Annotated in this window: 43 protein-coding genes, 5 tRNA genes and 1 pseudogene; 16 read left to right on the top strand and 33 right to left on the bottom strand. The window is 49.2% G+C overall.

What is annotated here, in order from left to right:
- Window positions 1-124: 124 nt before the first annotated feature.
- The 9 genes from HMPREF1250_RS08580 to HMPREF1250_RS08540 all read right to left on the bottom strand — a co-directional run bounded on the left by HMPREF1250_RS08580 (window position 125) and on the right by HMPREF1250_RS08540 (window position 3,988).
- A tRNA-Met gene (locus tag HMPREF1250_RS08580) sits at window positions 125-201 on the bottom strand.
- A 3-nt stretch (window positions 202-204) separates the two neighbouring features.
- Window positions 205-280, bottom strand: a tRNA-Thr gene (locus tag HMPREF1250_RS08575).
- A gap of 38 nt (window positions 281-318) precedes the next feature.
- Window positions 319-394 (bottom strand) — tRNA-Met (locus HMPREF1250_RS08570).
- 7 nt (window positions 395-401) lie between these two features.
- Window positions 402-487 (bottom strand) — tRNA-Tyr (locus HMPREF1250_RS08565).
- 4 nt (window positions 488-491) lie between these two features.
- Window positions 492-567 (bottom strand) — tRNA-Thr (locus tag HMPREF1250_RS08560).
- 386 nt (window positions 568-953) lie between these two features.
- Window positions 954-1,340: a dihydroxyacetone kinase phosphoryl donor subunit DhaM gene (dhaM, locus tag HMPREF1250_RS08555; RefSeq protein ID WP_023054262.1), complete on the bottom strand. Its 387-nt coding sequence runs from the start codon at window positions 1,338-1,340 to the stop codon at window positions 954-956.
- Window positions 1,341-1,352: 12 nt separating this feature from the next.
- On the bottom strand, window positions 1,353-1,976 hold the full coding sequence (gene dhaL / locus HMPREF1250_RS08550; protein ID WP_023054263.1) for a dihydroxyacetone kinase subunit DhaL: 624 nt from the start codon (window positions 1,974-1,976) through the stop codon (window positions 1,353-1,355).
- Window positions 1,977-1,998: 22 nt separating this feature from the next.
- On the bottom strand, window positions 1,999-2,988 hold the full coding sequence (gene dhaK / locus HMPREF1250_RS08545; RefSeq protein WP_023054247.1) for a dihydroxyacetone kinase subunit DhaK: 990 nt from the start codon (window positions 2,986-2,988) through the stop codon (window positions 1,999-2,001).
- A gap of 106 nt (window positions 2,989-3,094) precedes the next feature.
- Entirely contained in the window at window positions 3,095-3,988 is an 894-nt protein-coding gene (locus HMPREF1250_RS08540) for a LysR family transcriptional regulator (RefSeq protein WP_023054231.1), read from the bottom strand.
- A gap of 374 nt (window positions 3,989-4,362) precedes the next feature.
- On the opposite strand from HMPREF1250_RS08540, the gene HMPREF1250_RS08535 reads away from it, so the two are divergent.
- The 4 genes from HMPREF1250_RS08535 (at window position 4,363) to aroD (ending at window position 9,403) form a co-directional block, all read left to right on the top strand.
- Window positions 4,363-6,369: an FAD-dependent oxidoreductase gene (locus HMPREF1250_RS08535; protein ID WP_023054253.1), complete on the top strand. Its 2,007-nt coding sequence runs from the start codon at window positions 4,363-4,365 to the stop codon at window positions 6,367-6,369.
- A 147-nt stretch (window positions 6,370-6,516) separates the two neighbouring features.
- The gene (locus HMPREF1250_RS08530; RefSeq protein WP_023054242.1) at window positions 6,517-7,395 is read left to right on the top strand and encodes a shikimate dehydrogenase; all 879 of its coding nucleotides are present in this window, start codon (window positions 6,517-6,519) and stop codon (window positions 7,393-7,395) included.
- Window positions 7,396-7,423: 28 nt separating this feature from the next.
- On the top strand, window positions 7,424-8,632 hold the full coding sequence (locus HMPREF1250_RS08525) for an MFS transporter (RefSeq protein WP_023054259.1): 1,209 nt from the start codon (window positions 7,424-7,426) through the stop codon (window positions 8,630-8,632).
- 24 nt (window positions 8,633-8,656) lie between these two features.
- Window positions 8,657-9,403 carry a type I 3-dehydroquinate dehydratase gene (gene aroD / locus HMPREF1250_RS08520; protein WP_023054241.1) on the top strand — a complete coding sequence of 249 codons (747 nt, stop codon included), beginning with the start codon at window positions 8,657-8,659 and terminating at the stop codon, window positions 9,401-9,403.
- Between the two features lie 107 nt (window positions 9,404-9,510).
- Here the strand turns inward: aroD and speC are convergent, their stop codons facing one another.
- Window positions 9,511-11,667 carry an ornithine decarboxylase gene (speC, locus tag HMPREF1250_RS08515; protein ID WP_023054251.1) on the bottom strand — a complete coding sequence of 719 codons (2,157 nt, stop codon included), beginning with the start codon at window positions 11,665-11,667 and terminating at the stop codon, window positions 9,511-9,513.
- Between the two features lie 230 nt (window positions 11,668-11,897).
- Here speC and HMPREF1250_RS08510 point away from each other — a divergent pair, with 230 nt between their 5' ends.
- Window positions 11,898-12,665, top strand: a complete 768-nt coding sequence (locus HMPREF1250_RS08510) for an HpcH/HpaI aldolase family protein (RefSeq protein ID WP_023054229.1) — start codon at window positions 11,898-11,900, stop codon at window positions 12,663-12,665.
- A gap of 78 nt (window positions 12,666-12,743) precedes the next feature.
- Here the strand turns inward: HMPREF1250_RS08510 and HMPREF1250_RS08505 are convergent, their stop codons facing one another.
- From HMPREF1250_RS08505 to HMPREF1250_RS08450, 13 genes are all read right to left on the bottom strand, one after another.
- Window positions 12,744-14,054, bottom strand: a complete 1,311-nt coding sequence (locus tag HMPREF1250_RS08505) for an MFS transporter (protein WP_036243100.1) — start codon at window positions 14,052-14,054, stop codon at window positions 12,744-12,746.
- Window positions 14,055-14,235: 181 nt separating this feature from the next.
- Window positions 14,236-14,754, bottom strand: a complete 519-nt coding sequence (locus HMPREF1250_RS08500) for a shikimate kinase (RefSeq protein ID WP_023054244.1) — start codon at window positions 14,752-14,754, stop codon at window positions 14,236-14,238.
- Entirely contained in the window at window positions 14,745-15,569 is an 825-nt protein-coding gene (locus HMPREF1250_RS08495) for a shikimate dehydrogenase family protein (protein ID WP_023054246.1), read from the bottom strand. The genes HMPREF1250_RS08500 and HMPREF1250_RS08495 overlap by 10 nt, the downstream gene beginning before the upstream one ends.
- A 174-nt stretch (window positions 15,570-15,743) precedes the next feature.
- Window positions 15,744-16,853, bottom strand: coding sequence for a chorismate synthase (gene aroC / locus HMPREF1250_RS08490; RefSeq protein ID WP_023054260.1), 1,110 nt, complete (start codon window positions 16,851-16,853; stop codon window positions 15,744-15,746).
- The gene (locus HMPREF1250_RS08485; protein ID WP_269208559.1) at window positions 16,850-17,692 is read right to left on the bottom strand and encodes a 3-phosphoshikimate 1-carboxyvinyltransferase; all 843 of its coding nucleotides are present in this window, start codon (window positions 17,690-17,692) and stop codon (window positions 16,850-16,852) included. The genes aroC and HMPREF1250_RS08485 overlap by 4 nt, the downstream gene beginning before the upstream one ends.
- Complete coding sequence (locus HMPREF1250_RS12195; protein WP_023054255.1) at window positions 17,649-18,143, bottom strand: EPSP synthase (3-phosphoshikimate 1-carboxyvinyltransferase) domain protein; 495 nt, start codon at window positions 18,141-18,143, stop codon at window positions 17,649-17,651. The genes HMPREF1250_RS08485 and HMPREF1250_RS12195 overlap by 44 nt, the downstream gene beginning before the upstream one ends.
- Window positions 18,140-19,213 carry a 3-dehydroquinate synthase gene (aroB, locus tag HMPREF1250_RS08480; protein ID WP_023054252.1) on the bottom strand — a complete coding sequence of 358 codons (1,074 nt, stop codon included), beginning with the start codon at window positions 19,211-19,213 and terminating at the stop codon, window positions 18,140-18,142. Before aroB ends, HMPREF1250_RS12195 begins: the two co-directional genes overlap by 4 nt.
- Window positions 19,206-20,069 (bottom strand): prephenate dehydrogenase, encoded by an 864-nt coding sequence (locus HMPREF1250_RS08475; RefSeq protein WP_023054243.1) that lies wholly within the window; start codon window positions 20,067-20,069, stop codon window positions 19,206-19,208. Before HMPREF1250_RS08475 ends, aroB begins: the two co-directional genes overlap by 8 nt.
- Before the next feature lie 14 nt (window positions 20,070-20,083).
- Window positions 20,084-21,103: a 3-deoxy-7-phosphoheptulonate synthase gene (aroF, locus tag HMPREF1250_RS08470; RefSeq protein WP_023054232.1), complete on the bottom strand. Its 1,020-nt coding sequence runs from the start codon at window positions 21,101-21,103 to the stop codon at window positions 20,084-20,086.
- A 342-nt stretch (window positions 21,104-21,445) separates the two neighbouring features.
- The gene (locus tag HMPREF1250_RS08465; RefSeq protein WP_023054235.1) at window positions 21,446-22,387 is read right to left on the bottom strand and encodes a polysaccharide deacetylase family protein; all 942 of its coding nucleotides are present in this window, start codon (window positions 22,385-22,387) and stop codon (window positions 21,446-21,448) included.
- 14 nt (window positions 22,388-22,401) lie between these two features.
- Entirely contained in the window at window positions 22,402-23,190 is a 789-nt protein-coding gene (gene yqeC, locus HMPREF1250_RS08460) for a selenium cofactor biosynthesis protein YqeC (RefSeq protein ID WP_023054238.1), read from the bottom strand.
- Window positions 23,191-23,220: 30 nt separating this feature from the next.
- Window positions 23,221-24,033 (bottom strand): FAD binding domain-containing protein, encoded by an 813-nt coding sequence (locus HMPREF1250_RS08455; protein ID WP_023054265.1) that lies wholly within the window; start codon window positions 24,031-24,033, stop codon window positions 23,221-23,223.
- A gap of 12 nt (window positions 24,034-24,045) precedes the next feature.
- A complete protein-coding gene (locus HMPREF1250_RS08450) occupies window positions 24,046-24,774 on the bottom strand; it encodes a suppressor of fused domain protein (protein WP_023054225.1) in 729 nt (242 codons plus the stop codon).
- A gap of 139 nt (window positions 24,775-24,913) precedes the next feature.
- Between HMPREF1250_RS08450 and HMPREF1250_RS08445 the strand changes: the two genes are divergently transcribed.
- Window positions 24,914-25,843, top strand: coding sequence for a carbon-nitrogen hydrolase family protein (locus HMPREF1250_RS08445; RefSeq protein ID WP_023054230.1), 930 nt, complete (start codon window positions 24,914-24,916; stop codon window positions 25,841-25,843).
- Window positions 25,844-26,232: 389 nt separating this feature from the next.
- Here the strand turns inward: HMPREF1250_RS08445 and HMPREF1250_RS08440 are convergent, their stop codons facing one another.
- The 10 genes from HMPREF1250_RS08440 to HMPREF1250_RS08390 form a co-directional block, all read right to left on the bottom strand.
- A complete protein-coding gene (locus HMPREF1250_RS08440) occupies window positions 26,233-27,501 on the bottom strand; it encodes an SLC13 family permease (RefSeq protein ID WP_023054233.1) in 1,269 nt (422 codons plus the stop codon).
- 60 nt (window positions 27,502-27,561) lie between these two features.
- Entirely contained in the window at window positions 27,562-28,464 is a 903-nt protein-coding gene (locus HMPREF1250_RS08435; RefSeq protein WP_036243088.1) for a hydroxymethylglutaryl-CoA lyase, read from the bottom strand.
- Between the two features lie 32 nt (window positions 28,465-28,496).
- Window positions 28,497-29,696, bottom strand: coding sequence for a CaiB/BaiF CoA transferase family protein (locus HMPREF1250_RS08430; protein WP_023054226.1), 1,200 nt, complete (start codon window positions 29,694-29,696; stop codon window positions 28,497-28,499).
- Window positions 29,697-30,639: 943 nt separating this feature from the next.
- Window positions 30,640-32,544 (bottom strand): sigma-54-dependent Fis family transcriptional regulator, encoded by a 1,905-nt coding sequence (locus HMPREF1250_RS08420; RefSeq protein ID WP_023054257.1) that lies wholly within the window; start codon window positions 32,542-32,544, stop codon window positions 30,640-30,642.
- Window positions 32,545-32,714: 170 nt separating this feature from the next.
- On the bottom strand, window positions 32,715-33,470 hold the full coding sequence (locus HMPREF1250_RS08415; RefSeq protein WP_196806866.1) for an amino acid ABC transporter ATP-binding protein: 756 nt from the start codon (window positions 33,468-33,470) through the stop codon (window positions 32,715-32,717).
- Window positions 33,471-33,485: 15 nt separating this feature from the next.
- Entirely contained in the window at window positions 33,486-34,190 is a 705-nt protein-coding gene (locus HMPREF1250_RS08410; protein ID WP_023054234.1) for an amino acid ABC transporter permease, read from the bottom strand.
- Between the two features lie 11 nt (window positions 34,191-34,201).
- Window positions 34,202-34,984: an amino acid ABC transporter permease gene (locus tag HMPREF1250_RS08405; RefSeq protein ID WP_023054256.1), complete on the bottom strand. Its 783-nt coding sequence runs from the start codon at window positions 34,982-34,984 to the stop codon at window positions 34,202-34,204.
- Window positions 34,985-35,002: 18 nt separating this feature from the next.
- Window positions 35,003-35,866: a transporter substrate-binding domain-containing protein gene (locus tag HMPREF1250_RS08400; protein ID WP_023054239.1), complete on the bottom strand. Its 864-nt coding sequence runs from the start codon at window positions 35,864-35,866 to the stop codon at window positions 35,003-35,005.
- Between the two features lie 50 nt (window positions 35,867-35,916).
- Window positions 35,917-36,912, bottom strand: a complete 996-nt coding sequence (locus HMPREF1250_RS08395) for a uroporphyrinogen decarboxylase family protein (protein ID WP_023054237.1) — start codon at window positions 36,910-36,912, stop codon at window positions 35,917-35,919.
- 330 nt (window positions 36,913-37,242) lie between these two features.
- Window positions 37,243-38,013, bottom strand: coding sequence for an SDR family NAD(P)-dependent oxidoreductase (locus HMPREF1250_RS08390; RefSeq protein WP_023054267.1), 771 nt, complete (start codon window positions 38,011-38,013; stop codon window positions 37,243-37,245).
- A 93-nt stretch (window positions 38,014-38,106) separates the two neighbouring features.
- On the opposite strand from HMPREF1250_RS08390, the gene HMPREF1250_RS08385 reads away from it, so the two are divergent.
- The 10 genes and pseudogenes from HMPREF1250_RS08385 (at window position 38,107) to HMPREF1250_RS08345 (ending at window position 48,359) form a co-directional block, all read left to right on the top strand.
- Window positions 38,107-39,453, top strand: coding sequence for an MFS transporter (locus tag HMPREF1250_RS08385; protein ID WP_023054245.1), 1,347 nt, complete (start codon window positions 38,107-38,109; stop codon window positions 39,451-39,453).
- 81 nt (window positions 39,454-39,534) lie between these two features.
- Complete coding sequence (locus HMPREF1250_RS08380) at window positions 39,535-40,935, top strand: FAD-binding oxidoreductase (RefSeq protein ID WP_023054258.1); 1,401 nt, start codon at window positions 39,535-39,537, stop codon at window positions 40,933-40,935.
- Between the two features lie 346 nt (window positions 40,936-41,281).
- The gene (locus tag HMPREF1250_RS08375) at window positions 41,282-41,827 is read left to right on the top strand and encodes a LutC/YkgG family protein (RefSeq protein WP_023054250.1); all 546 of its coding nucleotides are present in this window, start codon (window positions 41,282-41,284) and stop codon (window positions 41,825-41,827) included.
- 15 nt (window positions 41,828-41,842) lie between these two features.
- Complete coding sequence (locus HMPREF1250_RS12085; protein WP_231391306.1) at window positions 41,843-42,004, top strand: hypothetical protein; 162 nt, start codon at window positions 41,843-41,845, stop codon at window positions 42,002-42,004.
- A pseudogene (ldhH, locus tag HMPREF1250_RS08370) lies at window positions 41,974-44,007 on the top strand (L-lactate dehydrogenase (quinone) large subunit LdhH); the annotation flags it as partial. The gene HMPREF1250_RS12085 and the pseudogene ldhH, both read left to right, overlap by 31 nt.
- 34 nt (window positions 44,008-44,041) lie before the next feature.
- On the top strand, window positions 44,042-45,067 hold the full coding sequence (locus HMPREF1250_RS08365) for a polyprenyl synthetase family protein (protein ID WP_023054228.1): 1,026 nt from the start codon (window positions 44,042-44,044) through the stop codon (window positions 45,065-45,067).
- Window positions 45,064-45,993: a prenyltransferase gene (locus HMPREF1250_RS08360; RefSeq protein ID WP_231391305.1), complete on the top strand. Its 930-nt coding sequence runs from the start codon at window positions 45,064-45,066 to the stop codon at window positions 45,991-45,993. Before HMPREF1250_RS08365 ends, HMPREF1250_RS08360 begins: the two co-directional genes overlap by 4 nt.
- 1 nt (window position 45,994) lies before the next feature.
- The gene (locus HMPREF1250_RS08355) at window positions 45,995-46,699 is read left to right on the top strand and encodes a ubiquinone/menaquinone biosynthesis methyltransferase (RefSeq protein ID WP_023054249.1); all 705 of its coding nucleotides are present in this window, start codon (window positions 45,995-45,997) and stop codon (window positions 46,697-46,699) included.
- 78 nt (window positions 46,700-46,777) lie between these two features.
- Window positions 46,778-48,073, top strand: coding sequence for an FAD-dependent oxidoreductase (locus tag HMPREF1250_RS08350; RefSeq protein ID WP_023054240.1), 1,296 nt, complete (start codon window positions 46,778-46,780; stop codon window positions 48,071-48,073).
- A 1-nt stretch (window position 48,074) separates the two neighbouring features.
- Window positions 48,075-48,359: a 4Fe-4S dicluster domain-containing protein gene (locus tag HMPREF1250_RS08345; RefSeq protein WP_023054254.1), complete on the top strand. Its 285-nt coding sequence runs from the start codon at window positions 48,075-48,077 to the stop codon at window positions 48,357-48,359.
- The last annotated feature ends 46 nt before the right edge of the window (window positions 48,360-48,405 follow it).

Below are 48,405 nucleotides of genomic sequence, written 5' to 3'. Positions count from 1 at the left end.
GCTGATTTCCTCCTTCAGGAAAAACAAACTCTTGCGACTATTCTGTAAAAGCTGCCGAAGCAGCATTAAGCAGACGAATAATTTCGGATATAGAAATAACCCCGCAAAACGAGGTTATTTAGTGTGGTGGCGGCTCGGAGATTCGAACTCTGGACACTGCGGGTATGAACCGCATGCTCTAGCCAACTGAGCTAAGCCGCCATGTGGAGCTATTGACCGGGATTGAACCGGTGACCTTATCCTTACCAAGGATACGCTCTACCGACTGAGCTACAACAGCTTAATACCGTTCAAAGCCATATGCTGTTTTAAAAAATTTGGTAGCGGGGGCAGGACTTGAACCTACGACCTTCGGGTTATGAGCCCGACGAGCTACCAACTGCTCCACCCCGCGACAATATTGGTGGTGGGAGAAGGATTCGAACCTTCGAAGGCGGACGCCGGCAGATTTACAGTCTGCTCCCTTTAGCCACTCGGGAATCCCACCATTTTGGAGCCGACAATAGGACTCGAACCTACGACCTACTGATTACAAGTCAGTTGCTCTACCAACTGAGCTACGTCGGCTTACCTAACAGAACGTAGTCAATTATACCTAATAAGAAACCGTCTGTCAATAGCATTGCATAACATTGCATAATAAACCTACAATTTTTTCAGAAGGTAGCGCTATATCATCTGCTACGTAGTAAAGTATACTATATGCACGTAAAAAAGGCAAGCAAAAGACGTTTCTCTCTCTGTTGATAACTAAGCCGGTGTTTCCCCGCCAGAGGACAGCCCCGCACGCGAGGAGGCGAATGAATAGCCAAGATACTGGCGGCTTCCCCTGAAAAAAGGCCGTCGTTTGCCTTCCCGACCGGAACACACGGCAAAACACCAGGAAGCCGCCTCTCCAAAGAAACGGCGCCCTTGACAAATCCTCGAGAATAACGCCCCTATTCATCATACAGTCAATCTGGCAGCTTTTTGGCCTCCCGCACTTCTGCAATCCTATCGGCAATCTCTTCCAGCGTGGCCCCGGCAGCCGCCTCAACGGCCGCAAAAACGGCGCCTTCAACGACGGGGCAGTCCAACAGAAGCAGCCGCCGGTCCGTCATGGTTTCCATAACCATTTCCGCTGTCATGACAGCGCTGCCCATATCCATAATCAAAACGACACCATCATCCGAGTACGCTTCCTCGACAGCCTGACTGATTCGCGCAAAGCTGGTGCCGATGCTGCCGTCTTCCAATCCGCCGGCAGCGACTATACGGACCGTGTCGGCCATGGCCGCAGCCAGTTCAACAACGCCTTCAGCCAGTTTTCGGCTATGTGAGATAACGACAATTCCTACCATGGTTTTCTCTCCTTAAGCAATATGTCCGGCAATGACTTGAAGCATGAAAAGAGAAGATGTCGCGCCCGGATCCTGGTGACCGATGCTCCGCTCACCAAGGTAGCTGGCTCGTCCTTTCGCCGCCGCAATCGTTTTCGTATAGGCAACGCCCGCCTCGGCCGCCGCGACCGCTTTTTTTACGGCCAGGGCAAGTTCTTCCCCGTCGGCAAGCGAAAGGGCCAGCGCTTCATACGCCGGACAAAGGGCATCCAACATCGTTTTATCCCCCTTTTCCGCTCTGCCGCGCATCTTTACACCTTCAATCGCAGCTGCAAAGGCTGTCTGAAAATCGATTGCCGTAAGTTCCATCTTATCTTTGCAGATCGCTCCGGCTTTCATGAAAGCCGTACCGTACAACGGCCCTGAAGCGCCCCCGACGGTAGAAACTAATTGCATGCCTACACCTTTAAGGATTGTCCCGATATCCTTATCTGCCAGCTCCGGCAGTTTTTCTTCCACAGCCTTAAAGCCCCGCGCCATATTGATGCCATGATCGCCATCGCCGATAGCGGTATCCAGATCTGTGAGATATTCTTTTTCCGCGCGGATCTTCTCCGCCATCGCTTTAATTACCGCCAATACTGCTTCCCGATCCATACCTGAGCATCTCCTTTCCGCCTTATTTTTTCAAAGCCGGCGTATCGGCTTTGGCGTCATACAGCCCTTTAAGTTCCTCGTCAAGACGCAACAGAGTCAGCGAGAAGCCCGCCATTTCAATTGACGTCATATAATTGCCTACAAGCGTATCATAGACGATGATCTGCCGCTCCTTCAGATAGTCTTGAACAAAATTATTGACGACGTACAGTTCCATCAGCGGCGTTCCGCCCATGCCATTGACGAGTACAACGACTTCGCGTCCGACATAATCAAGATCAGCGAGAATTTTATCCAGTAATATTTCGGCAATTTTGTCGGCAGACTGCAACGTTTCCCGATGCGTTCCCGGCTCACCGTGAATACCGATGCCGATTTCCATTTCATCTTCGGCCAATTCGAATCCCGGCTTTCCGTTGGCCGGAACAGTACAAGGATAAACAGCCATTCCCATCGACCGCACATTGGCAACGGTTTTTTCAGCAACCTCCTTAACCTCGGCCAGGCTGCCGCCGCTTTCCGCTTTAGCGCCGGCTATCTTATGCACAAATACCGTCCCGGCCACACCGCGACGCCCTGTCGTATAAAGGCTGTCCTTAACGGCTACATCATCGTTGACAACGACATAATCTGCGGTGATCCCATCCTCTTGCGCCAGATCAATAGCCATTTCAAAATTCATCATATCGCCTGTATAGTTTTTGACGATGCAAAGCACACCTTCTTCCGTGGCAACAGCCTTGATCCCTTCTAAAATCTGATCTGGCGTCGGCGAGGTAAAAACGGCGCCGGCCACGGCCGCATCCAGCATTCCTTCTCCCACATAGCCGCCGTGCGCCGGTTCATGACCGCTGCCGCCGCCGCTGACCAAAGCGACACGACCGGATTTTTTCACTTTCCGCACGATAATATTACGATCTTCCAACTGGGAAAGTTTTCTTGGAAACGCCTTGGCCAATCCTTGTATCATTTGCGCCTCTACCAACTCCGTATCATTTAGAATTTTTTTCATAATAAACGCCTCCTTTTATCATCAACTGAGCAAACGAAGCTCTCCGCACGGCAATGGACATATATATTTAGTATATCATTATTCTTTTTTGTATGCCAAATCGCAATTATATAAGTCCTCTTTTCCAGCGAGACAAAACAAAATTCCTGAATCGTTCTACAACAGGAAGCATATTGGCTTGTTTATAAACGGCTAAATATATATATCGTTTTTCCATCGGATCAGCAATCGGAATTCTGTCCAGGTCATAATACTGCAACGTATAAAAGTCGGGAATAACGGCCACCCCATAGCCGGCGGCGACAAAGCCGGCCATGGCATTGTCTTCTTCAATATGCGTCACGACTTCCGGATAGGTGCCGGCAGCGGTAAACAAGGCCTTGATCTGTGTATAGAGGCCGCTTTCCTTATTAAAAGATATAAACGGGTACTGCTCCAACTCTCGTATTGATACGGACCCTCTGTTACTGAGAGGATGCCCCTTAGGCGCAATGACGACCAACTTCTCTTCAGCAACAGGATAAAACGTCAGTTCAGATGCATCTTCGACGGAAGAGCAAAAAGCCAAATCAATCGTTTCTTCTTTCAATTCGGCAAGCAAATCACTCGTCGTTCCTTGACGGAAATCAAAACTGATCTGGCTGTTGCCCGGACTGTTCTTAAACTGCATAATCATTTCCGGCACAACCGTATATCCCATGGTATAAATAAAGCCTAAATTGATACGGCCTTTATCCGGACTGGTATACGCCCTCATCACATCAATGCCATGCTCCAGTTCAGACAGAGATTTGGTAACATAAGGCAGAAAAATGCGGCCGTATCTTGTCAAATAAATATTGCGGCCTCTTTTTTCAAAAAGATGCACGCCCAGTTCTTTTTCCAAGTCTCGTATCGATCGGTTCAAGCTGGGTTCCGTAATATACAATGACTCGGCAGCCTTCCGATAATGTTCCGTTTCGGATAATTTGATGAAATACTGCAACTGCTTTAAATTCATATATCGCACCCCTTACTTATCCTGATTTTTCACAAAGTCTTCTAATTTTATTGTTATTTTACCTATTAATATATAATGAATAAAGTATTAATTGTATCGTTGAGCACGTTTTTTAAGTATTCGCATATTTTCTAACATAATAACGCATCCAAGAAAAGTCAGCCAGATTTTTTCAGTATAACTATTCATATTTCTGATTTTTATTTATCTGTTCACTTTAATTATATTCTTTTTAATAGCTTTTGTGAATTATTTATTCATTAATTTAGAAATTGTCCTATTAAAATCATCTTCGTATAATAAGTTTGTAAAACGAACTTAGTTCTTTTTTTCACTAATTATTCGCATACCGAATTATGAGGAGGTTATCATTAATGAATACACCGTACGCCCATATTTTCCAGCCGTTGACGGTGAAACGCACTACGCTTCGCAATCGTATCATCATGCCGCCAATGGGTTCAAACTACGCCACTTTTACTGGCGAAGTATCGGAAGAAATGAAAGATTACTACGGACTTCGCGCAAAGGGCGGTACTGCATTGATTACCGTCGAAAATGCCTGCATTGACTATCCCTTGGCAACAAACGGAACAAAGCAGCTGCGCATTGATAAAAAACAATTTATCCCCGGTCTCTATGAATTAACGGAACGGATTCACCTGTACGGAGCGCTGGCGTCAATCCAATTAAACCATGCCGGCGCGTCTGCCTATCCGGAGCGATTGAACGGACTCCAAGCCGTTTCTTCTTCATCTGTCCCGTCAAAAGAAGGAAATCCGGCGCCGCGGCCCTTAACGAAACAGGAAATTCTGGCAATCGTCGATAAATATGCCAAAGCGGCTGAAAACGCCGTTGCCGCCGGCTTTGATATGGTAGAAATTCACGGCGGCCATTCGTACCTGCTCGACCAGTTCCTCTCGCCGCTATATAATAAGAGAACTGATGAATTCGGCGGTTGTTATGAAAATCGTGCCCGCTTTGCCCGACTCGTCGTCGAAGCTGTCCGTGCTGCTGTCGGCAAATGGATACCCATTTCTTTCCGCATCTCTGCTGATGAGTTTATAAAAGGCGGCAACACATTGGAAGATACCTTAATGCTGCTGGAATTTATCGAACCGGAAGTTGATATCATCAACGTTTCGGCAGCAGTAAATGATTCGCTCCAATACCAGATCGATAAATGCGACATGCCCGACGGCTGGCGCGCCTATTTATCAGAAGCTGTCCGAAAAAAATTCGGTAAGCCCGTCATTATTTCCGGCAACATCCGCGATCCGAAAATTGCAGATGACATCATCGCCCAGGGCAAAAGCGATCTTATCGCCATGGGTCGCGGTTTAATCGCCGATCCCGATTGGGTTCGCAAGGTGCAAAGCGGTCATGTAGACTGCCTGCGCAAGTGTATCAGCTGCAATATCGGCTGCGCCGATCACCGCATCGCGAAATCAAAGCCGATCCGTTGCACAATCAACCCTGCCGTAATTGAAGGCGAACAGTACCGTCAGAAGAAAGTAACGCGCCCGCTGCACGTTGTCGTCATCGGCGCCGGCACAGGCGGACTCGAAACAGCTTGCACCGCTGCTGAAGTGGGCTGCCGCGTAACGCTTATCGAACGGGACAAGGAAGTAGGCGGCATGGCCCGCAGAATTGCCCGCTTCCCTGAAAAGTCCCGTATCGAAGATTTCCCCGCTTACCTCGAAAAACGGGCTGCTGCACTGCCGAATCTGACACTCAAGCTGAATACGACAGCGACGAAAGAACTGTTGACAGAATTGCAGCCGGATATTCTCTACGCCGCTACCGGGTCCAAGCCGATGCTGCCGCCGATTGAAGGCTTACGTGAATTGACGGATGCTGAAGGATCCGCTATCCAGTCCATTGAAGGCTTTATGAAAAACATTCCTTATTTCGAAAAGAATGCTGCTGGGAAAAATGTGGTTATCATCGGTTGCGGTGCTGTCGGCCTCGACGTAATGGAATTCTTCGCACTCCGTAAAGCACGCGTCACGATGATTGAAATGATGCCGTCCTTCGGTAAAGACGCCGATGTCGTTTCCAAACAGACATTCAAAGAACTGTTAGCCACTCATCCTGTCGCCATGCACCTCGGCACATCCCTGCAAAAGGTGCTGCCCCATACCTTCATTGCTTCAAAGGACGGGCAAGAAGCGGCTTATCCGTTCGATTACGGATTCATCTGCATGGGACTCGTTCCTGATATCCCGTCAGACGATCCCTTCCGAACATACGCAACCGAACACGGAATTCCTTTCGACAATATTGGCAACAGCCGAAAAACCGGCCAGATCATCCACGGCGTGGAATCGGGACGCAGCATCTTACAGACCATTGATATGATCGGCGGTTTCGACGCCTGACCGCGCCAGATCACCTGCTGCCGAACATTCGAGGCAACAGGGTATCAGGCCGTATCATGATGGCTATAATTCATCTGTACTACTGTAAGAGTATATATATATCCGTTTCTATCTCTATTTAATACATGTCAGGAGGACTAACTTATCATGGGTAAAATCGCTATTACGGAAAGAGTAACAGGTCATACGGAATTAATCGGCTTGATCGCCTATCCGATCCGCCACAGCATGTCGCCGACAATGCATAACGAAGCATTCAAAAAACTGGGATTGGATTATGTTTACGTCTGCTTTGAAGTAGATAACTCCACCTTAAAGGATACCGTCGCCGGACTCCGCGCCATGAAAGTACGCGGCTGGAACGTTTCCATGCCGAATAAAGGGCCGATCACAGAATACCTCGACAACTTATCGCCTGTTTCGCAAATCATCGGCGCCTGCAACACCGTCGTTAATGATAACGGCGTGCTGACAGGCACGATTACAGACGGCGTCGGCGCAATGCACTCACTGAAAGAAGAAGGCGTTGCATATGTCGGCAAAAAAATGACCATTATCGGTGCCGGCGGCGCGGCTACTGCCATTCAAGTTCAAGCAGCCCTTGACGGTGCTCGGGAAATCTCCATTTTCAATTTAAAAGATAAATTCTTCGCTCACGCCGAAAAAATCGTCAACGATTTGAATGAACGAACAGATTGTCGCGTAACGCTCTTTGATTTGGCAGACCATGCCGCGTTAAAACGCGAACTCGACAGCAGCGACATTTATATTGACGCCACATCATGCGGCATGAAACCGTTGGAAGATGTCGTCGCTATCCCCGACAAATCCTACTTGCGTCCTGATCTCGTCGTCATGGACACCGTCTATGCACCGCGTGAAACGAAGCTGATGAAATGGGCACAGGAAGTCGGTTGCCATACCTTCAACGGTCTCGGCATGATGCTTTATCAAGGCGCTGCCGCCTTCAAACTGTGGACGGGAAAAGAAATGCCCGTCGAACACATAAAAGATATTTTGTTCTGAAAATAATGACACAAAGGAGATCTAATTCATGGAACAATCACATTCCTATCGCCCCTTATGCCTCAGCTTGTATCTGAACTACTTTGTTCACGGTATCGGCGTTATTATCTTGGCGCAAAACATGGATACCCTAGCTGCCCGTTGGGGTACCATCGCCGATGTGGCATGGGTCATTTCTATGCTCGGTATCGGCCGCCTTATCGTTTTATTCGTCTCTGGCAAATTATCCGATAAATACGGCCGCAAACCATTTGTTCTCTTAGGTATGGTCACGTACATTTCTTTTTTTGCCGGCATTCTTCTCAGCCCTACATCAACGGTTGCCTGCATTTTCGGTATTCTCGCCGGCATTGCAAATTCCTTCCTCGACGCCGGCACCTATCCGGCACTGATCGAATCGTATCCGGAAAGTGCCAGTACCGTAACCGTCCTTTTAAAAGCCTTTATTTCGGCAGGTCAATTCCTTCTGCCGCTCTTCATCGGTCTGCTCCTCGCTTCCGGAGCATGGTACGGTTGGTCATTCCTTGTTGCCGCCGCCATTCTCGGAATTAATATTCCCTTCATGTTAAAAATGTCCTACCCTTCTATGAATCCTGTAAAGGACACCGGCAAGGGAGCCGAAAGCGAAACGGCATCTGCGTGGCTGCCGAAATCAAAATGGTATCTTGAAGGCATTTGCTTCGTTATTTACGGGTACATTTCCCAGGCAACTTTTTATCTGATCAGCCAATGGCTCACTAAATATGGCGCTGCCGTGGCTCAGATGTCCGATATGGCTGCCCGTTCGCTAATGAGTTACTATTCGGTCGGCTCTTTAGCCTGCGTATTTTTCACCGCTTTCATTACAAAAAAAGGCGTTCGCCCGATCACACTTCTCGTCGTCTATACACTGATCTCCACGCTCGCTATCAGCGGACTCTATTATCTGCCGTCTGCAACGCTGGCTCCGATCCTCTCTGCCGTTGTCGGCTTTTCCGCTGCCGGCGGTGTTATGCAGCTCGGCCTGGTCATGATGACGGAAATGTTCCCAAAAGGCAAAGGCACGATGACGGGGATCTTCTATACGACAGGCTCTATCGCTTCCTTTACAATTCCTGTCGTCACCGGGTATATGGCTGACAGCGGTATCAACAGTATTATGGGCCTTGATGCCGCCATCGCATTGGCAGGCTTTATCATTGCCTGTATCATTTACATTCGTTACAACAGTGTCATGAAAGAAAAACCTGTTGCTTGATCAAATTCGGGAGGTCTGTCACTCATGATTAAAATCGGAAATGTCAATTTGGATAACGGAATGCCGAAGATTTGCGTTCCCATCGTCGGCCGGACACAAGAGGAACTGGTCCAGGAATGCCGGTATTTACAGGGAAAGATTTATGATGTCGTTGAACTGCGCATCGACTTTCTCCAGAAGGTAACCGAACTGCGCGCCGTCGGCGAGGCTTTGGCAACAGTTCGCAGCGAATTGCCGGCGAGTGCCATTCTGTTTACCTTCCGTACCAAAGAAGAAGGCGGTGAAACCGTCGTTCCGGAAGCGTACTATTTCGACCTTATCCGCTACGCCATTGAAAGCGGCAACGTCGATGCCGTCGATTTAGAATATTTCCGCAACGCAGACGCGATTCAAAAAACCGTCGCTCTCGCCAGGGAAAAAGGCGTAACTGTCGTCATGAGCAATCATGATTTTAACAAGACGCCGTCGTTCGAAGAAATCACCGATCGTCTGATCGGTATGAAAAAAGCGGGAGCTCACGTAGCGAAATTGGCGTGCATGCCGAATTCCGCCAAAGACGTACTGACACTCCTGCGCGCCACGGAAAACGTCAAGTCGCAATATCCCGATGAACCGCTCATCACGATGTCCATGGGCAAACTCGGCGCTATCAGTCGGATCAGCGGCGAAGTGTTCGGTTCCGCCCTGACCTTTGGCTCGGCCAAAAAGGCATCGGCGCCGGGACAGCTTGAAGTGACCATGCTTCAGCAAATTCTGCAGGCTCTTCACTGACTGAAAACGATACTTAGCCACACGGGTGATTTCTCCTTATACGGTCTTCAAAAAAAGCAGGCTGCTTACATAAGCAGGCTGCTTTTTTTTGAAGACCTTGATCACTCCTATTGTTTTAACACATACCCGTATGCTCTGGCCTTGCCGTTTTCCTGCTCAAAGTAAACACCCTGTATTTCCGAAGCGAAACCGGGCAAGGCGTTCATCCCCTCTTCCAACGCACGGAAATACGCCACTGCCGTCGTCGACCAGCGTTCGCCGGGAACGACGCAGAGGACGCCGGGCGGATAAGGCAATGCGCCTTCCAGGGCAACGCGCCCTTCGATTTCCTCCAGCGGGACCAATTCCCCTTCACCGCGAATAAAAGCATGGTGCGCATCTTGCGGCAACATCGCATAGTCGGGGAAATATTCACGCCGGAAAAGGCGGCGCTGCAATTCCTTTACGTTCCGGTCTTTATAGAAATCATGCATTTCCTGGCACAATTGCCGCAATGTGTAGCCCGCATACCGTCCCGGATGCGCATTGTATACGCCGAGCAGCACTTCCTCCATCGGGACATCACGATCGACAAACCGTTCAAAACGGACAAGCTGACTGGTCAGAAAGCGAAGCTTATTTTTATTTTCCGCAGGAGTCAACAGGAAAAGAATGGAGTTGAGATCGCATTTTTCCGGAATCACGCCGTTGCCGCGCAGATAGGTAGCCAGAATATTGGCATGAATTCCGAATCCTTCGTAATCGCCGCTGACTACGTCGATCCCCGGTGTCGTCAACAACAGCTTGCAAGGATCTACCCGGTACTGGTCCCGGCCATAACCGTTAAACGCATGCCAAGACGCACCTGGTTCAAAGGAAAAATAAGCCAAGTCATCGGCCATCATTTCCGTATCGCCTGACTGCCAACTCGCCCCATGTACCACCGGCGGCACGAAAGGCCGGATATAATGACAGCGGCGCAGAATGTCTTTGCGAGCATCAATACCCAGCTTGACACAATCGCGCCAAAGCTTTTCACCAGCCGCACCGGCATGAATCTTCGTATTGACGTCAATCGTCGCGAAAAGAGGATAAAAAGGACTCGTCGTCGCATGAGACATAAAGGCGTTATTAACCGTTTTATGATTACAATAACGCTTTTGTCCGTGAATATGCCCGTCCTTCTTGTGTATCTGCGACGTCTGTGAGAATCCCGCCTGCTGCTTATGAACGGACTGCACTACAAAAATCCCCGGGTCATCAGGCTGCAAGTCAAGCAAAAGAGGACTGCTGTCTTTCAACATGGGAATAAATTGCTCATAGCCGACCCAAGCCGAATCAAAGAGAATATAATCGCAAAGATGCCCGATGCGATCGATGACATAACGCGCATTGTATAAGGTGCCGTCATAGGTCCCCAATTGAATCACCGCCAATCGGAAAGGACGCGCCTGTTTTGCCTTTTCCGGATCCCGCTCTGCCGCCAACTGCCGCAAATACGCTTCGTCAAAACAGGCGGCATCAATGCCGCCGATAAAGCCATAGGGGTTACGAGCCGTTTCCAAGTACACCGGCGTTGCCCCGGCCTGTATCAACCCGCCGATCGCAACGGATTTATGATTATTCCTGTCATAAAGGACAAGATCTCCCGGCGTCAATAAGGCATTTGTAACGACACGATTGGATGCCGACGAACCGTTAAGGACAAAATACGTTTTATCGGCATGAAAAACTTCTGCCGCAAAATCCTGCGCCTCCAGCGCCGGCCCTTCGTGAATCAGTAAATCTCCCAACGTGACATCGGCATTACAAATATCGGACTGAAAAATATGATCGCCGAAAAAATCACAAAGCAGCCAGCCTGCAGGATGTTTTTTAAAAAAAGCACCGTCCTGATGACCGGGACAGTCAAACGGATTATTCCGTTCACTTACATATTCGACGAGTTCGCCGAAAAAAGGCGGCAGGACCTGTTGTTCATAGTTTCCGGCCAGTCGTTCTGCCGCCGCAATACAACGGCTCTTGTTGACAACCTCTTCCGAAATGACGGTTTTCACCTGATCGATGTATTTTTCAGGCAACGAGCTGCCGCTCGGCAAAATGACCATAATCGGTATGCCGAATCCGGTCGCATGGATTTTCTCGATGTACGGATAATCCTGATCGGACAGGACCGCTACGGCCACATCGGTAAAATCCGTCTTTTCTACAGGAACAATATCCCTGTCGCTATCGACAAAATAATACTGCACATCAAAACTGTAAGCAATTTTTAAACGTTTCATCTCTGCTCCTTATCTCCGTCCTTTTATGGCGCCTTATTGACAAAAGAAGGGAAAACTGGCACCGCCTGTGCCTCTTATCTCCTCCGTATAGTGAGATTATAGCGGCTCCTGCATTTCTGTCAAGTCCGGACGGCAGATGCGCCGGTTTTACCGTCCAAACCGCATGGCATTGCCTTTTTGCCGGTTTTCCTTTATACTGAATTGAAATGTAATAGTAAAGAGGTGCGCCCATGCATAACCGATTAAAAGAAAAACTGCAGAACCGCGAAAAGGCGATCGGAACATTCTTCGAAAGCGGCAGTACGATCACGGCAGAATGCCTGGCCTTGGGAGGTCTCGACTATATCATCATCGACACGGAACACGGCCCTTTCGAAACGGAAAGCGCCATGGAATTCATTTGCGCCTGCCAGCGCCGCAAGATGACACCCCTCGTCAGGGTAAAAGACAAATGCCGTTCTTCTATTTTGAAAATGCTTGACGTCGGCGCCATGGGAATCGTCATTCCCGGCATCGAATCCGTTGCAGAAGTAAACGATATCGTCCGTTACGGCAAGTATTATCCCGTCGGTGAACGAGGCGTCGCGTTTGCCCGAGGCTACGGCTACGGCTTTGCCGATTCCCTTTCTATAACGGATTACTTTGCCGAAGCTAACAGGGAAACACTGCTTTTGCCGCAATGCGAAACTGCCGGCTGTCTGGACCGAATTGAAGAAATCGCGGCGATTGAAGGCATCGACGGCATTTTCATCGGACCTTACGATCTCTCAACGGCACTCGGCAAACCGGGACAATTTACGGCACCCGAAGTTATTTCCGCTATTGACCGCATTTTAAAGGCTTGCCAGCAAGCCGGCAAATTCTCCATGATCTATGCCGATGACACGGCCGCTGCAAAAAGGCGTTTTCAGCAAGGCTTTGACAGCGTCGCCGTAAATATGGACACGATTCTGTTCATCCGCATGATTCAGAACCTTGTCCGCGACTTGCGCCACTGAGTCCGGCAACAGCTACCCGGCAATATGCCAAAAGAAAGGGAAGGCTCCCGAAACGGAGTCTTCCCCTTTTCTACGGTATTATGACTTCTGCCGTGCAGCAACGGAATCAATGCGATGAATATCTCCGACAATGAAAATAAACGAAAAGACACCCAGTGCCGCAACAGCACTGATAAAAATCATAGCGCCTACAAAAGAACCTGTTTCCTGTACGATAAGGCCGATGACGATCGGCGTAATGATGCCTGCCAAGTTGCCGACAAAATTAAACACACCGCCTGCCAGCCCGACGGAATCGGCAGGCGCCATATCTCCAACAGTACTCCAAACGATCGCCGCCATCCCCTGACCGAAAAAAGCGACCGTCATGATGATAATGACGACTTGAAAGGAAGCGGCATAATTGGCCGCCATAATCGTCATTGAACAGAGCAACCCGCAGACGACGGGCAATTTTCTCGCCTTCGACAGAGAAGCTCCGCGACGCAGCATGTGATCGGACCAATACCCGCCGAGGAGCACGCCGCAAAGCGCGCCCATATACGGAATGACGGCGTAAATTCCCGCCTTAAGCATAGGCATTTCCTTCGCCACGATCAAGTACGTCGGAAACCAGGTCAGAAAAAAATACATCGTACTGGTATTGGCAAATTGTCCTAAATAAACGCCGAGAAACTGACGATGCTTAAACAGTTCGGCCACTTGTGACCACGTAATGGCCGCCGTTGTTCCCGCCCGTTCGGCCAAGCCGCCGCCATCGCGTATATACGCCAATTCGGCGGCATTGACGCCAGTGCATGCTTTCGGATCACGATAATGGATATACCAGAAAACACTGGCAACAATCCCGATGATACCGGTGCTGTAAAAAATAAACTGCCAGCCGTACCGTTCAAGGATCAAAAAAAGAACCGGCGTCAGAAAAGCCAACCCGATAAACTCTCCGGCCGTATAAATTGACGTCGCCGTCGCCCGTTCATGATTAGGGAACCAAGCGGCTACGACACGACTGTTCGTCGGAAAAGCAGGCGCCTCCGCCGCACCGATGGCCAGGCGAATGCCGAAAAGCGACACAAAGCTGCGGCCCAAGCCCATAATCACGGTAAACGCAGACCAGAGAAACAACGAAATTGTATACGCAATGCGGGACCCAAAATGCTCCAAAAACCAACCGCCCGGAATTTGCATCAAGCCGTATGACCAGGCAAAAGCGGAAAATAAAAGTCCCATCGTCGCCGCATCAAAACCGAGTTCGCTGCTCATACTGGGCGCAGCAACAGCCATGTTCGTACGATCCAGATAATTGATCGCCGTCAAAAAAAAGAGCAGCAACAGCATAAACCAGCGTCTGTTCGTAGGCTTTTCCGTATACCCATCGCTTTTTTTCATATTCTCCACCGTATATCTCCTCAGAGGCCAACCTATGTGATTTTTATCACATAGGTTGGCCTCATAACGTTTTGTATATATTGTAATCCTTTTTACAACGTACATCTATTAGCTTTTCAGTAAGATATCAATAGTCTGTATCTATCAGTATTCGTGCGCCAACTATTTTATGACAAAGGCGTCATCGTTGCAAAATTTTTTGCGCCAACAACGTCAGCGCCTGCAAAACGTCTTCCACCGCTCCTTTGTTGATGATCCTATAGTCGCCGGCATGATGATACAAGGCGATCCGCTCCCGGTAGAGCTCATAGACTTTCTGCGGCCCCGCCGCCAAAAGCGGTCGTTTGGACACATCAACGTCCGTAACGATGTCATCAGGTGAACGATCGAGAAAGATGAGAATACCAGATTGTTTCAGCAAGTCTATATTCTCGCTTCGTTTAACAACACCGCCACCGGTAGCTACAACAATGCCTTTCCTCGCCGCCAATTTTTCCGAGGCCCGTATCTCAGCCTGACGAAAACAGTCTTCACTGACGGCAAACAATTCCGCAATCGTTCGCCCTTCCATTTCTTCAATATAACCGTCGACATCGACAAACTCGCGGTCCAGGCACTGTGCCAGCCGTCTGCCGAAGGTCGTCTTGCCGCTGCCGGGCATACCGATGATAACAATATTTTGCTCGTTGTTCATATCCATGACTCCATTTCCTGCGTCAATTTTTCCATTACTGCATTACCGATTTTCCGTCCCAGCCATATTTCTTCGGAGCCGATCGCCTGTGCGACAAGCATGTACATACCGTTCAGTACGACGGCCTGATGCTGTTCGCCATATTGGAGAAATAAGGTCCGACGCGGATTGTAAATCAGATCGACGACGGCACGATACGCGGCCACAACCGCCTCTGCTACCGGTGATACATGAATATCCGGCGCCATGCCGACAGGGGTACAGTTAATAAGAACGTCACCGCCGCATTGCCGACGTAAATCGTCATAAGAGATCAGCGCCGCTCCTGCAGCCATTGCAAAACGGCTGAATGCTGGTTTTTCCTGCGGAGTCCGCGATACGACGGTGATCTGAGCCGCGCCTTCATCGGCGAGGTACTGAACGACGGCCCGTGCGGCGCCGCCAGTTCCCAAAACCGTGCATTGCCGGCCATCGACGGCAATACCGGCGTGACGCAAAGACCGGCCGAAACCGCTATAATCCGTATTATAACCGAAACAACCGTCTTCCCTGACGTGAATGGTATTGACGGCACCGATGCGTTCGGCCTCCGGAGAAAGGCCTGTCAAATGCGGTATAACATCCAGCTTATACGGTATCGTCACATTCATTCCGCCATATTCTTTCGCCAACTCGCACAACTCGTCGGCAATGTATTCCCGATCCATTTCCAACAGACTGTACTCATGCCGGTTCGACAACGACAACAGGCTGAAAAGACGCTTATGAATCTCCGGAGAGCAGCTATGTCCCAGTTTTCCTCCAATCAGTCCCAATTTCATCAGTAATCCTCCCTTATGATACAATGTGACGCGAATCCGTCTTTTCCGGCGTCCCGTCATACGGCCACTTGCACGGTCTTTCAGACAACTAATCGCACGGCGCCGGAAAGCCGTTCCCCCGCCTTTCCGGCAGACTATGCTGACGATAAAAGCACAACCCTTCTCCACCGGTTTTTACTTGCCGTCATACGGCCTGCCGCTTTTGGCGGTAAGCATGATATCGAGAACGGTCCAGGCAGCGGCAGCCTCTACGGCAGGCAACGCACGCTGCACAATAGCGGGATCATGCCGTCCGGGAACGGAAAGCTTGCAATTCGTTCCGCTGCTCCTATCGATCGTATCCTGTTCTTTGGCAATTGACGGCGTTCCCTTGATCACGGCCTGAAAGAGGACGGGCATCCCGTTCGTAATGCCGCCGTTAATGCCGCCGTTATGATTTGTCCGCGTCCGCACACGACCGCCGTCATCATAATAAAAGGAATCATTTCCTTCCAATCCCGTCATCGCCGCCAAAGCAAAGCCGTCGCCGAAAGAGACGCCTTTTACTGCCGGAATGGCAAAGATCATGTGACTGAGCTTGCTTTCAACGGAGTCGAAGAAAGGATCGCCCATACCTGCCGGCAGTCCCGTAATCATGCATTCCACAATACCGCCGACGGAATCGCCGTCGCGCTTCGCCTGCAAAATTGCTTTTTCCATTGCCTCTTCTTTAGTCGGATCGAGTACGGCCAACGCATTCTGCGATAATCGTCCGAAAAGCGCCTTATCTTTGCCCAGAGAGCAAAAGCGACGATCACAGATGTTCCCCAATTGCAGGATATGCGCTCCTATCGCAATTCCGTCCAAAGCCAGAATCTGTTTGGCCACGGCGCCGGCAAAAACGAGCGGCGCCGTCAACCGTCCCGAAAAATGACCGCCGCCGCGGTAATCATTATAGCCGCCGTAACGGACGCTGCCGCTATAATCGGCATGACCGGGACGCATAATATGCTGCAGCCGCGCATAGTCTTCTGCGCGCTGATCTTCATTGGCAATGCGTACGCAAAGCGGCGTTCCCGTCGTAAAGCCGTTAAAAAAACCGCTTTCCACAGAAAACACGTCATGTTCCCGGCGTTGTGTTGACAACTCGTTTCGTCCCGGCGCACGGCGCCGCATCTCTTGCGACACTGCCTGCCAGTCGAGGGAAACACCTGCCGGAATCCCGTCCAATACAGCGCCGATACAAGGACCGTGAGATTCACCGAAAATGGTCAGTGACGCCGTTTCTCCCCATGTGTTGCTCATCTGCTTCCCTCCTGTCGAATAGTGCCGCCTAACCGTTGAAAGTCACGCCAAAACTGCGGATACGATTTGGCAACGGACTCGGCGCCATCAATCACGACAGTGTTTACCGCCCGCTGTGACGCAACGGCCAGCGCCATCGCCACGCGGTGGTCGTTCCAAGCCGAAACGGTACCGCCATGTAAGAAAGGCACGCCGTGGATAACGAGACCGTTTTTTTCTTCTTCAATATCGGCCCCCAAAGAATTCAACTCCGTCGCCATAGCATGAAGCCGATCACATTCCTTGAACCGCAGCCGGCCGGCATTAACGATCTGTGTCGTTCCCGTGCTGCAAGCTGCCAATGCCGTCAATACCGGCGCCAGATCGGGGCAATCGGCTACATCGACGATACAGCCCCGCGTTCTTGTCGGCAGGGACTGAAGCCCCTGCGCCGTTCGCCGCACGTCCCCTCCCATATTCGAGAGAATATCCAGGATGACCGCATCGCCCTGCCGTGAATGTTCCGTTAAGCCGCTGCAGAGAATAGCCTCCCCGATAGCTGCCGCGGCAAGCCAGAAGGCGGCTTGTGAAAAATCGCCTTCCACCTGATACCGCCCCGGCTGATATACTTGATTGCCGGTAATGTGAAACGTATCGTTTCCGCTTTTTTCAACGCCGATGCCATACTGCCGCAGACACGCCAACGTCAACTCGACGTAGCTTGCCGACTCCAGCGCCGTCGTACTGTGCAGCACTGAATCGCCAGGCAATAGCGGCAACGCAAACAGCAGTCCTGTAAAAAATTGCGAACTGACATTACCCGGCAGCGCATAGTACCCCGGCGTCAATTCGCCGCGCACAGTCAACGGCAGTCCAGCATCGTTTTTTTTGGCAACAGATCCGGCGCGCGTTAAAGAGATCGTAATAAGGCTGCAACGGTCGTTCGGCTAAGCGCCCGCTACCGGAAAACGTCACCGTATTACCGCTGGCAAGGGCGAGGGGAATCAAAAACCGCAAGGTCGAACCCGATTCGCCGCAGTCGGCAAAAAGGGCCGAGTTCCGCCGCCGCAAGCCGCCGCGGATATGCAACGTCCGTTGCGCAGGCCGCGGCGCCGTTGCCGTCTCAATCTCCGCCCCCAGCAGTCGAAGTACCCTGCAGGTCGCTGCAAGATCCTGCGAAGGCGATACGTTTTCCACTACCGTTTCGCCATTCGCCAAGGCGGCGCAGATTAAATGGCGGTGTCCCATGCTTTTTGATGACGGTATCGTCACGGTGCCGTGCAATTTCTTCGGTGTAATGACTACCTTCATCGCAATCCTTCCCTTCCGAGATAATCCGGCATCGCTTCACAGGCAACGGAAATCAGTTTGCCCCGGCCGATCACCGGAATAATCGCCAACGTCATCGTGTCCCCGCGCCGCTTCTTGTCTTTCCGGAGAAACGGCATGAGCCGTTCATCTGGCAGCGAAATTTCCGTCGGCAGCCGGTACCTCTCCAGCAGCTTTATCAGCCGCGCCGTCGTACCTTTTTCCGTCAATCCTTGCCGTTCCGTTCCCGCCGTGATGCGGACCATGCCGATAGACACGGCTTCACCGTGCAAATACGTACCGTAACCGCAAGCCCGTTCCACGGCATGACCGAAGGTATGGCCGAAATTGAGCAGCATCCGTTTCCCCTGATCATGGACATCAGCCGCCACGATACGGGCTTTTTCCCGACAGCAAGCGGTAATAATCTCTTCCCAATACCTGCCGATCGTTGCCGGACTCTGCCGTTCAAGAAAAGAAAAAATCCGGTCATTGCAAATGGCACCGTATTTGATGACCTCGCCCAATCCGTCACCGACACACCGCGGCGAAAGAGAGTCCAACAAATCGGGATCAATGTACACGGCGGCAGGTTGGTAAAAGCTGCCGACCTGGTTTTTACCGCCAGCCAAATTCACGGCCGTCTTACCGCCGACGCTGCTGTCAACTTGCGCCAACAAAGTCGTCGGCATTTGAATGTAGCGTATTCCCCGCAAATACGTTGCCGCCGCGAATCCGCCGAGATCACCGACGACGCCGCCGCCAAACGCAATCAGCGTATCGCTGCGGCTGAGGCCAAAGGCTGCCAAGCTATTATAAACGGCAGCCAGCGTTGTCAGATTCTTGTGCTCTTCTCCCGGCTCAAGACGAATCACCTGCACGGCGGCGCCGGCGCTGCGCAAGGACTGCGACAGTTTTTCACCGTACAAAGCATCCAGCGTCGTATCCGTAAGGACGGCAACTTTCCCTTTCAGCACCGCTGCCGGTAGCAGCCCCGCCGCCTGTTTCAGCAGACCGCGGGAAATATGGATATCATAAGCATTGTTCGGCAGTGAAACATGTAGATTATTCATGAAGTAAATCCCTTCTCCGTCTGGACGCCTCTTCCAGAAAAGCTTTCAAGCGCGCCCCGTCTTTTGCTTCCAGCAGTTTTGCAAAATGGCCGAGAGTCTGCTGAAAGGCCGTTATTTCGTGCAGCACATTCTCCCGATTGGAAAGAAGCAGATCTCGCCATAAAGGCGCGTTGATATTGGCAACACGCGTGCCGTCCCGAAAGCTGCCGGCAATAAAATATTTCGTAGCCTCGTCCATCGCTTCACAGTTGATCAGCGCCGTCGCCAAAACATGAGGCAAATTGCTTGTATACGCGATCAACCGATCGTGTTCTGCCGCAGTAACACAGGCGACGCGAGCGCATCCCAAATCCTTTGCCATGGCCGCAATGGCGTCAATATTCTCCCCTTTGTTGTCCGGCGTCGGAATTAAAATATAATTGGCGCCGTCGAAAATATCCGCCCGTGACCTGCCGTACCCCTGTCCGTCGCAGCCGGCCATAGGATGACCGGCAACAAAATCCATGCCGTCGCCGAGATAAGGCTTCACCGCAACGGCTAAATTGCCTTTGATCCCGGCAATATCCGTAATAACAACATGCGGTGAAAAATGCGCTGCATTGGCTTTGATGAAACGGCACATCACGGCGGCAGGCGTACAGAATATGATCAGCGCCGCATCCCTTAAAACGGTGCCTCCTGTCGTGTATATTTCATCTACACAGCCGTCGGCCAAGCCGTTCTCCAACGTACGTTGATCGGCATCAAAAGCCAATATCCGTTTAACGCCCCGTCGTTTCAGCGCCTTAGCATAAGAACCGCCCATCAGTCCCAGCCCGACGATGGCAACACACCGGTCAACAAGATTTTCGTTCATATCTTCTCCCCCCGTTATAATATCCTTCGTCCCACGGCACAAGCCACTTGTCGCAGCGATTTCATCATTTCGGCGAACATGGCCGGAGTAACGGACTGTGCACCGTCGCACCACGCGTGTTCCGGATCGTTATGCACCTCGATCATCACGCCGTCGGCGCCGACGGCGACAGCAGCCTTGGCCAGATCAGCAACCATCCAACTCTTGCCGGCTGCATGACTGGGATCAACGATAACCGGTAAGTGACTCAGCCGTTTGACGGCGAGGACAGCGCTCAGATCCAACGTATTGCGCGTAAAATTTTCAAAGGTGCGGATTCCCCGCTCGCAAAGAATAACATTTCGATTGCCTTCCGCCATAATATATTCTGCCGACATCAGCCATTCTGCGACGGTAGCGCTGAGACCGCGCTTCAACAAAACCGGTTTCTTCGTCCGCCCCAAGGCCTTCAGCAAATCAAAATTCTGCATATTGCGCGCGCCGACTTGGATCAGATCTACGTCATTTTTCAAAAAAGCAGCCACCTTGTCGACTGACATGATCTCCGTCACCACCGGAATCTGTTCCTTCCTGCTCGCACGGCAAAGCATTTCCAGCCCCTTATCCCCCAATCCCTGGAAAGCGTACGGTGACGTTCGCGGTTTAAAAGCACCGCCGCGCAGCATCGCCGCACCGCTGCTATGAACGGCGTGAGCAACGCTCTCTATCTGCCGCGGCGTTTCAATTGAACAAGGACCGGCAATAACCGCCACTGCCGGCCCGCCGACGGGAATACCGGCGACGCTGACAACGCTGTTTTTCCGGTGAAAAGCTCTGCTTGCCCGCTTGAACGGTTCCGCTACAGGAATAATATTTGCAATGAAGGCGTACTGCCGCAGCGCCGCCAACTCGACAGGCGCCGTATCGCCGATGAGTCCGAAGGCCGGCCCTTCAGCCCTGTCAACCCGTTCCACCTGCAGTCCTTGAGCCGTAAAATAAGCGGCCAATCCGTTCATCTCCGCCTCTGTTGTCTCTGCTTTCAATAAAACGATCATGCTTCCTGCCCTCCTCAAACCAAAAAGGGACAGGCTCCATGAGCCTGCCCCTCCGATACTGCAACGGTCGCTGACGACGCTGTCGCTTATACGGCAAAAGAAGTATCATCCTGAATTCGCCTCATGGTCTTGCCTATGCGATTGAATAAGAGGCACCAAAAATAGCCGGCGCTAACGACGAAATAGCTCCAGCTAAAATAGATATACCCGTATTCAATTGCTTGCAATGAGCCGAACGACGTATTCATTGTGCAAACATCCTTTACCGATGATCTTTTATCAACAAGTTGTGCCTATTGTATTCCAGCCCCTGCCGTTTGTCAAGAGGCGGAATCGCGCAGACTACCAGCTGGGCGGTATGGCCGGTGTCACGACGCGAAATGTATATCCCTTTTCCTTGAGCAGATGGATGACGTCGGGCAAGGAATTAACCGTCGCCCCATGACCGGCTGAATCGTGCATAAGAATAACGAGGTGTGTGTTCAGGTATGGCCGTTTCTCCAACTGACTGCGGATATTTTCCAATTCCTGAGACGACGTCTTGCCGCTGCCGTCCGCATCTCCGTTCAACGCATTCCACCCGACTTCTATATACCCCAAATCACGAACAGCCTGCCAATGAGCCGCCGTAAAATGTCCGGCCGTACCGCCGGGCGCTCGGGAAATGATAGGCCGTACATGAAGAATCTGATAGATCCGTTGTTCCGTCTTTTCCATTTCATCCGTGTAGGCCTGGGCCGACGCGTAAAGCTTTGCATAATCATGACTGTAAGAATGAAGCCCGATCGCATGCCCTTCCTGATAGATGCGCTTTACCGTTTGCGGATTGTTTTCCACGTTTTTACCGACGAGAAAAAACGTGGCGCGGACATCTTCCGACTTTAAAATATCGAGTATTTTTTGCGTATTTTCCTTGTTCGGCCCGTCGTCAAAAGTCAGATAGACGACGTGATCTCCGTAATAATATTCCCGTTCCGTCCCGCGATAATAGGTCAACGGCAGTCCTCGCTCACGACGTTGCTGCAAAGTGTACGCATCATAAACCGGTAAGGCATTATCTGCCGGCGGCAAAACGAAATCCTTATCCAGTTTGACGACTTGCGCCGTGTCAGCAGCAGGTAAACCGAACGCTTTACCCAGCTTAAAAGCTTCCGCCGTACCGGCAGGCGGCGTTTCCACCGCCAGTCGCAACTCTTCGGCCCAAGCCCTATGACCTGTTATGGTCCAACCGACCAACACCAAAATACAAACGGCAACAACGCCGATAAATCCTCGTAATTTCACGGTATCCCTCTCTATTATATGGACTTCTTATCCAAGTTGTCATATGCAATGTACTGCCGTATAGTGCAGGTTTCTCTATAGCCGTCTGCCAACACGCTGGCCGATAAGCCAAGGTCGTCCAATTCATCGAGAAGCGCTTCCGTCATGCGGTGCTGCACCGCATTGTAACCGGTGCAGAAGAGGACGCGCGCACAAGGCATGCCGCGGAACATGCCGCGGGGATGCTTGACCAATTTGGCCAATAGGGCCGGCGTCAACACGGCGCCGATCGGCCTGCCCATAATGGCCGCCGCCGTATCAACGCCGTCGACGCGCTCCTCCGACAAGGGTGAGCTGAGCATTTGCAGATTGAGTACGCCGATCAGCGTATCGCAAGTTTGCGGCAGCGGTATGTCATCAGCCTGCGGGGCTTTCAGCCATTTATGCCGGGACGCATCGGCTTCAATCAGAATATACCAGGCCGGATGACGGCTTTTCAAGTAATCGATCGTCTGTGCCTCCAGGCCTTCATAAAGACCGTCAGACGTCAGATTTCTAAACCAGGCCGGTACACGTCCGGCAGCGATCCGTTCGGCGCAAAAAGCCTCTCCTTCTTCGATATTACCGGTGCAAATAACATCAAATGGTCTGACATTATCGACGCGATCACTGTTTACGGACACCGTCGTGCTGATCATAATCGGCAGATTTGCAGTATGCCCGTATTTTCCCAGGCGCTCCAGCACCGTCGTCTTCCCGCCGGCACCGACGATCGCCGTAATCCCCGGATGCAGCAGACGCCGCCAGCGTTTATCTTCTACCATACTTTATTCCTCCTTACGTCATCCGGATCATCAGCGCACCGTCTCCAGGCAGCTGTATCCTTTCCAAGCCGTTTCCGCCAAATACCGCACCATCTCTACGGTCAGCGCCTTTCGCTCTGCGCCCGAACAGGTTCCGTAATTGGCAAATTCCAGTTCTTCACCGGCCAGGTGAGCTACATTTTCCCGCGCCGCCATGCCTTTATCCGTCAGCTCCGCCGCCGCCCGCTCTGCAAGCACGGCCATACCGGGACGGCCGCCGACGGCAATACGCCACCTGCCTGCGCGGATTGACGCCGCCCCGGTAAGATAATGCTCATCCGTCGGCAGGCTCCGGTAAAAGAAAAAAGCGCCATATCCGCTTCCCTTGGCGATATCTATCTGCGTGATCATATCGCCCAACGGCGGACAGCCAAGATAATCGGCAAGACTCATTCTCCCTTTGCCGTAAAGCTCCACGTCGACATGCATCGTCAACAAGATCGGAATAATCATGGAAAAAGGCGCCTTCACTGCCAACAAGGCTCCTAACGTGGCGTTTTCTTTCAGTCTTCGGTCGTGTATTTCGCGCAATGCCCGCGGCAAGACGCCGCCGTCAATTCCGGCAACCGCCCCGTTGGCTTCAAGGTCGGACAACGTCGTCATGGCCCCGACGGCCAATTCATCTCCGCCGTCGCGAATATACGACAAACCGGTATTCGCCAAATCAATAGTCAACGGCGGCTGCGTCTTCTCATACCGGTGACGCTGTCCGCCGGCGCGGAAAGAAGCGCCGGCAGTCTGTTGAAACATGAAGTATGCTTCTTCAGGCGTTGCCGGCATATAGCTGTTCTCTTGTATCGTCATATACAACCCTTTCTATTCACGCTGCAACAGTCCGATATTAGTCCGCTTCACATCTACCAAAAAGGACCCGTCACAACTGTCGAGGATCCGTTCGATCAGTTCATCCGGTCCCAGCGTATTATATAGATCTAATTCTTCTTTATACAGCAAGATCGGCATAAAAAGCTGCAACATCGTACCGTCAGCCAACTTCATCTCGCCCAGTTCACCGTCAAACTGTACGATAATGAGTCCGGATAATGCCGTATCCGGCGCGAAAGGCTCACAAAACTCCGTATTCGGAAGCACAAAGCCGTAAGACAGCCACAATTTATGAACATGGGGAAACCGCCCAAGCTCCATCAGCAAATGAAGCGGCCAGGCAGCAGGATCATCTCCGTCAACAACATCATTACAAGCCGAAAAGGGCCAGTTGCCGGGCAGCATCATATATAATTCGCCATAAGATGATTTTTTCGCATCGAATTCGGCGCTGCCGGGATATTGCATCGGAGCACCACTCATGCCGATCGTATGTATCAGGTAAAAAGGTTCTTCCACCGTAGGATATAAGATCCCGATATCCACAGGCAGCGGTTTTCTGGTGCCGTCACGCAAAACGGAATGCGTCCGATAAGGAAACAGCCGCCGGAAATAACATTTTACCTGTTCATTATATTTTCCGTCTATACTGCTGATCATCTCTGTATCGGTCAAGGAAAAAAAGCGCTTCCCTTGACGCCGTTGCGCAGTCAAAGTCATCCTATCCCTCCGCCCCTGTATCTTTTATTCATTATATCACATTCCGCCCATATTTGTCGGCAAAGAACAAGCGCAATTGCGCTTTCCTTCTCTGTACCTTTCTCCTATAATTAAATAAGAAAAAAATGAAGGAGTGATAATGATGAAACCGTTGCAAAAAACACTGCGCGCCGCCATCGTCCAAGCCGCACCGCTGCTTTTCGACAAAGAAGGCACACTCGACAACGTATGCCGACAAATCGGTGAAGCCGGCCGAAATGGCGCCAGACTGATTGTTTTTCCAGAATCGCTGATCCCCTGCTACCCATACGGACTAACCTTCGGCTTTACCGTCGGCAGCCGCTCCGAAGCGGGACGGCGCGACTGGAAAACGTACTACGATAATGCCCTTGCCGTTCCGGGAAACGACACACGGCGCATCGGCGACGCCGCAAAAGAGGCCGACGCCTATGTCAGTATCGGCATCACGGAACGGGACCGCGCCAACGCATCCCTTTACTGCACTAATCTGATTTTCGGACCTGACGGAACCCTTCTCGCCAAACACAGAAAAATAAAACCGACCGGTGCCGAACGGTATATTTGGGCCGATTCTCACGATAAGGCTACGTATTTCCCCGTAACCGACACACCGTGGGGTCCGATGGGCACACTTATTTGCTGGGAAAACTACATGCCCCTGGCCCGCGTTGCCCTCTATGACAAAGGCATATCCATCTACCTCGCCCCGAACACGAACGACAATCCCGAATGGCAGGACACGATCCGTCACATTGCCATCGAAAGCCATTGCTATGTCTTCAACGCCGACCAATATTTCACCAAAGCCATGTACCCCGCCACACTTCTCGAAACAGCAGAAATCGCCGCTCTCAACGACACGGTCTGCCGTGGCGGCAGCTGTATCATTGATCCTTACGGCCATTATGTAACGGAACCCGTCTGGGATCGGGAAGCAATCATCTATGCCGATCTCGACTTCGACAAAGTACCGATGAGCCGCATGGAATTCGACGGCTCCGGTCATTATTCACGGCCCGACATTTTAGAACTTATTGTACACGAATAATTTCTTTTTAAACCGAGAATCCTCTGGTCATTATACACCGCAAGAAACACCGCACTGCGCGATCTCATTTTGATCCTCAGCTCATTCATGATGACCTGAGGCATTACTTTGCCGATAAAATCCCACAGCCGCGTCTTGCCTACCGGCAACACGCCGTATGTCCCTCATGTACTTCTTCTTTTCACGTGCGCCAGTTAACATTTCCCTTGGATACAACGGCCATCACGATTTTGTTCCGCATTTTCAACGAAATTACCGGCCTGTGAAAAAGCGTTTTTATTTCCGCCTGCACAATCAAATTTACATAAAGAAACAGCAGATACAAAACCAATCTGCTGTTTCTTTTGTTGTATTATATTAATTACTCTATAGTACCAATTAGTAATACTTTATCGCATAATTGCCGCAATGGTACTAAACGCTATTAGCGATACACCAGCAATAAGCAAAAGTCCTACGCCTGCCCAAATAATAAGTTCAATAAAGACTTTTGATTGTTTTGTTGAATTAAAATCTTTAACATTGGTTCCAAGTGCAGCCAAAATCAATGCTCCACCGGTAGACATCGGAGAAAGGCCCGCCAAAGATCCTCCCGCCCCGACAGCTGCCATTAATGCAACGGGATCAACACCTCCTACTCTGACAGCAATATCAGCACACATCGGCATCATCGTAGGATAAACAACGCCTAAAGCAGAGCTTACAAGGCTGAGAAGACCTGCGGAAATGCTAATTAATGGAACGGCAGTCGTACTGTTCATAAATGACGCAATACCGTCGCTCATCAATTTAATTCCTCCTACTTTATCTACTACGCTCAGTAATGCTCCCACACAAAGGACCATCATAATCGTTCCCCATGGTAGCTCTTTCAAACATTCGCCATCTTTTGCAATTCCTCCCAAAACCAAGAGTACTGCGGAGAAAAATGCGGCTAACCCTATATTAACGTTGCCAAATACAATCAGCATTAGCATAAGAACGATACCACTTAAAGCGATAATCTGATGCTTTGTAAAAGGGGGCAATTCATTTTCTTCAACTGCTACTGTAGTTGATTTAACTGTATACCCTTTATATACGAGAAAAACGATAACGCCAAATATAATTGTAATTAAAGTTTTACACACTAAAATAGTCGGCATAACATTTTCAATACCTGCACTTGAAGCAGCACCTGTAATAATGGCAGCTTCAGGTGTAATGGGCGTCATACGTCCGGCCATTAAGCCAAAAACACCTATTAATCCCATCATAACCGGATTATATCCAACTTGAATAGCCGTAGAAACGGCTAAGGCAGGTATAATAGCTAAAGCAGGCACTGCCCCAGGCCCAATGCCGGCCACAATAAAGCCTGCAATATACATTGCGATCGGCAACATCCATATATGACCGCGAGTAGATGCTACTATCTTCTTAGCCAATAAATCCAAAGCACCTGTAGATTTTATTACTGAAAACAAAAAAGTAATTCCAACTAAGGTGCAAAACATGCCGCTACTGATACCGCCAATTAAAACTTTATCCGGCATGCCAAACAAACGAACGCAAACTGCACCCACAGCAATCGCTACAAGCCCAACATTAACATGCCGAATAAACGCTATGATAATGGCAAAAACGAACAATATAAATGATAAGGCATCCATTCCCATAATAGTAATCCCCTTTCGGATTTGCCCGAATTGAACATTCAGACTGGTGGAGAAAATACATTATTTACAAGGTTCACCGATATGAATCTGATGGCTGCTGAAATTTCCATCAATAATCGTAGTTGCGTATTTAGCGGCTTCCAACATTCTCTCGAAGCTAATGCCTGTTTCCATCCCCATTTCATTAAACATGTAAATCAAATCTTCGGAAGCAACATTTCCCGAAGCTCCTGGTGCAAAAGGACACCCGCCCAATCCGCCTAAAGCGGCTTGAACGTTAGGAATGCCGGCTTCAATACCTGCTAATGTACATACCACTCCCATGCCACGAGTATCATGGATATGAAGTTCATAATATTCGTTTGGAAATACCTTGGTAACAACATTGACCAAATCACGCACCATCTTGGGATCAGCCTGCCCAATCGTATCGGCAAGGCAGAACTTATGAATCCCCAGCTTTGTCCCCTCACGAATGATCCGCAATACATTTTCTACAGGAGTTTTTCCTTCAAACGGACATGTAAAAGACGTCGCCATAGAAAGGATAATATCCATATCAGGAAGTGCTTCCCGAATCTTCGCCAAGCCTTGCAGCGACTCTTCAACAGTCTGATTAATATTCGCCTTATTATGGGATTCGCTGACCGAAATGACTGTATCAATCTTTTTCAAACCGCATTCTGCAGCAGCTTTAGCTCCATAAAGATTAGGAACCAGTGCAAAAAAATCAAGGTCCTTATCGCCGTGTTTTTCCAAAGTCTTAGTCACAACATCTTTAATGTCTTTCATTTGAGGAATCGCTTTAGGATGAACGAAAGAGCCTATTTCCATGGTTTTAACACCGGAAGCCACGAGCATATCTATTACTTTCAACTTTTTTTCAGTCGGAATAAATTCTTTTACATTTTGAAAACCGTCGCGCGGGCCGACTTCAATAAAATTCACTTTTTGTATCATCATAATTCTCCCTTTTTAACATCTATTTCCGCCTATTACAGAACATTTTTTTTCGTTAATTCTTCCATTTGCTCACTGCTTAATCCAAGCCATTTGCCATATATTTCCGCATTGTCTTGCCCCAATTCGGGAGCCGGAGTTGAAATATCCGCTTTAGTCGTCATCAGCTTAATCGGATTTCCATTGACTCTCATGTCCCCAATAACGGGATGATGAATGGATACAAACATTTCTCTCGCCTCAGCAATGTGCGGATCTGTCGTAACCCGTTTTAAGTCATTAATAGGGGCAGCCGGAACGCCTGCCGCTAAAATGGATTCAACGTTTTCATCAATGGTACGCTGAACACTCCATTCCTCAATAATCGGTTTTAGATCAGCATAATTTTCACACCGTTTAATATTCGTTTCAAAGCGAGGATCAATCAATAATTCCGGTTGTTTTAGAACTTTTTCACACAGCAATTTAAATAATTTATCATTCCCACAACCAATTACAAAAAGTCCGTCCGACGCTTGAAACGAGTCATAAGGATATGCAGAAGCATATCTATTCCCCATGAGTTCAGGCTGTTTGCCAGATGCAAAATATCTCTGCGTTCCCGTTTCTAAGCTAGAAACAACCGAATCGACGAGAGAAACATCTACTCTCTGACCTTTACCAGTAAGGGTGCGAGCATGAAGTGCCATCAAGATGCCGATAGTTAAATTTGTTCCACCCAACACATCTCCCATGGCATTCCCCACTCGAAGAGCATGACCGCCGGCTTCACCGGTAATGCTCATCAAGCCGCCGGACGCCTGTGCAATAATATCATATCCGGGACGTTGAGAATTAGGCCCATAACAGCCAAACCCGGAAACAGCAGCATAAATGATCTGATCATTTACTTTTTTGAGCACATCATAGCCTACCCCTAGCTTATCCATAACGCCGGGACGATAATTTTCGACAACAATGTCTGCTTTTTTTACCATTTCTAAGAATATTTTTTTACCTTCAGTATCTTTTAAGTTCAGCGTGATACCTTTTTTACCTCTGTTAACATTGGCATAATACATGCTGGAACCATTTTTCAACGGACCAAATCCACGTGTATCATCCCCTTTTTTAGGAATTTCTATTTTAATAACTTTGGCCCCGTAATCCGCCAAAAGCATAGTACAATAAGGACCTGCCAAAACTCTGGTCAAATCTAAAACGATGATATCTTCTAACGCTTTACTATTACTCATCACAATTCCCCTTATCATAAGATTCTTAAACTAAATTTCTTCAACCACTCCTGCGCGCCGGAGCAATCAATATTATTTGCGTTTATTTTAATCCTCATGATTTCATTTGTAAAATTTAATCGATTTTTTATTATGTATTTTTACGTATTGTTTTGTTTTTTTATTGTATTAAATTTGATCAAAAAAGATTTTATCCCAATAAATTTTTATTGTATTTCTTAAAAGTACAACATTTTACCTGTTTTATTTTGTGTTTTTATGACTTTATGTCCAATTCAAATTTAATCGTTTTTTCAATTTATAATAAAAATTTTTGCCTGATAATTATTTGAATAATTCTTTATCCTATCATTTATTATTAAATTTTATTTCCCCCCTGCCTTTGATATTTATTACAAATTTTTTCGCTGTAATTTATATCAAAGCCTTTTTACACATTTTTCACTTGCTTACATCGCTATTTCTTTACAATAAGTTCAACATCTACGAACACCACAGCTGGATTCACAACTTACATCATTTGAATCAAATATTTTTCTTAGCCATACCCCAATGTACGAGGCTGCTATTATGCACATTAGCATCAATCAACTTCTCATAGACGGCACTATCATTTGCCGTAAAAACAATATCAATGTCCTTATTTATCTCACATTCCATCTTTTATTTTATAAAGCACATTTTTCAAGCATTACGTCCATCTATCATCACTTGCAACTTTATTTACTAAGCAGTTTTTTACTCATTACAAATAGAATCATCAAGTACCGTCATTACAACAATGGAAAGCCCCAGTCCTGCCAAACCCTTTTATTGCGCAATAACATTTATCTGAAAATTTTTACGAAACTAAAAAGAGTCTAATCCGGATGATTTGCCGGATTAGACTCTTTTTAGCATGACCTCTATACTATTATGTATTCAATCAATATTTTCAGCTCTTTCATTTAATGTTTGTTACTTTAATATTCAGTTCTTCCATTTTTTTGTATAACGTACTACGGCTGCAGCCAAGCTGTCGTGCCGTCCTCGAAACATTTAATTTATTCAGTGACAAAGCTTCTACGATACTGCTTTTATTCCATTTACCCAAGGTTACGTCATTGAGCATGCTGCTACTTTCCTTAGCCCCATTGGCTGGAAACGTCGTAATTATTTCTTCGGCAGACATCCTGTTCTCCAGCAAAATTGCTGCTCTCTCTACTAAGTTAAACAATTCCCTAACATTACCTCGCCATGGATAATCAGCAAAAAAGTCTTCCAAAATGCGAATATCCTCTCGATATTGATTAAATTCTTCTTTAAGTTTTTTACGGAATCCGTATTCGCAAAGCAAATAATAGTCGCGATCTCTTTGCCGTAGCGGCGGTAGCTTTAAAGTTAACGTGTTAATTGCATATGTTAATTCTTCCAAAAATTTCCCTTCTCTGATTTCTTCCAGTATATTCGCATGAACTGACGCAATAATTCGTACATCAATAGGAATGATGCTTTTCCCTCCCAGTCTTCTCACCTCTTTACTTTCTATAACGCGAAGAATCTGAGATTGTATCTCTTCAGATGCAGCATCAATCATATCGAGAAAAAGAGTCCCGCCATGAGCAAGTTCGAACGCACCTTCTCTTATTTCATTCCCTTTATTATCTCCCTCAACCCCGTAGAGTTCAGCCAAAAGACGATCAGACTGAGAATGCATGCAATGCACCGTAACAAACGGCGCATTTCTTCTAGCACTAGCTTGATGTATCGCATGAGAAAATATTTCTTTCCCTGTTCCTATTTCTCCCACCAGTAAAATGGGCGCATCAGTTTTAGCATAACTTTTCGCTATGCGAAGTGTTCTCTTTAGAACTACGGACTCTCCTATAATATCTGAAAAACGATACTTCGCAGCAATTCCTTTTTTTCGCAAATTACTGCGTATTTTTTGTTCGCTGACACGGACGGAATCAATATCTCTGAATGTTGCTACGACACCTTCTACACGATTGTCAATTTTAATGGGAACTCGGTTTGTAATAATAATATCATTGCCGACGCGCATCAGTTCATCTAACTCAACTTCGCCATTTCTCAAGGTCGTCATTAGTTTCGTTTCGGGAAGCATTTCTTCAATATACTTTCCTTTATATGAATCATCCCCCAATCCCAACATATCGCTTGCCTGCCTATTGACAACTTCTATGATGCCGTCCCGATCAACTGCAATAATGCCGTCGTGCGTATAATTAAAAATAGTTTCATATCTTTGAATATGAACTTGAAGACTTTTTCGTCTCTTTTCTTCAGCTAATGTTGATTTTAACACTTGATGAGCTGAATCCAGCGCCATTTCGATATCTTCTCTCGAATTATCCAAAATATGGTATTCCAAATTATACTTACCGGAATACAATACCGTCAATGAGCCTCCAACCCCAATTATGCACCCATCTTCAGCCGCGTTTTTCACTGCCATCTCAGCAGTTTCTTCATCAGTAAAATAATAGTATCTTATGTCCAGATTCAACATTGCACCAAGTATTTTCACCGTTCCGGGTACATCCCCCAATGAAAAAAACGCGATTTTCCCTTTTATCCCTTTGATACATTCAAAAATTCGAACATAACTATTACTTGTAAACTCGATCGTTATTACCGGTATATCAAACATCTGCTTTATAATACGCGCCATACCTCGACGGCTGATGATAACTCTAACGCCCTGAGCAACAGCATTCATAACATTTTTATGTATATCCGGAACCGTACTAAAACATACCTCTACATCCAAACTTTGTTCATCAATTATCTTTTCCGCGTCTTCCGCTAACCGTTGTGATGGAGATAAAAGCAAAATTCTCTTCATATACAATCCTTTCAATTATGATTATATTATTTTTATCATGACCTTATTTCTTTAAATATTATACTACTAAAAAAAGGAGTTGCCTTGTTTTACATAAAAGCAATATAAAAAAAGATTCAGCCTCAGCCGAATCCTTTTTACCAATCATTATACAAAGCAATCTGATACGCTCACACAGCATCTCCATAATCACGCTGGAGAATACGACGTAAAAACCGCCGCGTCCGTTCTTCCTGCGGATGTTCAAAAAGATCTGCTGCCGATCCTTCTTCCACAATGTTGCCGTCAGCCATGAAGATGACGCGACTGGCCACGTCTCGAGCGAACTTCATTTCGTGCGTAACCACAATCATCGTCGTTCCTTCATCAGCTAAATCTTTCATGACTTTCAATACTTCACCGACCAATTCAGGATCAAGGGCAGATGTCGGTTCGTCGAAGAGGATGACGTCCGGCTTCACGGCAATCGCCCGCGCAATGCCGACGCGCTGTTGCTGTCCGCCTGACAGCTGAGACGGATAATAAGCGGCCCGATCGGCAAGACCTACCTTTTCCAAAGCTTTCATAGCGCTGGCTTTCGCCTCGGCTTGCTTGATCCCTCGCCCGGCGGTCAGGCCGAGCGTAACGTTTTCCAATACCGTTTTATTCGCAAAGAGATTATATCCCTGGAACACGAACGCCGTCCTTTGCCGCACCTTGCGGATCTCGTCGCCGCCGGCGTGACGCAGATCCAGGTGCAGCCCGGCGAAATCCATCGTGCCGGCATCGGCCTGTTCGAGAAAATTCAGGCAGCGCAGAAACGTCGTTTTTCCGGATCCGCTCGGCCCCAAAATAACAACGACGTCGCCTTTACCGATTTCCATGGAGACACCTTTCAGCACCTCCAAATCCGCAAATTTTTTATATACACCTTTTATGGACATGATCATAGCGACAGCCTCCTAGGCCGTACGGAACAACCCCATGCGCCGTTCGACAAACGCGTAGACCAGTTGTATCACCGTACAAATAACAATATAAACGAGAAAAACATCTAAATATGCCTCAATGTAGTTGTAGCCATAAGACGCGGCTATTTTGCCGACGGCCATGACATCTTTGACGGTCATCAAAAAGGCTAGGGACGTGCCTTTGATCAGGTTTACCGTAATGTTGCAAACTGCAGGCAGCGCCACGACAAAGGCTTGCGGCAGAATAACATAGCGATACGTTTGAAATTCGGATAAGCCGGTAGCAACGCCGGCTTCCAGTTGCCCTTTGGAAATACTCAACAACGCCGAACGAAAACCCTCGGCCAGCAAGGCGATCGTATTCAGCGAGAAAACAGCGACGGCATACCAAAAGGGATCGATTCCGTCAAAAACGTTAAACGTGGAACCGGCGGCTTTGACGAGCCAGTTCAAAAAGCTCGGCAAAAGACTGTACAGCAGCAGTATTTGCAAGACAATCGGCGTGCCGCGAACGACGGAAATGTAAGCCTTCGTGAAAGCGCTGCCTGCAACATGTCCTTTGATTCGTAATACGGCCATACACAGCGCAATCGGAGCCGCAATAAGAAGCGTCAGAAACGTCAGCTCCAATGTCACCGCCGCTCCTTCCCATACTTTATAAAAAGTTTCGCTCATAAACGTATAATCAAGTTCCATGCCCACCCTCCTTACTTAACGGCCGTCATCCGATCAAAAAGCGGCACTGAAGACTTCTGCCGACGCTCCTTATTTTGACCGGACGCCGTCGCCTGCAGCGTCTGTCCTTTATCCAGGCGTCGTTCCAAGGCCAGCAGACACTTGCCGATAAGCGTCGTAACGACCCAGTAAATAATCATACAAGCCATGTAAATCTCTATTCCGTAGGCGCCGAAGTTTTGGGCAATAAGCAAATTCCCCTTCCCCAACAGGTCAATCAGACCGATCGTATACGCCAGAGCCCCTTCTTTCAGTAAATTAATGACGGCATTACTGAAATTCGGCAAGGCGATTACCGCCGCCTGCGGCAACATAACCTGCAGCACCGCACTCCGCGGCCACAGACCGACGCTGACGGCAGCTTCATACTGCCCCTTCGGCACGGCAGTATACGCAGCCCGAAATACTTCGGAGATATACGCGCCGAAAAGTAAAGTAAAGGTAATAACGGCAAAAACGGCGCGGTTCATGCCATTCAAATCATAATCAACGACAGCCTCCACTAAGCGGGGCAAGCCGTAAAAAACGATAAACAGCAAAACGATAGACGGCGTGCAGCGCATAATATATGTATAGCCGTTTGCCAAGTACCGCCAAAGACGCTGCTTGCCGAGTTTCCCCCAAGCCAACGCCCCGCCCAGCAAAGATCCCAAGAGGATACTGACGGCGGCGACGCCGAGAGTAACCGTCAAATACGGCAGCATTTCCGGCATTGTTGAAAAGATAACTGACGGATCAAAAGGTCTCGTATCCATCTCCCGTCCCCCTTTGCCTTATTCGCTGATATATTGCGACATGCTTTCACCGAAATACTGCTGTTCCAACTCGGCGATTTTTCCTTCATCGCGAAGTTCCTGAATGGCCTTGTCATAGTCATCGGCGAGTTGTTGTTCCTTCTTGTTAAAGAGGGGATATGTCGGAATCCCTTTATACCGCAGGTATGTCAGCGCGTCGGCAAACTGATGATACGGCGCGTCAGCTTTTTCAATGTTATTTTTGTAACTCAATTCCACTTCAAGATATCCGTCGTAACGGCCTTCCATGACCCACGAATAGGCATCGGCGATCTGGAACGCTTCCGATGATTTCAGCTGAATCGGCCGATCACTGTGAGCTTTATTATAGTTTTCAATCACCATATAGCGAGCATCTTGCGGTGCAATCGGCACTAGCTTCCCGCTGAAAGCGGCAAAAGAATCCATATCCTTAATCTGCTGAGCCGTGTCTTTACGGATAACCAAGCCGATAACGCTGGCTCCGATATAATTTTTAGGGAAGACATATTTTTTCATCCGCGCATCCGTCTTCCAGATCCCTTTCGTCCCGACCTGATACTTACCTGATTCGACGCCGATAAGCAAATCGTCATCCGACGTCGGCGTAAATTTGAATTCATACTGCGGCAACTTTTTAGCTACCTCTTTCATGACGGCCACTTCAAAACCGTCCGCTTCTCCGTTTGCGTTAACGAAATCATAGGGCACGTAATAGTTCGTGTACGCCACATTGATCACACGTTTTCCACCTGTCGCCGCCCGATCGCCGTCAGCTTTCTTGCCGCAGCCTGCGAGCCCCGCCGCGACAATACCGGCTAATGCGGCTATTAAGATTGTCTTACCCCATTTGTTGATTTTCATTATAAATCCCCCTTGTAACTATACCGTATTCCCGTTGAATCATCTGCGACTTATTTCGCCGCATCTCTTACCCAGTCAAAGCGTCGCCAATCCGTATTGCGCGGAACGGTGCAATCGGCGCCGAGAATGACGCCTTGTCTTCCCGCCTGAGCTAAAATCCGTTTCGTTTCGGCTTCCACTTCTTCTTTAGAACCCTTATATAAGACGTCTGTGTCCAAATTGCCGAAACCGCCGAGAACGGCGCGATCTCCAAACAGTTTCCGACCTTTTTCCAAATGGATCCCTTCGACGACAGCTGCCCAATTGACGGTTTTCACATAATAATCGGTGTACCATGTCAAGTCATTACGATGACCGGCATAGCCGCATATATGCAAAATATGGTAAGCGCTGACGCTGTTGGCGGCGGCAAGGATTTTCTTTTCCCCCGGCGCAGCGACGGCAGCATAGGTTTCCTTCGTCATGCCTTTGCCCAGAATATTCTGAAGACCGAAATAAATCCCTGTCACCTTGGCTTCCGTAACCAGCCGTTTGGCTAATTTCGCCAGATCATCGGAAATAATATCAAAGCCGTACCGGACGCTATCGGCATCTTCCCGTATCGCCTCAGCCAGAAAGGCTTCCCCCTTCGTCCAATCAGGCTGCATAAAACGGATCGTCGTTGCCGCGCAAAAGAGATTATAAAACATGGCGAGATCGGCGCCGAAACGATCGGTCAACCGACGGGCATATGCGATCTGCTGCGTAAACCACGGATCATCATCGGCCAGCGGTCTGATGTTGCGGAAATCAGCGGCACTGTGAAGATGACGGACCGTTTCATTTTCATATGGAAAAAAACCGTCCGTCATGATTTTGACAAAATCCGGTTTAGCCCGTTCGATATACTCGACCTCGCCTGCCAACAACTGTTCCGTGTATACAGGCTGCCTGAAGGCGTTGGTGCCGATCTCATCTGCCAGGAAATGAAACCAAAATCCGACCGGTACCCGCTCCGTCGGTTTATTGTCCATCGCTGCCAGCACCAATTCTTTTTTCGTTATCATCGTAAACTCCCCCTCATGATAAATGAACACAAAAAAGCCACCGTCTCCTCATACAGAGACGGTGGCCCGCGGTTCCACTCTGCTTACAGTCACCAGGACTGTACTCAACAGCCTCTAACGCGGCCAACCGGAAAGATCTACTGGTGTTCAATCTTCCTGCTCCCGAAGGCATTCCATCCTACGCCGCTTTCTGTGCAGGCTCTCAGCCGCTGACCTGCGCTCTCTGGATGACTTTGTAGGTGTACTTGTTTCGGTCATTGCATTCAATGTTTACGGTAATGGTACACTTTATTTTTCAACCAGTCAAATTCCATTTGTTCATGTGTTCTATTACTCATATGAATAATTAGGATTAAGAACGGTGCTGCGACCGCCGGAAATTTCCACTGCCGTCGATGTGATATAAGCCGCTCTGTCACTCGCCAAGAAGACAATCGGCGCCGCGATTTCTTCCGGCGCCGCAGCCCGATGCAGCAGACAGAGGCGACTCTGTTCGGAAAATTCTGCCGGCGCAATCGTCGTTTTTGCCAGCGGTGTCGCCGTAAACCCCGGCATAACGGCAACAACACGTATCCCCTGCGCCGCCACTTCACCGGCAAAGGTATTCGTATAATTGACGACAGCCGATTTCAGCGGACCGTAAAGAGAGGCCCGGCCTGAAGACGCACAGCGCGCAGCTAACGAGGCTACGTTGATAATGACGCCGCCGCCTCGACGGATCATATAAGACGCCGCGATCTGACTGCCCATGACGACGGATTTGAAATTAACGGCATAAGTCGCATCAATTTCAGCTTCCGTATACCACTGACCGGCGCGGGCGATGGTCGCCCCGACATTATTTACCCATACATCGAGAACGCCGAATCGCTGCCAAACATAGTCGCCTAAAGACGCAACATCAGCTGCACAGGTAACATCAGCCCGAAAAGGCAGCACCTTGCTTCCCAGCGAAGCGGCAGCCTGTTCCAGAACCTCCAGGCGACGGCCGCAGATGATAACTCGCGCCCCTTCTGCGGCGAAAAATTTGGCTGCAGCATAACCGATTCCCGCACTGCCGCCGGTAATGACGACTATCTTCTCTTCCAATCCTAAATCCATGTGATCTCCTCCCTTTTTGACTGAGTATACCATAAGAAAATCCTTTGTCCGATGGTATAATGAAAGCAACGCAGAAAGGACGGTGCTTTCATCATGTCCGATGAAAAAAGAGTATCCCTCGCCATCTATATTACCGCCTTTATCGGTTCGTATTTGTCGACAGCCATCAATATCGCCATACCCGCCATCAGCAGCGAATTCTCCGCTCCTGCAGATACGCTCGGCTGGGTAGTGACTTCCTTCCTCATCGCTTCCGCGGCGTTCCTGCTGCCTTTCGGCAAATTAGCCGACTTAAAAGGCCGACGCAAGACCTACACGGTCTCCTTGGCCGTATTTGCCCTTTCCACATTGACAGCAGCAGCCTCCTTTTCCATAGAGTGGCTCATCATTTGCCGCATCGTCCAGGGCACGGCGCTGACCGCTATCTATGTTACTTATATGCCGATTCTCCTTGCCGTCACCGACGAAGCCCATTACGGTCGCCGGCTGGGAATCGCCGTCTCCCTGACCTATCTCGGCTTATCGTGCGGTCCCGTTGCAGGCGGATTTTTGACGCAATTTTCAGGCTGGCGCAGTATTTTTATCCTCGCCTTTGCGTTCCAGCTCAGCAGTCTGTTTCTTCTGTTTCCAGTCCGAGCGGAATGGTATTCCCGCACCGTTCCGTACGTCAATTTTCCCGGCAGCGTCCTCGCCGTTACGTCGATCACCTTTTTTCTTTACGGCCTCTCTCATATTTCCGAGTCTTATGTTCCCTGCGGCGCCGGCATACTTCTGCTCGCCCTTTTTATCTTGCATGAAAAACGGTGCGCCTATCCGCTGCTGCCGCTCTTCCTGTTCCGCAATCTGACCTTCACTATGTCCAATGCGGCTGCTCTTATCCAGTACAACGCCACTTACGGTATCTCCTTTTTGCTTTCTCTCTACTTGCAACTCGTCTTGCAACTGACACCGCTGTCATCGGGACTCATCCTGCTGATTCAGCCGTTGCTTATGGCCGCCTTATCAACGAAAGCCGGTGATTTGGCAGATCGTTACGGGCCTCGTTTGATCGCCTCCATTGGGATTGCCGTTACTACAGCGGGACTGTCCGCCTTCGCTTTCACCGCTGCGCCAACGGTAGCGATGACGGCGGCCAATCTCATTCTCATCGGCATCGGCGCCGCCTTATTCGGCGCTCCAAACAACAGCGCCATTATGGGCGCCGTACCGGTAGATCATCGGGGAACAGCCTCAGGTGTACTCGCACTGGTCCGGAATTGCGGGCAAGCCATGAGCATGGCCATCGTTACCTTCATTTTCCATGCGACCGCCGGTACAGCCGCATACGGCGTCGCCGTCGCCGCAACCGTCCGTTCTTCGTTTCTGATCTTCACCGGACTCTGCGCACTGGCTGTCTTCGCTTCCCTATGCCGCGGCAAAAAAAGCCCACGCGTCGATTAAAAATCGCCGGCACGGGAATTGCATTCACCAAAAATCATGGTAAAATAGGGACAATATTTGATGACCGAAGGGGGACTTCCATTGAAAACATACCAACCTATTACAGAAGAAATTATTCATCAGTTAAAGACCATCGTCGGCGCCAATTATGTAAAAACCGACAAAGATCTGCTCGTTACCTACGAGACGGATTACGAAACGGACCCGCGTCTCTTCCATTTGCCTGAAGCCGCCGTTTTTCCCGGTTCGGCCGAAGAAATCGCCGCTATCGTCAAGCTTGCCAACACCTGTCATTTTCCCATTACCGTTCGCAGCGGCGGCACAAGTCTGGCAGACGGTGCGATTCCCGTCTGCGGCGGACTCGTCCTCCTCATGGAACGACTTGATAAAATCATCGAGCTAAATGAAGAAGGTCTCTATATGACCGTCGAAGCCGGTGTTCGCACTGTCGACCTGCAGCGCCTCGCCCATGCATCAGGACTTCTTTATGCCGGCGATCCGTCCAGCGCGGAAAGCTGCCTCATCGGCGGCAATCTCGCCACCAACGCCGGCGGCCTCAAGGCCGTCCGCTATGGCGTCACGCGGCATCAGGTATACAGTTTGGAAGTAGTCACGCCCTTAGGCGAAATCGTCGAAGTCGGCGCTACGTTAAAAAAATGCACGACCGGGTACAGCCTGGAGCAGCTCATTATCGGCAGCGAAGGAACATTGGGCATCATTACAAAAGTAACAGTCAAGCTGACACCGTTGCCGCCACATCGCTTTGACGTTCTCGCCATCTACACGGACCCGAAAAAAGCTCTTCATATGGTCCCTTCTCTCCTGAAAGCCGGCATTGATCCGACAAGCGTCGAATATATGGATAATTCCTATGTACGCGGCTGCGCCGACTACTGCCAATACAGCGATATGCCCCACTATGAAGACGGTGTTTACGTCATCATTACAGTGGAAACATTCCGCGAAGACGACCTTGATGCGAAGATGGAGACAGTTTGTACTGTCTGCGAAAACTCCGGCGCCGTCGAAGTTCTCGAAGCCGACGACAGAGTCTGGAATATGCGCCGCAACTGTCAGACTTCGGTAGAACGGATCAGCAAGATATTTCTGACCGATGACGTCGTTGTTCCCGTCCATAAAATAGCCGATACGATCGAAGCCATTATGGAAATCGGCGAGAAGTATCCGTTTGAAGTCAAAATTAACGCCCATATCGGTGATGGAAACCTTCACATCGTTCTCTGTAAAATGGATATGGACGACGCAACCTGGGAAAAAGCCGTTGAAGAATTTCACCAGCAAGTCTACGCCTATGCCTACCGGGCAGGAGGGCGTCTCGCTGGAGAACACGGTATCGGCGCCAAAAAACTGCGGTACATGGAGCAATTCACACCGCAAGGTGAGCTCTGGCTAATGAAGATGATTAAATATGCATTTGACCCTAATTATATACTAAATCCTGGTAAATTATTCATTATTTGAGCATCTCTTCATCATTTATTATCTACGCTTTCAGTGTTTATTACAAAATGTAATTTTAATTATATTTTTAAAACATTTTTGTTTTATTCCTATGTTTGTCTGTTAATTTTAGATTTCCTAACGCTTCATACGTAATTTTTCTGGAATTCAATTAAAAAAATACACCCCCATATGGGGGTGTATTTTTAACTATGCAAAAAAAGCATCCTTTTTCTCATTCCTATATGTAATTAATATTACTTGTTTATGTATATTAATTGCTTCAAAGACATAAAACTGTTATGCTAATAACATATCAGCTTGTTTTTATTGTTTTGTTACATATTTTTTAAAAAGAGGTGTGAAAATGGACAAGGATGTATTGTATGACGCATTCCAAAAAGGCTTGACCAGTGTAAGCGGAGAATGTTATCTGGCTAAAAAATCGGAATTAGCCGCAACGCTGACAAAAATTTTCCAAGAAAAAGATACGCAAAGCGTCGCACTCGTTGAGTCTGAGCTCCTGAAAGAAGCCGGCGCAGCAGCGGCATTAAAAGCGGCAGGTATCAAAGTAGACACGGACCACTTACGAAAAAACGCGCCGAACGACAAAGGCGGCGTCACGGAAGCGGATTTCGGCATCGCAAATTTAGGCTCCATCGTTAAAATGGAAGATAATATCGACACTCGCATCGTGGAAATCGTATCTGACGTTTATGTCGGTATTATTAAACTTTCCAAAATCGTCGACAATTTTGACACCATGATCGATATCATGGCCGACACCAAACCGTTCCCGCGCTTCGCAGGCATCATTACGGGGCCGAGCCGAACAGCCGATATTGAATGCGTCGGCACCGTAGGGGTTCACGGCCCGCGGCAATATTCCGTTATCGTTGTGGAAGATGAGTAAGGGAGGGAACAGGACATGTCTAATGAATTACTGAAACAGGAAATCGAGCGTGCCATGGACAGCGCTCCTTTGCAAAAAAGCGTTAAAAAAACTTTACAACTGCATATCCGAACAATCGCGAACGTGTTTACAAAGGATATGATTTCGAAGCGTTGCGTGAAAAAGTATATGAAGTAAAATCGTACGCCCGCGATCACATGGACGAAATGATTGCCGAATTCACCAAAAACGCCACGGCAAACGGCGCGAAGGTATTTGTCGCCCACTCTCCCCAGGAAGCCTTTGATTATGCCTTAAAACTGGCGAAGGACAACAATGTCAAGTTAGTTGTAAAATCAAAATCCATGGCTTCTGAAGAAATGCATTTCAATCAGGGTTTTGAAGCGGCCGGTATTACGGCACAGGAAACCGACTTGGGTGAATTTATCAACTCCATTGCCGGAGATACGCCGTCCCACATGGTTATGCCGGCTATCCACTATTCTAAAGAAGACGTCGCCGATCTGTTCACATCTTACACCAAAGAAAAAGAAGAGCCTATTATTTCCGAAGAAGTAAAGACGTCTCGCCGCGTTATGCGTCCTAAATTCTTTGAAGCGGAAATGGGCGTGTCCGGCGCCAACGTCGCCGTCGCCGAAACAGGTACCGTCATTACCATGACTAACGAAGGCAACGGCCGTATGGTCGGCACAATGCCGAAAATGCACCTGTATATTTTCGGTATCGAAAAATTCGTTGCAAAAATGAGCGATATCCGCTATATTTTCAAGGTTTTGCCTCGTAACGGCACCGCCCAGAATATTACGACGTACTTATCGTTCTACACGGGAGCTTCCCAAGTTGTTACCGATCCCGAAAACGACACGAGAGAAACAAAAGATTTCAACATCATCATCCTTGATACGCCGGAACGCCGTCAAATCATTGCCGATGAAGACTATAAAGATATTTTCTGCTGCATCCGTTGCGCAGCCTGTCTGAATGTCTGTCCCGCTTTCCGTCTTGTCGGCGGACACGTTTACGGCGGCAGCATCTATACCGGCGGTATCGGCACGCTGCTGACAAGCTTCCTGAACAGCCGCGAACGCGGCAAAGATATTCAGAACATCTGTCTCCAGTGCGGCGCCTGCAACACCTTCTGCGGCGGTAAGCTCGACATTGCCGGCATGATCTTAAAGCTGCGCACAAAATATGCAAATGAAGATGGCCTGAATCCGATTCATAAGTTCTGTCTCGATACGGTAGCCGACCGCCATCTCTTCCATTCCATGCTGCGTATCGCCTCCGTCGCGCAAGGAGCGCTTACGAAAGATCAACCGATGATCCGCCACTTGCCGATGTTCTTATCCGGCTTGACTTCAGGACGCAGTCTCCCCGGCATTGCGCTGCAGCCGTTCCGCGATGTGCTGCCTACAATCAAGCAGGACGTTCCGAATCCGAAGGGCAAGATCGCTATCTTTACGGGCTGTCTCCTTGATTTCGTATACGTTGATATCGCCACGTCTGTCGTCAAAGCGCTCAACATGGCCGGATACGTTGTCGAAATGCCCTTAGGACAAGCCTGCTGCGGTGCTCCTGCCGCTTACATGGGCGATTCCGGCAACTCGAAGAAAGCTGCCGAAATGAACATTGAAGCGATGGAAGCAGAAAAATATGATTATATCGTCTCGGCCTGTCCGACATGTACACATGCGCTCCGCGATTACAAAGACTACTTTAAAGATGAACCGGAAATGCTGAAACGGGCCGAAGAATTAAGCAAAAAGACCTTCGACTTCTCCAAATTGCTACACATGCTCGGCGGTCTTCCCGACAACGGAGACGGTGAACCGCTGAAGATCACCTATCACGACTCGTGCCATATGAAACGGTTCATGGGCGTAACGGAAGAACAACGCGAATTGCTTAAAAACACCAAAGGCGTCGAATTGTGCGAAATGGAAAACTGTGATAAATGCTGCGGCTTCGGCGGTTCTTATTCGATCAAATACCCGGAAATGTCCGCACCGATCTTGGAAGAAAAAATCAACAACATCGTCGCTTCAAATGCTGACGTAGTCGCAGTGGACTGCCCCGGGTGCCTGCTCCAGATTCAAGGCGGTTTGGATGCTCGCAATTTAGGACACATCAAAGTTAAACATACGGCACAAATTCTCGTCGAAAAACGAAACAAGGGATGATCGCTGCAACCCTCAGAAAGGTGAATAGAGCATAATGATCAACCAAACGATTCTAGAAAACAGTCACAGAAAGTTGATGCCGAAACTATTTGCCTGTATTCACGATGAACAGATTCAAAAGGTAAAAGAATATATAAAGATTTATACGCAACACCCCTTTGCCGGAACGGAAACCGGCGCTATCTTGGAGGAGGCGGCATCTTCGGCGGGGAAGATGCTGCGCCCCCGCCTGCTGCTGATGGCCGGCGCCTTCGGCAAGCATAACGGCGATACGCAGGAACGGTTGTATAAACTGGCTGCCATCGTCGAAATAGCCCATTCCGCCTCTCTGATCCACGATGACATCATTGATAACGCGTCATTCAGACGGGGGAATCCGTCTATTCAGAGTAAGTACGGAAAAAGCGCGGCCATTTATGCCGGCGATTTCCTCATGAGCCGCATTTCTTCACACGTAATGCGAGAAGGACTCACCCATGCCGGTTCCATCCTTTTTCAAGCCGTAGCGGAAATGTGCGCCGGCGAAATCGGTCAGGCCCGTTGCCTCTATAAAGAAACAGTCACCCTTGATGAGTATTTGCATAACATCGGGGGAAAAACGGTAGCTTTGTTCCGCGCCTGTTGTCGAATGGGAGCGGTGGAAAGCGGTTGTAGCGAAGACCTGGCCGATCGGTTGGAAGCCTTCGGCGAATGCCTGGGCTATATGTTCCAAATTCGCGACGACCTGTTGGACTTCACGCCGAGCAGAACCTTGATCGGAAAAAACACCCACCAAGATGTACGGGAAGGTATCTACACCTTGCCGATCCTCTTGACATTGGAAAACCCGGCAGGCAGACAGGCCCTTTCCCCTTATCTAAAACGGAATAGGGAAGGTGATCTTTCGGACAACGACATGCAGCAAATTTATGCGATTCTGACAGCATACGACGGCATCCTCGGAGCTTGGGAGTACATTCATAATTATCAAAAACAAGCTGATTCCATATTGAATTCCTTACCTCCGGCGGACGTATTGCCGCAACTAAAATCCCTCATCCGCAAGCTCGGAACCGCATGATGGCAGTCGCCCGATCGTTGACTCCAGCAGACGCCTTGCATCTGGCGGCGCCGCATACCTGGATCGCCTCCGTTTATCCCGCCCTGTTCGGAGAACTGTATTGCCTGCAACAGGGTTATGCTTTACCGCTGCCCACAGCGCTCTGTCTCGTCACAGCCTGCATCTGCATGCAAGCTTCCGTCAACACGCTGAACGATTATTTCGACTTTATCAACGGAACGGACACGGCAGACGATTTTCTGGAAAAGTCCGACGCCGTCCTCGTGCACGGCTCTTTTCCCGTCAAACAGGCGCTGTATTTAGGAATTGCGTACCTTTTTGCAGCGGCTCTGATCGTTTTCCCCGTCCTCATAACTGCCGGGCCGATTCCGCTGATCATCGGCGCGACAGGCGCGCTGGCAGTCTGCACCTATTCAGGCGGCAGATTGCCCATATCCTACTTGCCTCTCGGCGAACTTATTTCCGGCCTGACGATGGGAGGCCTGATTCCTTTGGGCGTCGTCGCCGTCGCCAGCCAATCATTTCACGCTGCGGTCTTGCCGGCGGCGCTGCCCCTGATACTCGGCATAGGCTTGATTATGTTGACGAACAATACCTGTGACTTGGAAAAAGATGAACAGGCCTGCCGCCGCACACTGCCCGTTTTATTGGGAAGAAAAAAGGCGTTAACGCTCTATCGCGGCTGCGTTGTATTATGGTTCTCCACGCTCTGCCTGCTCCCTTTCTGGTATACCCATGCCTGGGGCATTGGCAGCCTTCTCCTTCTGATCGTCTTCGCCCGACCGGCGTTTCGCCGTCTCCTTCGCTTCACTTTAACGGCGCCGCAACGGGTCGCGGAGATGAAAGGAATCGTGTTGGCCAACTTGCTCGGAAACGGCGCTTATTTGATCAGCTTTGCCGCAGCAATCACAGGAGGCTTCTCCTGATATGACTGACGCAACAAAAAAAGAAAAAGTCTACGCCGTGTTTGAACGCATTTCCCGCACGTATGACCAAGGCAACACGTATATCAGCTTAGGGATGTCGGGAAAGTGGAAAAAACAATTCATTGCCCGCATCGCGGACGAAACGGAAGCAGGCGGTCCGATATTGGATGTCTGTACCGGAACCGGTGATATTGCAGTCGCGCTGGCGCGGTCAAGACCCGATTGTATGATTACGGGCCTTGATTTCTCACCGGCCATGCTGCGGCTGGCACGGGCAAAAGGGGAAAACAGCCCGAACCTTCGCTGGCTGCAGGGGGATGCCATGCATCTTCCATTCAAGGATAATGCCTTCTCTGCAGCATGTATTTCTTTCGGACTTCGCAACACGACGGATTACCTGCAAGTATTGCGGGAAATGGCGCGTGTCGTCAAGAAAAACGGCGCCGTCTATTGTTTGGACTCTTTCGTGCCGGACATAACACTCGTCAAGCCGTTCTATTCCCTGTATTTCAAATACTTGATGCCGGTCATCGGCGGCGGCCTCCGCCATCGTCAAGAATACACCTGGCTCTGGCAGTCAACACAAGACTTTATCAGTATCAACGAATTAGCGGCATTGTTTACACAGGCCGGTCTGACCGATATACAAATAAAGCGCGTCTTATTCGGCGCCTGTGCAATGCATACGGGAAAAAACAAAACGTAATACCCTATCAACGTACCACGTAACAGCATATAAAAAATTACTATATCATGAACCACATGGTTAAGGAGGGTAATAAATATGAGTAGTGAAGAAAAATTTGATGCCATAGTAGTCGGTGGCGGGTTGGCCGGTTCTGCTGCAGCCCTGACTATGGCCAGAGCCGGATTAGACGTCATGCTGGTAGAACGCGGCAAGTTCTGCGGTTCGAAAAACTCCAGCGGCGGCCGTCTGTATGGCCACAGCTTGGAAAAACTGATCCCCAACTTCGCCGACGAAGCGCCGATTGAACGCAAGATTACGCAGGAACGCCTTTCGCTCATGACCGAATCGGGGGCTTTGAGTTTCCAATACAGCTCGGACAAGCTGGAAAACTTAAAATATCCATCCTATTCCGTCCTTCGTTCCAAGTTTGATAAATGGCTGGCAGACAAAGCGGAAGAAGCCGGCGCCATGGTCGCTCCGGGACAGCTTGTCGATGAAATTATCGTCGAAGACGGTAAAGTGATCGGCATCAACTGCGGCGGTGAAGAAGTGGATGCCGATGTCGTCATCCTCGCCGACGGCGTAAACTCCCTTTTGGCCCAACAGCTGGGCATGAAACAGGAACTGGACGCCAAAGACGTGGCTGTCGGCGTAAAGGAAGTCATTGAACTCGGCGAAGACGTCATCAACGATCGCTTCGGCTTGTCCGGTTCCGCCGGCGCCGCTTGGATGATCGCCGGCGATCCCACATCGGGAAATTTAGGCGGCGGGTTTATCTATACGAACAAATCGACGCTCTCTCTCGGTATCGTAACGACAATCAACGATATCGGCCGCGTCGATGTCAGCATTCCCGATATGGTTGAACGCATGAAAGCGCATCCGACGATCGCCCCCTTCATCAAAGACGGCAAGCTCGTCGAATACTCGGCCCATTTGGTAACGGAAGGCGGCCTGAAAATGATGCCTGAACTCGTTCGCGACGGTATCATCGTCGCCGGCGATGCGGCCGCTATGGTCGTCAACCTGGGCTATACAGTACGCGGCATGGACCTGGCCATCGAATCGGGCCGGTTAGCCGGCGAAGCCGTCATCAGCGCCAGAAACCGCGGCGACTTCTCCAAGGAAAGCCTCTCCGTCTATACCAAGATGCTTGATGACAGCTTCATTATGAAACTGATGAAGCAATACCAGAACTTGCCGGGTCTCTTGGAAGATCATATGATTTTCAACGATATCCCCAAGATGGCTGATGATTTCGCCAGCATGGTTTATAAAGTGGATGGCGGCACCCCCGTCGCCCTGCCGATGATCGCCTTGAGCGTTCTGGCAAACAACGGCGGTCTGAACGGCCTGTTCTCATTAGGTAAAAAAGCTTGGGAGGCGATGTAAAATGGCAAAAATGAGTGTAGATGACAAATTAGGTGTTGTTAAATTCCTGACGGACGAAGCGGAATCCCACATTCTCATTCACGAAGATTACAAAGATGAGCAGGAAATCAATCGTCTTGTCATGGCCTGTCCCGCAAACTTATATCATTATGACAACGGCGTCCTCGTCTTCAATCATGAAGGCTGCTTGGAGTGCGGTACGTGCCGCGTCATCTCCGGCGGTAAGGGCGTTAAGAGCTGGAAACATCCGAAAGGTTCCATGGGTGTCGAATACCATCAGGGCTAAACGCCATACGACATGTAAAAACGAATTCAGATGTATATCTGAATTC

The sequence above is a fragment of the Megasphaera vaginalis (ex Srinivasan et al. 2021) genome, from assembly GCF_000478965.1.
In the GTDB taxonomy this organism is placed as follows: Bacteria; Bacillota; Negativicutes; order Veillonellales; family Megasphaeraceae; genus Megasphaera; species Megasphaera vaginalis.
Note: the sequence above shows the minus strand (reverse complement) of the source record. Positions and strands in the feature narration are given on the sequence as shown.

Bases quoted from the DNA above. Each gene is read 5' to 3' on its own strand.
- HMPREF1250_RS08540 (WP_023054231.1), bottom strand. From the start codon at position 3,988: ATGAATTTAAAGCAGTTGCAGTATTTCATCAAATTATCCGAAACGGAA.
- HMPREF1250_RS08410 (WP_023054234.1), bottom strand. From the start codon at position 34,190: ATGGAACTTGATTATACGTTTATGAGCGAAACTTTTTATAAAGTATGG.
- HMPREF1250_RS08400 (WP_023054239.1), bottom strand. From the start codon at position 35,866: ATGAAAATCAACAAATGGGGTAAGACAATCTTAATAGCCGCATTAGCC.
- HMPREF1250_RS08345 (WP_023054254.1), top strand. From the start codon at position 48,075: ATGGCAAAAATGAGTGTAGATGACAAATTAGGTGTTGTTAAATTCCTG.
- HMPREF1250_RS08440 (WP_023054233.1), bottom strand. From the start codon at position 27,501: ATGGGAATGGATGCCTTATCATTTATATTGTTCGTTTTTGCCATTATC.
- dhaK (WP_023054247.1), bottom strand. From the start codon at position 2,988: ATGAAAAAAATTCTAAATGATACGGAGTTGGTAGAGGCGCAAATGATA.
- HMPREF1250_RS08495 (WP_023054246.1), bottom strand. From the start codon at position 15,569: ATGAAATTGGGACTGATTGGAGGAAAACTGGGACATAGCTGCTCTCCG.
- dhaL (WP_023054263.1), bottom strand. From the start codon at position 1,976: ATGGATCGGGAAGCAGTATTGGCGGTAATTAAAGCGATGGCGGAGAAG.
- HMPREF1250_RS08360 (WP_231391305.1), top strand. From the start codon at position 45,064: ATGATGGCAGTCGCCCGATCGTTGACTCCAGCAGACGCCTTGCATCTG.
- HMPREF1250_RS08455 (WP_023054265.1), bottom strand. From the start codon at position 24,033: ATGACGATACAAGAGAACAGCTATATGCCGGCAACGCCTGAAGAAGCA.
- HMPREF1250_RS08500 (WP_023054244.1), bottom strand. From the start codon at position 14,754: ATGGATATGAACAACGAGCAAAATATTGTTATCATCGGTATGCCCGGC.
- yqeC (WP_023054238.1), bottom strand. From the start codon at position 23,190: ATGGTAGAAGATAAACGCTGGCGGCGTCTGCTGCATCCGGGGATTACG.
- HMPREF1250_RS08525 (WP_023054259.1), top strand. From the start codon at position 7,424: ATGGAACAATCACATTCCTATCGCCCCTTATGCCTCAGCTTGTATCTG.
- HMPREF1250_RS12195 (WP_023054255.1), bottom strand. From the start codon at position 18,143: ATGAAGGTAGTCATTACACCGAAGAAATTGCACGGCACCGTGACGATA.
- HMPREF1250_RS08395 (WP_023054237.1), bottom strand. From the start codon at position 36,912: ATGATAACGAAAAAAGAATTGGTGCTGGCAGCGATGGACAATAAACCG.
- HMPREF1250_RS08445 (WP_023054230.1), top strand. From the start codon at position 24,914: ATGATGAAACCGTTGCAAAAAACACTGCGCGCCGCCATCGTCCAAGCC.
- aroF (WP_023054232.1), bottom strand. From the start codon at position 21,103: ATGATCGTTTTATTGAAAGCAGAGACAACAGAGGCGGAGATGAACGGA.
- HMPREF1250_RS08365 (WP_023054228.1), top strand. From the start codon at position 44,042: ATGATCAACCAAACGATTCTAGAAAACAGTCACAGAAAGTTGATGCCG.
- HMPREF1250_RS08510 (WP_023054229.1), top strand. From the start codon at position 11,898: ATGCATAACCGATTAAAAGAAAAACTGCAGAACCGCGAAAAGGCGATC.
- aroB (WP_023054252.1), bottom strand. From the start codon at position 19,213: ATGAATAATCTACATGTTTCACTGCCGAACAATGCTTATGATATCCAT.
- HMPREF1250_RS08375 (WP_023054250.1), top strand. From the start codon at position 41,282: ATGGACAAGGATGTATTGTATGACGCATTCCAAAAAGGCTTGACCAGT.
- HMPREF1250_RS08435 (WP_036243088.1), bottom strand. From the start codon at position 28,464: ATGATGATACAAAAAGTGAATTTTATTGAAGTCGGCCCGCGCGACGGT.
- HMPREF1250_RS08505 (WP_036243100.1), bottom strand. From the start codon at position 14,054: ATGAAAAAAAGCGATGGGTATACGGAAAAGCCTACGAACAGACGCTGG.
- HMPREF1250_RS08385 (WP_023054245.1), top strand. From the start codon at position 38,107: ATGTCCGATGAAAAAAGAGTATCCCTCGCCATCTATATTACCGCCTTT.
- HMPREF1250_RS08355 (WP_023054249.1), top strand. From the start codon at position 45,995: ATGACTGACGCAACAAAAAAAGAAAAAGTCTACGCCGTGTTTGAACGC.
- dhaM (WP_023054262.1), bottom strand. From the start codon at position 1,340: ATGGTAGGAATTGTCGTTATCTCACATAGCCGAAAACTGGCTGAAGGC.
- HMPREF1250_RS08450 (WP_023054225.1), bottom strand. From the start codon at position 24,774: ATGACTTTGACTGCGCAACGGCGTCAAGGGAAGCGCTTTTTTTCCTTG.
- speC (WP_023054251.1), bottom strand. From the start codon at position 11,667: ATGAAACGTTTAAAAATTGCTTACAGTTTTGATGTGCAGTATTATTTT.
- HMPREF1250_RS08535 (WP_023054253.1), top strand. From the start codon at position 4,363: ATGAATACACCGTACGCCCATATTTTCCAGCCGTTGACGGTGAAACGC.
- HMPREF1250_RS08350 (WP_023054240.1), top strand. From the start codon at position 46,778: ATGAGTAGTGAAGAAAAATTTGATGCCATAGTAGTCGGTGGCGGGTTG.
- HMPREF1250_RS08405 (WP_023054256.1), bottom strand. From the start codon at position 34,984: ATGGATACGAGACCTTTTGATCCGTCAGTTATCTTTTCAACAATGCCG.
- HMPREF1250_RS08390 (WP_023054267.1), bottom strand. From the start codon at position 38,013: ATGGATTTAGGATTGGAAGAGAAGATAGTCGTCATTACCGGCGGCAGT.
- HMPREF1250_RS08420 (WP_023054257.1), bottom strand. From the start codon at position 32,544: ATGAAGAGAATTTTGCTTTTATCTCCATCACAACGGTTAGCGGAAGAC.
- HMPREF1250_RS12085 (WP_231391306.1), top strand. From the start codon at position 41,843: ATGTCTAATGAATTACTGAAACAGGAAATCGAGCGTGCCATGGACAGC.
- aroC (WP_023054260.1), bottom strand. From the start codon at position 16,853: ATGAGCAACACATGGGGAGAAACGGCGTCACTGACCATTTTCGGTGAA.
- HMPREF1250_RS08530 (WP_023054242.1), top strand. From the start codon at position 6,517: ATGGGTAAAATCGCTATTACGGAAAGAGTAACAGGTCATACGGAATTA.
- aroD (WP_023054241.1), top strand. From the start codon at position 8,657: ATGATTAAAATCGGAAATGTCAATTTGGATAACGGAATGCCGAAGATT.
- HMPREF1250_RS08430 (WP_023054226.1), bottom strand. From the start codon at position 29,696: ATGAGTAATAGTAAAGCGTTAGAAGATATCATCGTTTTAGATTTGACC.
- HMPREF1250_RS08475 (WP_023054243.1), bottom strand. From the start codon at position 20,069: ATGAACGAAAATCTTGTTGACCGGTGTGTTGCCATCGTCGGGCTGGGA.